This is a genomic window from Variovorax soli (assembly GCF_031454625.1).
Taxonomy (GTDB): Bacteria; Pseudomonadota; Gammaproteobacteria; order Burkholderiales; family Burkholderiaceae_C; genus Variovorax; species Variovorax soli_A.
The window spans coordinates 560,903-616,290 of the sequence record NZ_JAVDRF010000003.1; the positions used below are offsets into that span (position 1 = coordinate 560,903).

A 55,388-nucleotide genomic window follows, 5' to 3' on the forward strand; every position below is an offset into this window, starting at 1 on the left:
AGGCGCTTCACCGTGATCTCCTATGACCAGCGCGATTGCGGCGAGACGGAGGGCCCCGAGCGCACTGCGACGCTGGTCGACCTGGCGAACGACGCGCACCGCCTGATCAAGGCGCTGGGGCTCAAGCGGGCGCATGTGTTCGGCTCGTCGTTCGGCGGGCGGGTGGCGCAGGCCCTGGCGCTGCTTCATCCCCGTTCGGTCGACCGACTGGTGCTGGCCAGCACCTGGCCGCTGCCCCGGCCCTACGAAGAGCTGTGTCCGGACGGGCGCCGCCTGGCCGAGTTGCGGCGCGGCCTGCCGGCGACAGCGGAGGAACTGGCGACCTGGTTCTTCCCCGAAGCCTTCCTGCAGCAGCGGCCGGAGCTGCGGCGCGTGTTCGCGGATGCGAGACCGGCGTCGTCGCGATCCGCACGGCGTGCCGCGACCGTGGCGACGACGCTGGAGAAAGGCGTGGCCGACATCGTTGCGCCGACCCTCGTGCTGGCCGGCGAGCTCGATCGCGTGGTGCCGCCCACGGTGACGCTGGCGATGGCGGGCCGCATCCGCGGCGCCGACGCGGTGCTGCTGCCGGCCATCGGCCATGTGACGGCGATGCAGGCGCCGGAGGTGCTGGCGCGCCACGTGGTTCGCTTCCTCGACCCTGCAGGAGACAAGGCATGAACACGATCCTCACGGCCGCAGTTGCTGCGGGGCGGCCCCAACCCGGCTTTCACCGGTCGGGGGAGGGAGCAGGACCCAGGTCCGACTACATCCGCATCGAGAAACTGTCGAAGCTCTTTGGTGGCGGCGGCGAAGGCGTGCTCGCCCTGAAGGACATCGACTGCACCATCGGCCAGGGCAGCTTCGTCACCATCGTCGGCCCCAGCGGCTGCGGCAAGAGCACGCTGCTGCGCATCCTGGCCGGGCTGCTCGACTACGACGCCGGCAGCGTGGTGCTCGATGGCCAGCCGATCCGCGGCACGCGGCGCGACGTCGGGGTCGTGTTCCAGAGCTCCATCCTGCTGCCCTGGCGCACCATCCTCGAGAACGTGATGCTGCCGGCCGAAGTGCTCGGCCTGAACAGCAAGCAGGCGCGCGAGCGCGCCATGCAGTTGTTGCACATGGTCCGCCTCGACGGCTTCGAGCACAAGCTGCCGCGCCAACTGAGCGGCGGCATGCAGCAGCGCGCCTCGATCGCGCGGGCGCTGCTGCACGACCCCAAGATCCTGCTGATGGACGAGCCCTTCGGCGCGTTGGACGCGATGACCCGCGAGCGCATGAACCTCGAGCTTCAGCGCATCTGGATGGAAAGCGGCAAGACCGTGGTGCTGATCACGCACTCCATTCCCGAGGCCGTGTTCCTCGGTGACAAGGTCTTCGTGATGTCGCCCCGCCCGGGCACGCTGGAGCGCGTGCTGCACATCGACCTGCCGCGCCCGAGAACGATGGAAGTGATGTCGCATCCGGCGTTCGCGTCGGCCTCCGCTTCGATCCGCGAGCGCTTCTCGCATGCCGCTTCGTTCGACTGAAAGGGTGCCCGCCATGACGACCGCCATGTTCACCGCTCCCGCCGCCGCGCAGCCCGGCGACGCCACCGCCCGGCCGATCACGGCGCGGCGCCCGCGCCGTGCGAACCCGCTCGCATCCGCCCGCGTGCAATCCCTCCTGCTGCTGATCACGCTGCTCGGCGCGTGGGAGGGGGCCGTGCGCCTCTTCAAGGTGCCCAGGCACCTGGTCCCGCCGGTCAGCGACATCGGCGTCGCGCTGTGGCGCGGCCTCGCCGCCGGCCCGATGGCGAAGGACGGCTTCTGGTACCACGGCGGGGTCACGCTCGCCGAGATCCTGCTGGGCTTCTTCGTCGGCGGCGGCATCGGCCTGGCGATCGGCATCGTGGTCTCGCAGATGCCGAAGCTGGAGGCGCTGCTGGAGCCTTACGTGGCCGCGCTGCAGAGCGTGCCCAAGGTGGCCGTGGCGCCGATCATCGTGGTGTGGCTGGGCTTCGGCATCGGCTCCAAGGTGGTGATCATCTGCCTGCTCACCTTCTTTCCCGTGCTGGTGACCAGCATCGCCGGCTTCAAGGCGGTGGACCCGGACCGCATCGACCTGCTGCGCTCGCTGTCGGCCACGCCTTGGCAGATCTTCCGCAAGGCCAGGTTCCCGAGCGCGCTGCCCTACATCTTTGCCGGCTTGAACATGGCCGCCGCCTTCAGCGTGGTCGGCGCCGTGGTGGGCGAGTTCGTCGGCGCGCAGGCCGGCCTGGGCGTGCTGATCCTGCAGATGGAGGCACAGGCCGACACCGGCGGCAGCTTCGCGGTGTGCGTCGTGCTCTCGCTCATCGGCATCCTGCTGACGAGCCTGCTGCGCCGCGTGCAGCGGCGGGTGCTGCACTGGATGCCCGCGGACAGCGCGCAACGCACCGTGAACGCCTGATCGCCCCGTGATGCGGCGGGCGCTTCCAGCCGCACGACCTGAACGCTTGGAGTGGACCATGTTGACACGACGTGATTTCGGACGGGGCCTCGGTGCCCTCGGGCTGGCCGGCGGCTTGCCGGCTCTGGCGCAGAAGCTGCGCGTGATGAAGGTGGCGAACACCGCGGCGGTCAACGACCCGCAGCAGTGTTTCGTCACCGCCGGCCAGCATCCCAAGCTCGACTTCTACAAGCCCGCCGGCGTGGACGTGGAGTACGTCAACATGTCGAGCATGACGCAGGCGCTGCAAAGCCTGCGCGGCGGGCACGTGGATTTCGGTCCGGCCGTGCCCGGCATCCTGCTGCCGGCAATGGCCAAGGACCCGACGCTGGACCTGGTGAGCGTTTACAAGTGGCTGCCGCGCAATGCCAACGTGATCGTGGTGAAGCCGGGCAGCCCGATCAAGACCGCGGCCGACCTGGCCGGCAAGCGCATCGGCGTGCGCAGCCAGGGCGACAGCGGCATCGTCATCACCAAGACCATGCTCGCCGAGCTCGGACTGAAGGACGACACGTGCGAGTACATCGCCATCGGCGACGGCGCGCCCGCCGGCGCGGCGATCGACAACGACCGCGTCGATGCGATGGTGGCCTTCGACACCGCGGCGGCCCGCATCGAACTCGTCGGCACCGCGCTGCGCTATGTGCCCCTCACGCCGAAGTTCGCCCAGGTGGGATCGGGCTGGATCTGCGTGCCGCGCGAGCTGCTGAAGAAGGAGCGCAAGAACCTGGTGGCGCTGTTCCAGGGCATCGCCAAGTCCACCCTCTTCGCGCACCACAACCTCGATGCCGGCATCGATCTGCACTGGGCCGTGTACCCCGAGAGCAAGCCCAAGGGCCGCACCGAGGAAGAGGCGCGCAAGGAGCTCGTCTTCATCCTCAAGGACCGCAAGAACAGCTGGATGCGGCGCCCCGACGACCCGGACCAGCGCATGGGCGCGTCCTCGCTGGCCGAATGGAGGGCCAACATCGAGATGAGCGCCGACAGCAGCAAGAACCCCAGGCTGCCCGAGGCGTTGGGCGATCCGAACCGTCTGTTCTCCAACGAACTGATCGACGACATCAACGCCTTCGACAAGCGGGCGGTGGTGGAGATGGCGAAAGCCTTCAGGCTGTAGCCGTCCCGGCAGGCGCGCCGCGCCGGGCCGGCCTTGCGACCGCGGAGATCGCCCTGCGGCTACGGCGCCGATGTGGATCGCGGCAACAAGGCCGGCACCAGCGGCCGGCTCAGCCGCTTCACCCACCACTGCAGCGCCTGACCCTTGGCGCCCGTCTTCCACGCCAGCCAGAAGGCTTCGGGCGCGCGGGGCTCCTCGATCTGCAGCGCGACCAGCGTGCCGTGCGCCAGCTCGCGCTCGATGCACGCGCGCGGCAGGAAGCCGTGGCCGAGGCCGGCCACCTGGCAGGCGATCTTCGCGGTCATCGACGGCACGGCGATGCGAGGCTGGCCGGCCATGAGGCCGACGGTGCGGTCCGACAGACTGCGCGCGCTGTCGCCGACCACGATGGCGTTGTGCTCCAGCAGGTCGCCGCGCTGCAGCGGACGGCCCACGCGGGTGAGCGCATGCCCGGGCGCCACGCAGAACACGAAGTCGAGGCTGCCCACCTGGACGGCCTGGTAGCCGCCGCCGGCCGGGCCTTCCCCGGCGGCGATGACCACGTCGGCGCGCGCCTCGCGCAGTGCTTCCCAGCTGCCGGTGAGTGCCTCGCAGCCGATGCGCAGCCGCGTGCCGCAGCGCAAGGCCTCGAAGGCGCGCACGTCGTCGATGAGCGCCTGCGTCGGGATCAGCGAGTCGTGCACCAGCCGCAGCTCCGACTCGAAACCGGTGGCGATCTGCCGCATGCGCGATTCGAGCTCGCTCGCGGCCTCCAGCAGCCAGCGCCCCTCCCTGAGCATCTCGCCGCCGGCGGCGGTGAGCGTCACGCGCGGCCCCTTCCGCTCGAAGAGCTGCATGCCGAGCTGCTCCTCGAGCTTGCCGACCGCGTAGGAGATGGTGGAGGGCACCTTGTTCAGGCGCGCGGCGGCGGCCGCGAACGAGCCGTGGCGGTCGATGGCATCGACCGTCTCGATGGCTTCCAGGCTGAGCTTGAGCACGCAACGCTCCTTTCGACGATCCATGTTCGACAGATTCGATGATAGGGGCCAAAATGTTTCGCCAATTGGCCCCGCACAAAGCCCGATGATTCATGCCGGCCCTTGGAGATGACTCCGAGCCTCATTGTGAATTCAATCGAATTCGAACTTTCCCACCCCCTTCATCGCGGAGTCCCTTCATGTCCATCAAAGCCACCCCTACCGCCGGCGCCAAGCTGCTCACGCCCAAGGACCACACGCTGGTCATGATCGACTTCCAGTCGCAGATGGCCTTTGCCACGCATTCGATCGACGCTGTCAACCTTCGCAACAACGCCGCGCTGGTGGCGCATGCCGCGGCCGGCTTCGGCGTGCCGACCATCCTCACGACCGTGGCCGAGAAGAGCTTCTCGGGCCCGATGTTCAGCGAGATCACCGACGCGTTCCCGGGCCAGAAGATGCTCGACCGCACCTCGATGAACACCTGGGAAGACGCGGCCGTGATCGACCGCGTGAACGAGATCGGCAAGAAGCGCATCGTGTTTTCCGGCCTGTGGACCGGCGTGTGCATCGTGGGGCCGGCGCTCTCGGCACTCGACCAGGGCTTCGAGGTGTACGTGATCGCCGACGCCTGCGGCGACGTGTCCGCCGAGGCGCACAACCGCGCGATGGATCGCATGGTGCAGGCCGGCGCGCAGCCGATGACCTCGCTGCAGTACCTGCTCGAGCTGCAACGCGACTGGGCCCGCACCGACACGTACGAAATGACCACCGGCATCGCCAGGAAGCTCGGCGGCGCCTACGGCCTGGGCGTGACCTACGCCAAGACCATGTTCGGCGCGCACGAAGGCTGAATCGGGCGGTGAGCACGAACATGAAGCCCTACGTCCTGTCGCTCGCGCTCGGCCTGCTGGTCGGCGTGATCTACGCACTGTTCCAGGTGCGCTCGCCGGCACCGCCGGTCATCGCCCTCGTGGGGCTTCTCGGCATCCTGCTCGGCGAGCAGATCCCGCCGCTCGTCAAGAGCATGATCAGGCCCGACGCTGCGGCCACCTCATGGCTGCAGCACCAGGTGAAGCCCCATGTGTTCGGCGAGCTGCCGCAATGCACCCGGGCCGCCGGGACGGTCGAGGCCGCCGCCATCACCGAACGCAAGGCGTCATGAGCGATCCCTTCGACGAACGGCGCCGCCGGTTGTGCCTCGGCACGCTCGGTGCAGCCCTTGCCGGGACGGCAACGTCTCCCTCCAACGCGCAAAGAACTTCCGACATGACAGGCTCCGCCATCCCCGACCTGATCCTGCACAACGGCCGCTTCACCACGCTGGACCGCGCCAACCCCACCGCCGGCGCCGTGGCCATCAAGGACGGCCGCTTCACGCGCGTCGGGCGCAGCGAAGAGGTGCTGCCGCTGGCCGGCGCCGGCACCCGCGTGATCGACCTGCAGGGCAAGCGCGTGCTGCCGGGGCTGATCGACAACCACCTGCACATCATCCGCGGCGGCCTCAACTACAACATGGAGCTGCGCTGGGACGGCGTGAAGAGCCTCGCCGATGCCATGGGCATGCTCCGCCGCCAGGTCGCCAACACGCCCGCGCCGCAATGGGTGCGCGTGGTGGGCGGCTTCACCGAGCACCAGTTCGTGGAAAGGCGCCTGCCCACCCTGGCCGAGCTGAACGCCGTGGCGCCGGACACGCCCGTGTTCATCCTGCACCTGTACGACCGCGCGCTGCTCAACGGCGCCGCGCTGCGCGCCGTGGGCTACACCAGGGACACGCCGGCGCCGCCCGGCGGCGAGATCGTGCGCGACAGCGCCGGCAACCCCACGGGGCTGCTGCTCGCCAAGCCCAACGCCTCCATCCTCTACGCCACCCTGGCCAAGGGCCCCAAGCTGCCCTTCGAGTACCAGCTGAACTCCACGCGGCATTTCATGCGCGAGCTCAACCGGCTCGGCGTGACCGGCGCGCTCGATGCAGGGGGCGGCTTCCAGAACTACCCCGAGGACTACCAGGTGATCCAGCAGCTGGCCGATGCCGGGCAGCTCACCATCCGCCTGGCCTACAACCTGTTCACGCAGAAGCCCAAGCAGGAGAAGCAGGATTTCCTGAACTGGACCGCCACCTCCCAGTACAAGCAGGGCGACGACTACTTCCGCCACAACGGTGCGGGCGAGATGCTCGTGTTCTCGGCCGCCGACTTCGAGGATTTCCGCCAGCCTCGCCCCGACATGGCGCCCGAGATGGAAGGCGAGCTGGAGGAAGTGGTGCGCGTGCTCGCGCAGAACCGGTGGCCCTGGCGCCTGCATGCCACTTACGACGAGACCATCGAACGCGCGCTCGACGTGTTCGAGAAGGTCGATCGAGACACGCCGCTGGCCGGCCTGAACTGGTTCTTCGACCACTGCGAAACTATCTCCGAGAAGTCGATCGACCGCATCGCGGCGCTCGGCGGCGGCGTGGCCGTGCAGCACCGCATGGCCTACCAGGGCGAGTATTTCGTCGAGCGCTACGGCGCCGGCGCGGCGGAAGCGACGCCGCCCGTAAAGCGCATGGTCGAAAAGGGCGTGAAGGTTTCGGCCGGCACTGACGCGACCCGCGTGGCCTCGTACAACCCCTGGGTATCGCTGTCATGGCTGGTCACCGGCAAGACGGTGGGCGGCATGCAGCTCTACCCGCAGCGCAACTGCCTCGACCGCGAAGCGGCGCTGCGCATGTGGACCGAGAACGTCACCTGGTTCTCCAACGAGGTCGGCAAGAAGGGCCGCATCGAGGCCGGCCAGCTGGCCGATCTGATCGTGCCCGACCGGGACTTCTTCGCCTGCCCCGAGTCGGAGATCGCCGACATCACCGCACTGCTGACCATGGTGGGCGGCAAGGTGGTCTTCGGCGCCGGCCCGTTCGCGCCTCTGGATGAAGGCACGCCGCCCGCGGCCATGCCCGACTGGTCGCCGGCACGCACCTTCGGCGGCTACGCGGGTTGGGCCGACACCGCCCACCGCGCGGAAGGCGCGCCGATGCAGAAGGTGCTGCACAAGGCGGCGGCCGCATGCGCCTGCGCCAACGACTGCAACGTGCACGGCCACCGGCATGCGACGGCCTGGAGCAGCAAGCTGCCCGTGGCCGACCTGAAGAGCTTCTGGGGCGCGCTGGGTTGCGCCTGCTGGGCGGTGTGATGGGCGCGACCGCATCACGCTTGCAACCCGGAGCCGCCCTGCGCTGGTTCGCCTTGCTGCTGCTGTGCGCCGCTTACCTGCAGGGCGGCTTCAACAAGGCCACGGACTTCGCATCGGCCATCGCCGAGATGAACCACTTCGGCCTGTCGCCGGCGGCGCCGATGGCCGTCGCAGTGATCGTGCTGGAGCTGGGTGCCGCGGCGCTCATCCTCACGGGCTTCTATCGCTGGCTCGGCGCGCTGGCGCTGGCCGGCTTCACGCTGCTGGCCACCTTCGTCGCGTTGCGCTTCTGGGAGATGACGCAGCCGGAGCGCTTCATGGCTGCCAACTCGTTCTTCGAGCACCTGGGCCTGGTCGGCGGCTTCCTGCTGGTGGCCTGGCACGACCTGCAGGGGCGCGGCCATGACTGAGTCCGTCAAGAGCGGGCAGGGCGCCACCGCGCGCGCCAGCAGCTTCGCGCCGCTGCGGCAGTCGGTCTTCGCGGTGCTGTGGGCCGCCACCGTGCTGGGCAACATCGGCAGCTTCATGCGCGACGTGGCCAGCGCGTGGCTGGTGACCGATCTCTCGGCCAGCCCGACGGCGGTGGCGCTGATCCAGGCCGCAGCCACGCTGCCGGTCTTCCTGCTGGCCATCCCGGCGGGCGTGCTGTCGGACATCCTCGATCGCCGGCGTCTCCTGATCTTCGTGCAGCTGATGCTGGCCGGCGTCAGCGGCGTGCTGCTGGTGCTCTCGCACACGGGCACGCTCACCGTCGAATACCTGATCGCGCTGACGTTCCTCGGCGGCGTCGGCGCGGCGCTGATGGGGCCGACCTGGCAATCGATCGTGCCCGAGCTGGTGCCGCGGGAGGAGCTGAAGAGCGCAGTGGCGCTGAATTCGCTGGGGATCAACATCGCGCGTTCCATCGGGCCGGCGGCCGGCGGGTTGATCCTGGCGAGCTTCGGCGCGGCCGTGACCTACGGTGCCGACGTGCTGAGCTACGCGCTGGTGATCGCCGCACTGATCTGGTGGAAGCGGCCGGCCGCGGTCGACAGCGGTCTTTCCGAGAACTTCCTGGGCGCCTTCCGCGCCGGCGTGCGCTACACGCGCGCCAGTCGCGAACTTCACCGCGTGCTGCTGCGCGCGGCCGTGTTCTTCCTGTTCGCCAGTTCGGTGTGGGCGCTGCTGCCGCTCGTGGCGCGCCAGATGCTGGGCGGCACCGCGAGCTTCTATGGCGTGCTGCTGGGCGCGGTGGGCGCGGGTGCCATCGCCGGCGCGCTGGTCATGCCGCGGCTGCGCGAGCGGCTCGACGCCGACGGGCTCGTGCTGCTGGCCTCGGTGATCACCGCTGCCGTGATGGCGGCGCTGGTGTTCGCGCCGCCGAAGTGGCTGGCCGTGCTGCTGCTGTTGCTGCTGGGGGTGGGCTGGATCATTGCGCTGACCACGCTCAACGGCGTGGCCCAGTCGATCCTGCCGAACTGGGTGCGGGCGCGCGGCCTGGCGGTGTACCTCACCGTGTTCAACGGCGCGATGGCTGCCGGCAGCCTCGGCTGGGGCCTGGTCGCGCATCAGATCGGCGTGCCCGCCACGCTGGTGGCCGGTGCTGCCGGCCTGGTGGTGGCAGCGCTGCTGTTGCATCGCGCGCGGCTGCCGGCCGGGGAGCAGGACCTGCAGCCCTCCAACCACTGGCCCGAGCCGCTGGTGACCGAGCCCATTGCGAACGACCGCGGCCCCGTGATGATCCAGGTCGAATACCGCATCCGCAAGGAAGACCGGCCGGGCTTCCTCGAGGCGATGAAGCGCCTGTCGCTGGAACGCCGCCGCGACGGCGCCTACGCCTGGGGCCTGACAGAGCACACCAGCGATCCCGAGCGGGTGATGGAGTGGTTCCTCGTGGAGTCGTGGGCGGAGCACCTGCGCCAGCACCACCGCGTGTCGCATGCCGACGCCGACCTGCAGAATGAAGCCCTGCGCTTCCACATCGGTCCCGGGAAGCCCGAGGTGCATCATTTCCTTTCGCTCTGATGTCTCCTTTGAACGGTGCGTCGAAGTCGAGCCCGCGCCTTCATTCATTTCCGATTTCCCTCCACTCCACTCCACAGGAAAACCATGACCACTCTCACTCTGCGTGACGGCACCGAGCTTTACTACAAGGATTGGGGCTCGGGCCAGCCCATCGTGTTCAGCCATGGCTGGCCGCTGAGCGCGGACATGTGGGACGCGCAGATGCTGTTCTTCGCGGAACGCGGCTACCGCACGATCGCGTTCGACCGCCGCGGTTTCGGGCGTTCCGGCCAGCCGTGGACCGGCTACGACTACGACACCTTCGCGGACGACATCGCCGAGCTGATCGAGAAGCTCGATTTGAAGGACGTGATCCTCGCGGGCTTCTCCATGGGCGGCGGCGACGTCACGCGCTACGTGGCGCGCAAGGGCACGGCGCGCATCGCGAAGCTGGCGCTCATCAGCGCCGTGACGCCGCTGTTCATGAAGACGGGCGACCATCCGGTGGGTCCGGACGCGTCGTTGTTCGCCGGTATCCGCGCCGGCCTGGTCGCCGACCGCCCGCAGTTCCTCGACGACTTCAGCACGCTGTTCTATGGCACGAACCGTCCTGGCGCCAAGGTTTCGCAGGGCGTGTTCAAGCAGACGCTGCAGATCGCGCTGCAAGCCTCCATCAAGGCCACCATCGATTGCGTGACCGCATTCTCGGAAACCGACTTCCGTCCCGACATGGCCAGGATCGACGTGCCCACGCTCGTGATCCACGGGGATGACGACCAGGTCGTGCCCTTCGAGGCGACCGGCAAGCTCGCGGCCGAGATGATCAAGAACAGCCAGCTCAAGGTCTACGCCGGCGCGCCGCATGCCACCTGCAACACGCATGCCGACCAAGTGAACGCCGACCTGCTGGCGTTCATCAAGGGCTGACGACAAGGTCGCCCGTCATCGCGACGCTGAACGAGTCGACGAACGGCGGGCTGACCTCCATGTGCCGGGCGGCACACGGGCATGCATGCGGCTGCGGGGTTGACCAGGGCCCCGCATTGTCAGATTCTTGACAGTCGAGCACCAAGCGCAGGTCTACAGTGAGGCCCGACCCACTTCGAAGGAGACCCATGAACGCCAACGCACCGTCCGAAATCCAGAAGCTCGTCTCCGCCGAAGAATGGCAGCTGCGCGTGGACCTCGCGGCCTGCTACCGGCTGGTCGCCCTGCACGGCTGGAGCGACCTCGTCTTCACCCACATCAGCGCGCGCGTGCCGGGGCCTGAACACCATTTCCTGATCAATCCCTATGGACTGATGTTCGACGAGATCACCGCATCGAGCCTGATCAAGGTCGACCGGGATTGCAACAAGGTGATCACTTCGCCGTACCCCGTCAACCCCGCCGGCTTCGTGATCCACAGTGCGGTGCACGCGGCGCGGCCGGACATCCAGTGCGTGCTGCACACGCACACGCGCGCCGGCATCGCGGTCAGCGCACAGAAGAACGGCGTGCTGCCGATCAGCCAGCAGTCGACCTTCGTACTGGCCTCGCTGGCCTACCATGACTACGAGGGCGTGGCCTTCCGCGACGAGGAGAAGCCGCGCCTGCAGGCCGACATGGGCGAGGCCAACTTCCTGATGCTGCGCAACCACGGCCTGCTCACGGTGGGCAAGACCATCGCCGATGCCTTCCTCTCGATGTACACCTTCGAGAACACCTGCCAGATCCAGATCGCCGCCCAGGCGGGCGGTGGTGAACTCACGCAGGTCGATCCAAGGATCGTCGAGGGCGTGGGCCAGGCGCTGAAGGTGCAGACCGGCGGCCTCGGCGGCGCCTTCGTCTGGCCTGCGCTGATCCGCAAGCTGGATCGCGTCGACGACAGCTACAAGCTGTAGAGCTTCGCGCGCGGACGGAGCCGGAGCCCCCGCGGAGCTTCCGGCTCAGCCTTGCCAGGCCGCGCCCTGCAGCGCGAGCAGGCCGGAGCGGCCGGGGACGCTGCCGAGCGCGAGGCGGTGGCGCGGCAGCGTCTCGGTGCTGCGCGCGCCGTGCAGCGCGCCCAATGCGACGAGCTCGTGCCCCTGCGCGCGCCAGCCGGCGATCAGGCGCTCGAAGACATCGCGCAGCTTCATGCCCTCGAGTTCGGCGTGCAGCGTGTAGACCTGGTCCTGCGCTGTCCGCTCGGTCCGTTCCAGCAGGTGCTGGTGCACGTTGTCCGCCGTGGTGCCGTCGACGCCGATGAGTTCGTCCAGCGTCGGCAGGGTGGTCGGGTACTGCGGCGGTCCGAGGGCAGTGCCGTCGTCCGCCACCGGGACGAAGGCATGGCTGCCGCGCGTGTCGGAGGCGAACTCGATGCCCAAAGCCGTTTCTGCTCGCGCCGCCGCCGGATTGAACTGCCAGCCCGCGGCGCCGTGCAGCCGGGCCGGGGCACCGAACACCTCGGCATGACGCTGCAGCGCCCGGCGCATCTCGCGCTCGGCCCAGGCGTCGTCCCGGCTCAGCAGGCGGTCCTGCCAGCGCACGTGGTCCCAGCAATGCACGCCCACTTCGAATCCGGCGTCGCGAACGCTGCGCAGCGTGGCGGCTTCGCGGCGGCCGATGTCCGGGCCCGGCAGCAGCACGCCATGCAGCAGGGTGCGCAGGCCATAGTGCTCGAGCACCGAGGTGCGCGAGACCTTGCCGAGGAAGCCCGGGCGCAGCACCCGCAGGATGGCGCGGCCGGTATGGTCCGGTCCCAGGCTGAAGAGGAAGCTCGCGCCGCAGCGCTCCGCCGCCAGCAGGCGGACCAGGGCAGGGACGCCTTCTCGTGTGCCGCGCCAGGTATCGACGTCGATCTTCAGTGCGATCCGCGCCATCGCCCTCAGGCTTCCAGGTCGGCGGCGGCCGCGGCCTGGTCGCGGTAGTAGGCGAACATCTCGCGCAGTGCCTCCGGCATCCCGACGGTGGGCTTCCAACCCAGGTCGGCGGTGGTGCGGCGGATGTCGGGCACGCGGTACAGCACGTCCTGGTAGCCGCTGCCGTAGTAGTCCGCCGACGCGATGTCGACCAGGTCCACGGCGGCCGCCGCGTCGCGGTATTCGGGCAGGGTGCGCGCCAGATCCAGCATCATCTGGGCGAGCGTGCGGATCGACAGGTTGTTGTCCGGATTGCCGATGTTGTAGATCTTGCCGTCGGCGATGCCGCCCTCGTTCGCGATGATCTTGACCAGCGCCGAGATGCCATCGTCGACGTAGGTGAAGGCGCGCTGCTGGCTGCCGCCGTCGACCAGCCGGATCGGCTCGCCGCGCACGATGTGGCCGAGGAACTGCGTGAGCACGCGGCTGGAGCCTTCCTTGGGCGCATGCAGGCTGTCCAGCCCGGGGCCGACCCAGTTGAATGGCCTGAAGAGCGTGTAGCGAAGCCCCTCCTGCTGGCCGTAGGCGTGGATCACGCGGTCCATCAGCTGCTTCGCGCAGGCGTAGATCCAGCGCGGCTTGTTGATCGGGCCGTACACCAGGTGGGAGGACTCGGGGTCGAAGCTCTCGTCGCTGCACATGCCGTAGACCTCGCTGGTCGAGGGGAAGACCACGCGCTTGTTGTAGCGCACGCACTGGCGAACGATCGGCAGGTTGGCCTCGAAGTCGAGCTCGAACACGCGCAGCGGCTCGCGCACGTAGGTCGCCGGCGTCGCGATCGCGACCAGCGGCAGTACCACGTCGCATTTCTTCACGTGGTATTCGATCCACTCCTTGTTGATGGTGATGTCACCTTCGAAGAAATGGAAGCGCGGGTTGTCGAGCCAGGGCGCAACGCGGTCGGACTGCATGTCCATGCCGTGCACCTGCCAGTCGGTGCGCTCCATGATGTGGCGCGTCAGGTGGTGGCCGATGAAGCCGTTGACGCCGAGGATGAGGACTTTGAGCATGGTGTTTGCTTCGGAGGAGAAGAAGAGAGGTTCAGGCGTCCGCCGGGACCCAGCGTCCCCGAAAGATGCCGTCGAAGTTGCGGGCCGTCAGCGGCTCGGCGCTGCCGTCGCGCTGCGCTGCGAGCACGCGCAGCGCGCTGCCGTCGGCCGCGATCAGCCACAGCGAATCGCCCTCGCGGAGGAGCCGCAGCCCGCTGCCGGGCGCACCGGCCGGGGCCGGGGCCGGCAGGGTGCGCGTGATGAAGACGGTCTGCCCTTGCAGCCGGAGGAAGGCGGGCGGGTAGGGCGGCGCGAGCGCGCGCACCAGGTCGTGGATCTGCCGGGCTCCCGCATCGCCGGGAATGCGCCCGTCCTCCGGTTTGCGCCCGCCGAAGTAGCGGCCCTGCGACAGGTCCTGGGGGCGCTCCACCGCGGTACCGTCGAGCAGTGCGGGCAGGCTGCGCGCCAGCACGATCTCGGCCGCGACCGTCACCTTGCCGAACACCTCGCTCGCCGTGTCGTCGCGCAGGATGGGCACGGCGCACTGGTCGACGATGGCGCCGTTGTCGGGCTTTTCGTTCATCCGGTGCAGAGTCGCGCCGGTCTCGCGCTCGCCATGGATCACCGCCCAGTTGACGGGGGCGCGCCCCCGGTAGCGCGGCAGCAGGGAGCCGTGCATGTTGAAGGCGCCGCGCCGCGGCAGCGCGAGCCAGTCGCGCTTCAGCATCTGCCGGTAGTAGAAGGAAAACAGGAAGTCCGGTTCGGCCGCGCGCGCGGCGACGAGCAATGCCGGGTCGTGCGGGTCCGCGGGGGTGACGCAGTGCAGCCCGTGCTCCGCGGCGACTGCAGCCACGCTGCGGAACCAGATCGTCTCGCCCGGCGCGTCGGCGTGGGTGACGACCAAGGGGACCTCGACGCCCGCATCGAGCAGCACGCGCAAGCAACGCACGCCGACGTCGTGGTAGGCGAAGACGATCGCGCGCGCGGGACGGTTGCGGTTGCCGCTCACCGCTCGCGCTCCAGGATGGCGCTGACCTGGTAGCGCGGTCGCGCCCGCACTTCCTGGTACATGCGGCCGATGTACTCGCCGAGCAGGCCGATGCCGAAGAGCGCGAGCCCGACCAGCAGGAACAGCAGCGCGAACAGGGTGAACAGGCCGCCCTCTTCGGGGCCGAGCACCAGGCGGCGCGCAACCAGCAGCACGAACAGCGCGCCCGAGAGCAGCGAGACGACGATGCCCAGCATCGAGAAGGCCTGCAGCGGCACCACCGAGAAGCCGGTGACCAGGTCGAAGTTGAGCCGGATCAGGCTGTAGAGCGAGTACTTGGATTCGCCGGCATGCCGGGCCTCGTGGCCGACCACCACCTCCGTCGGGTTCTTCGCGAACTGGTAGGCCAGCGCCGGAATGAAGGTGTTCATTTCGTTGCACTGGTTGATCAGCTGGACGATGTCGCGGCTGTAGGCGCGCATCATGCAGCCGTGATCGGTCATGACGATGCCGGTCAGGCGGTAGCGCAGGCCGTTCATGGCGCGCGAGGCCCAGCGGCGCCAGGCGGCGTCCTGCCGGTCGCGGCGGATGGAGCCCACGCAGTCGTACCCGAGGTCCATCGCCTCGACCAGCAGCCGGATGTCCTCCGGCGGGTTCTGCAGGTCGGCGTCGAGCGTGACCACCCGCGCGCCTCGGCAATGCTCGAAGCCCGCGAGGATGGCGCGGTGCTGGCCGAAGTTGCCGTTCAGCAGGATCACGCGGGTGACGTCGGGCCGGCGCTCGAACTGCGCGGCCAGCAGCGCGGCCGAGCGGTCGCGGCTGCCGTCGTCGATGAACACGATCTCGTAGTCGACGGCCAGCGCGTCGAGCGCCGGATAGAGGCGTTCGAAGAGGGCGGACAGGCCGGCCTCCTCGTTGTAGACCGGGATCACGACGCTCAGGGACCGCCCCTCGGCGTATTCGAGCGGCGTCGCGCTCGCGATGGAGGGGGCCTCGTTGATGTTCATCGGACCTCCTTCAATCCAGCGCGGCAACCGCCGCCGCGACGGCCGTGCACACGCGGTCCACGTCGGCGTCGTCCATGGCCGGGAACAACGGCAGCGTGACGGTGCGTGCGCCGATGTCCTCGGCCACCGGGAAATCGCCGGGGGCATGGCCGCGCCGGCGGAACAGGGAAAACAGATGCATGGCAGGGTAGTGCACGCCGACGCCGATGCCCTGCTCGCGCATCGCGGCGATGAAGTCGCCGCGGCGCGCTGCCAGCCGGCGCGGCAAGAGCGGCTGGAACATGTGCCAGTTGCCATGCTGGGCGGCATCGTCGGGCGGCAGGTCGAAGCCGAGCGAGGCGTCCCAGCGCGCAAAGTAGCGCTCGGCGAGCGCGCGCCGCCGCGCGGTGAATTCGTCGATCCGGCGCAGCTGCCCGAGTCCGATGGCGGCAGCCACGTCGGTCAAATTGGCCTTGCTGCCCCAGTCCTCGACGTCCATGGTGCCGTCCGGCAGGCGGGCCACACCCTGCAGCCGCAGCTTCTCGAAGCGGCGGGCTTCCACCTCGTTGTTGAGCACCAGGCAGCCGCCCTCGGCGGTGCAGAGGTTCTTGTTGGCATGGAAGCTGAACGACACCAGGTCGCCGAAGCTGCCGATCTCGCGGCCGCCCCAGCGGGCGCCGAAGGACTGGGCAGCATCCTCGATCACGCGCAATCCGTGCCGCCGGGCGATGGCATCGAGCCGGTCGCGATCGACGGGCAGGCCGGCCAGGTCGACCGGAATCAGCGCGCGCGTGCGCGCGGTGATGGCGCGCTCCACCAGCCGCAGGTCGATGTTGCGGGTGCTCGCCTCGGCGTCGACGAAGACCGGCGTCGCGCCGACCGCCAGCACGACGTTGGCCGTCGCCACCCAGCTCAGCGGCGTGGTGATGACTTCGTCGCCCGGGCCGATGTCGCACAGCCGCAGCGCCAGCTCCAGCGACGCGGTGCCCGAGTTGACCAGCCGCACCGGCCGGCCGTTCAGCCGCTCCGACAAGGCGGCCTCCAGCTCCTGGCAGCGCGGCCCGGTGGTGATCCAGCCCGAGCGCAGCACCTCGCCCACCTCGGCGATGGTGCGTTCGTCGATGAGGGGACGGGTGAAGGGGAGGAAAGGTGCGGGGGTCATGGGGTCAGGTTCTCACGACGCGTTGCGGTGCGAGTCTCCTCGAACGGTCGGGCGGCCGCGCGGGGGCTCATGAACGGTTTCCGCTGTTTGCCACCAGCAGCACGCCGATGATGATGACGCCGATGCCCAGCCAGCGCTGTGCGTTGACGGCTTCGCCGAAGAGCCACCAGGCCAGCGCCGCGTTGACGACGTAGCCGATCGAGAGCATGGGGTAGGCGATGCTCACGTCGACGCGCGACAGCGCGATGATCCACACCACCACGCTCACGACATAGCAGGCCAGCCCGCCCAGGATGCCGGGGTGCTGCGCCAGCCCCAGCGCCGTGCGCCAGAGGGCGGGAGCACCGGCCGAGAGCACGATCTCGCCGCTGCTCCTCGCGCCGGCCTTCAGCAGCAGCTGGGCTGCCGCGTTGAGCAGCACGCCGCCGAGGACCCACAGGAAGTCGAGTGCTTTCATGGCTTGACGACGACGACGCGCCGCGGGTCCTGGAACACGATGCGCATCGGCAGGCCGCGCTGGTGCAGCTCGACCCAGGCGAAGGGGCTCATGTAGGCCGCCGCATGGGGGAGTGAATTCCACTGTGCGACGAAGCCATCGAGCGTCGGGATCCACCGCGCGGGCTCGCGCTGTTGGCCGAGGGCGAATTCGTCCTCGAAGTCCACCAGCACCACGTCGCGCTGGAGGTAGAAGGGCAGGGTCTGGTCATACGCACGCACGGAGAAGACAGGGGTCTGCGGGGTGATCAGTGGCCGCAGGACGGCGGCGATCCCCGCCGCACTCTTGAGCTGGCCGTAGGCGTTGTGTGCCTGGAGCACCACGGCGGTGGCCGTCACCTGGCTGAGCGCCAGGCTCAGCACTGCGGCAGTGATGCGCCGCCGGCCCAGGCACCACCAGCTGATCGCAAGGCCGACCAGCATGAGCGCGGCACCGATGCGCAGGGCCGAGGCCAGCGGCGCCAGGACTTCCGCAGGCGACAGGATCGAGACGAAGCGGGCGCTTTGCGTGGAAGCAAGCGCCGCAAGCCCCCAGACCAGCGCCGGGAACAGCAAGTGCCGGCGCAAGGTGCCGGCTTGCGCATTCCGCAGCTGCATCGCGACCAGAAGGGCCAGCGCCGGGAACATGGGCAGGATGTAGGACGGCAGCTTGGAGCCCGACGCGCTGAAGAAGAGGAGCACGAAGACGCACCACGCCGACAGCAGGTGGCGGGGCGCGATCGCGGCCTCGTCGCTATCCTTGCGCAACAGCCAGGGCAGGGCGCCTGTCCAGGGCAGCATGCCGAACAGCACGAAGGGCAGGTAGTACCACCAGGCGCCTTCGCGCTGGTGCACCTCGGTCAGGTAGCGCGCGAAATGCTCGTGGATGAAGAAGAAGCTCGCGAAGCCGGGATTGCGCAGCGACACCAGCACGAACCAGGGCGCGGTGATGGCCAGGAAGATGAAGAGGCCCGAGGCCCAGTGCAGGCCCCGCCACAGCGATGTGTCGCGCCGCCACAGGCTGACCAGCACCAGCACTGCGCCGGGGATGACGATGCCGACCAGCCCCTTGCTCAGGACGGCGGCGCCCATGGCCGCCCAGGCGAGCCAGATCCAGCGGCGGCGCTCGCGCGCGTCGGGTTGGCCGCTGTTCGCCAGCAGCACGGCGCACAGTGCCAGCGTGAGGAACAGCGTCAGCCCGGCATCGAGCGTGAGGAAGTGGCTGTTGACCTGAATCCAGGCCATGGAGGCCGCGATCGCCAGCGCCCGCACCCCGGTTTCGCGGCCCCACAAGCGCGCGGCGGTGAAGCCGACCACCAGCACCGTCAGGAAGCCGGCCAGGCCCGGCCACAGGCGAGCCGAAAACTCCGAGACGCCGAAGCTCAGGAAGGACAAGGCCCCGATCCAGTACTGCAGCGCCGGCTTCTCGAAGTAGAGCAGGCCGTTCAGGCGCGGGGTCACCCAGTCTCCGCTGCGCGCCATTTCCAGCGCCAGCGTGGCGTAGCGCCCCTCGTCCGGGTGGATGAGCGAGCGGGTGCCGAGAGTGCCGAACCAGATCAGGCCGAGCAGGACCAACAGCGCCGCTGCGGTCCAGGAGGCGAGGTCATGGGAGCGTGCCGCGGCATGCGGCGTTGCGTGAGGAACGGGCGGCAGCGCAATGGCGGCGTGGTCCTGACGCCGGCTGGCGACTGACTTCATCGATCTAGGCAACCAAGGGATCTGGGAGAGCAACCCTCGAATCTACCTCATGCGGCTGAATAAGGCGTGAAAGGCCCGATGGGCCTCGCCGCCGGAGAGCCGGTGCGCGCGCATTCTGTGGGGGCCGATTTCGGGGCCCGCCCGGCCGATCGCGGCGCTCAGCCGTTGCGGAACAGAAAGCTGTAGGCATTGAGCGCCGGCACGCCGCCCAGATGCGCATAGAGCACCTTCGAGCCTGGCTCGAACTCCCCGCGTCGCACCTTGTCGATCATCCCGTGCATGGACTTGCCCTCGTAGACGGGGTCGGTGAGCATGCCCTCCTGGCGGGCGCACAGGCGGATGGCTTCCAGCGTGCCCTCGTTCGGCAGGCCGTATTCGGGGCCGCCGTAACGCGTGTCGAGCACCACGTCGGTGTCGGCGATGTCGCGGCCCAGCTCCACCAGGCCGGCGGTGTTGCGCGCGATCCGGAGGATCTGCTCGCGTGTCTGCTCGGGCTTGGCGGAGGCGTCGATGCCGATGACCCGCTGCGCGCGTCCGTCGGCGGCAAAGCCGACCACCATGCCGGCCTGCGTGCTGCCGGTGACGGAGCAGACCACGATGTAGTCGAACTTGAAGCCGAGCGCGGCCTCCTGCTCGCGCACCTCTTCGGCGAAGCCGACGAAGCCCAGGCCGCCGTAGGGATGTTCGGAGCAGCCTGCGGGGATCGGGAAGGGCTTGCCGCCGGCGCGGCGCACGTCTTCCATGGCCTGCTCCCAGCTCGGCCGGATGCCGATGTCGAAGCCGGCCGCGTCCAGGCGTACGTCGGCGCCCAGGATGCGCGACATCTCGATGTTGCCCACGCGGTCGTAGACGGCGTCCGAGTAGTTGACCCAGTTCTCCTGCACCAGCACGCACTTCATGCCCAGGTGGGCCGCGACGGCGGCGACCTGGCGAGTCTGGTTCGACTGGATGCCCCCGATGGACACCAGCGTGTCGCAGCCCTGCGCGAGCGCCTCGGGGATGAGGTATTCCAGCTTGCGCGTCTTGTTGCCGCCGAACGCGAGGCCGCTGTTGCAGTCTTCGCGCTTGGCGTAGAGCTCGACCTTGCCGCCCAGGTGCGCGCTCAGGCGCTTCAACGGCTGGATCGGCGTCGGGCCGAAGGTCAGGGGATGGCGGGGAAAGCGCTGGAGTTGCATGGCGGTGGTTCTCGAGGTGATGACGATGCATCGTAGGAAAAAGGCGGATTCACAGGGTTGCGAAGATGGGCATGCTCGCGCACGATCGAGCCTCGATGAACCATCTATCAAGGGATCGATTGCACAATGGCCGCATCTCGCGCAACAAAAGTTCGTCCACGCCCTGAGGCGCCCGTTCCGCCCCTGCCCGGGCTCGATCGCACCGACAGATCGATCCTGCGGGCGCTGCAATCCGACGCGTCGATCTCCAACGTGGCATTGGCCCACAAGGTTCATCTGAGCCCGCCGGCCTGCCTGCGCCGCGTCGATCGCCTCAAGCGCGCGGGGCTGATCGATGCGACGGTGGCGCTGCTCAATCCGCAGGCCCTCGGCGCCGGCATGCTGGTGATGATCGGCGTGGTGCTCGACCGCTCGACGCCGGAGTCATTCAGCGCGTTCGAGAAGGCGGCGGCGAAGATCTCCGGCTGCATGGAATGCCATGTGGTGACCGGCGAGTTCGACTACTTCATGCTCGTGCGCACGCGCGACGGCGAGAGTTTCAATCGCCTGCATGCCGAGCAGCTGCTCTACCTGCCGGGCGTGCGGCAGATCCGTTCTTTCATCGTGCTCAAGCAGGTGCTGTCGACGACGCAGATTCCCTTGTGATCGGGAAGGCGTCGGCCAAGACCACCGCCATGCTGCGCTTCAGAGCTGGTCCGTCGGCACGAACCAGGAGAACAACAGCAACTGCAGCCGGGTCAGGAGGCTCGACTCGGGCTCGTCGTCGAGCACCTCGTTGACTTCGTCGCCGGTGCCCACCCATTGCACGTTCTCGCCGTCGGGCTTGAGGACGACGCGGTAGACGCCCTCGGCCGCATCCAGCGAATAGGCGAACAGCAGGGCGTGCGCGAGCTCGAAGCTCTGCACGCGCACGCCGAACTCGGTGTTGAGCCGCTCCGAGCGCGGATCGAGATTCATGGAGCCGAGCAGCACCCACTCGCGGTCGATCAGGGCCAGCTTGGCATGCAGCCGCCCGCGGGCCTGGCGCAGCAGGCGGCGCAGCTGCGGATTGCGCTTGAGCTGGCGGGTGCTGACTTCGAGCAGCTCCACGCCTTCCTTCAGCATCGCGACGCGGTAGCGGTTGTAGTTGACGTTGACCAGCGGCTCGTCGCTGTCCGCCAGCGAGTTGGTGACGACCGTGATCTTGATGCCACGGGCGCGGGCCGCGCGGATGCGCGCCATGCCTTCGTCACCTGGGATGAAGTAGGGCGACACGACCAGTACCTGCGACTTCGCGGTGGACGCCAGCGTCGCGTAAAAGTTCTGAGCCAAGGTCTGTGTACCGGGTGGCCGGATGCCGAGCGCCTTGTTCGGACTGTCCGCCATCGCGTGGGCTTCGGCGCGTATCCAGTGCAGTTCGCCGCGCGCCAATTGCACGGCCAGGCGCGGCTCGCCGAAGACATCGGTGTCCGGCGGTGCCGGCGGTCGCGGCGCATCGCGCTCGGAGGTGGCGGCGTCGAAGGCGGCGATCAGCCGGTCCGTGGGCTGCGCCGCGCCCGCCACGCGCTGCACCGGGTAGACCACGTCGCTGTTCCAGTAGCTGTCGAAGGCGCGCGCGGACTCGGCCACCACCGGGCCGGCCATCAGCAGCTCGAAGTCGATGAAGTTCGCGAGCTCGCTGCGCAGGAAGTACTCGTCCGCCAGGTTGCGGCCGCCCGCGATCGCGAGGGCGCCGTCAGCGATGAAGAGCTTGTTGTGCATGCGGTGGTTGAGCCGCCGGAAATCCGTGAAGAAGTCCAGCCAGCGCGTCGTCATGTGCTCGCGCCCGTTCGCGAAGGGATTGAAGAGGCGCACTTGCGCCTTTGGCTCGGCCGCGAGCGCCAGCAACAGGGGGTCGAGGCCCGCAGTGTAGAAGTCGTCCAGCAGCAGGCGAACCCGCACGCCGCGGCGGGCTGCGTCCCGAAGCTCGCGCAAGATCAGCCGGCCCGTCTTGTCATTGCCGAGCTGGTAGGTCTGCACGTCGAGCGAGGCCTGGGCGCGGCGGATCAGCTCGAGCCTGGCGTCCAAAGCGAAGTTGGCCTGCGGCAAGGGACGCACCGCGGAGAGCGCGCCGGCCCCGCGCGCGGATGCGGTCACGCGGCCGAGTTCGGTGGCCGAGGAGGCGGGCATCGCCGCTTCGGGCGCCGGCGCCTCGGGGGGCGGCAGGCTGGCGCAGCCGGCGGCCAGGGCGGCGAGGGCGATCGCGGCGCAGCGCAGGCGCAACAGCAGGAAGCGGACAAGGACGGAGGTCATCGGGGCATCGCGTCGCACGGGAGCGGGCGCAGTCGGAGCGCATCGTAGCCGCGTTCGCCGCGGCCAAATACGCGGGCGAGTCGAGGGGAAATCGTTTCAAAGTCAAACAATCGCTCAATAGAATGCGAATCACTCTCAATTGCATAACGGGGCGGAGATTTGACTTCCAGCTTTTCCAAGCGGCGAAAGGCCGCATCGCTTCTGGCGGGGACGATGGCCCTGTCCACTTCATCGATGGTGCTTGCGCAGACCGGCAGCGGCGGTGCCCTGCCCGAGGTGCGCGTGGACGCGAGCGCCGAGCACGAGACCGCCACCACCTCGGTGATCGGCTACCGCGCGAAGAATGCCGCCACGGCGACCAAGACCGATACCCCGCTCGCAGAGACGCCCCAGGCGGTGACCGTGATCACGCGCGACCAGCTCGTCGACCAGGGCGCCACCAACCTGCAGGACGCGCTCACCTACGCCGCCGGCGTGCGCTCGGACGCCTACGGCCTCGACGCACGCACCGATTCGTTCCGCGTTCGCGGCGCCTATCCCGACGTCTACCTCGACGGCCTGCGCCAGGCCTACGGCTACTACACCAGCACCACCCGTACCGAGCCCTACACGCTGGAGCGCCTCGAGGTGCTGCGCGGGCCCTCGGGCATGCTGTTCGGATCGGGCACCGCGGCCGGCATCGTCAACATGGTCAGCAAGCGGCCGCTGCAGGAGACGCAACGTGAAGTGGGCGTGCAGCTGGGCAGCTGGAATCGGCGCCAGCTGCAGGCCGACTTGGCGGGCCCGCTGACTGCCGACGGCCAATGGTCCTACCGGCTGATCGCGGTCGCGCGCGAGGCCGACACCCAGGTCGACTTCGTGCCCGACGATCGCAAGCTGATCGCCCCCTCGCTGACCTGGCGCCCGAACGCGGCCACCTCGCTCACGCTGCAGGGCCTCTACCAGAAGGACAAGAGCGGCACGACCTCGCAGTTCTTCCCGTGGGAGGGTACGCTTCTGCCCAATCCCAACGGCCGCCTGCCGGCCAGCCGTTTCATCGGCGAGCCCGGCGACTACTACGACAGCGAGCGCAAGTCCCTTGGCTGGCTGTTCGAGCACAAGTTCAACGACACTTTCACCTTCCGCCAGAACTTCCGCCACGCGCAGAACGAGAACGACAACAGCTACCACTGGGCGGATTCCTTCACCATCCCCGGCGGCTGGGGCGCCGATCCGGTGGGCAAACGCATCCTGTCGCGCTACCTCGACAGCTCGCTCACGCGCAACCGCATCGACACGCTCGACAACCATGTCGAAAGCCGCTTCGGCACCGGCGCGCTCGGGCACACACTCCTGCTCGGGGCCGACTACCAGCGCCAACGCGAGAACGTATGGTCGGGCATCGCCACCAGCGAGATCGATGCCTATGCGCCCCTCTACGGGAATCGGGTCGAGCCGGAACGCACGGCGCGGCCGCGGACCACGCAGCGCGCGATCGGTGTCTACCTGCAGGACCAGATCAAGCTGGGCAACTGGAACTTCATCGCCGGACTGCGCCACGACCGCGTCGTTGCCGGCGCCGAGGGCAGCGAGGACGCCAGGGCCAGCGCGACCAGCAAGCGCTTCGGCGTGCTGTATGCCTTGCCGTCGGGCTGGTCGCCGTACCTGAGCTATGCCGAGTCCTTCACGCCGCAGTCGCCGCGCGAGGGCCGGGTGTTCGAGCCGCTGCGCGGCGAGCAGTGGGAAGTCGGCGTCAAGTACGAGCCCGCCGGCCGCAGCCTCGCCTTCAACGCCGCGGTCTACGATTTGCGCGAGAAGAACCAGATCGCGCAACCGATCCCCAACGTCTATACCCAGCTCGGCCAGACCAGGACGCGCGGCGTCGAGCTCGAGGCCAAGGGCTCGGTCACGCCGAACCTGGAGGTCACGGCCCACTACAACTACACCGACCTCGACCCGCAGCTCGAAGGCCTGCCGCGCCATCAGGCGGCCGTGTGGACCCGGTACCGCTTCACGATCGCGGGCGTGCCGGGCTTCTCGGCCGGCGCGGGCGTGCGCCACATGGGCGCCTTCCGCGACGTCTCCTTCGGCGGCTACGGCCCACACATCCCGAGCGTGACGCTGCTCGACCTGGTGTTCGCCTACGAGACCGCGAAGTGGCGCTATGCGCTCAACATCAACAACGCGACGGACAAGGCGTACTTCAGCACCTGCCTCGCGCGCGGCGACTGCTGGTGGGGCACGCGCCGCAACATCGTGGCCAGCGCCACCTATCGTTTCTAGAACGGAGGAACCCTCGCGATGAACAGCCGACGAGTCAAGGCCTGGGCGTGGGTGCACAAGTGGAGCAGCCTGGTCTGCACCGTCTTCATGCTGCTGCTGTGCATCACCGGTCTGCCGCTGATCTTCCACCACGAGATCGGTCACCTGCTGGGCACGGAAGTCGAGGCGCCCAAGATGCCGACCGACACGCCGCGCGCCAGCCTGGATCGCGTGATCTCGGTGGCGCACGCACTGCACCCCGAACGCGTGGTGCAGTTCGTCTCGCAGCCCGAGGACGACGACGGCCTCTGGTTCGTCACCCTCACGCCCACGCCCGCGCCCACCGAAGACTTCAAGTCGGTGGCGGTCGACGCCCGTACGGCCCAGGTGCTGGCGCAGCCCAAGTTCGACGAAGGCTTCATGTGGGTGATGCTCAAGTTGCACGTCGACCTCTTCGCAGGGCTGCCTGGCAAGCTGTTCCTGGGCTTCATGGGCCTGCTGCTGCTGGTCGCCATCGTCAGCGGCGTGGTGCTCTACGCGCCCTTCATGCGCAAGCTGGAATTCGGCGCGGTGCGGCGCGAGCGCCGCCCCCGGCTCAAGTGGCTGGACCTGCACAACCTGCTGGGCATCGTGACGCTGGTGTGGGCCTTCACGGTGGGTGCCACCGGCATGATCAACACCTGGGCCGACCTGGTGATCAAGTACTGGCAGTACGACCAGCTCAGCGCATTGCTCGCGCCGTACAAGGGCCAGGCGGAGACGCCGAAGGCCGAGCGCGGCTCGGTGCAGCGCTCGCTCGAGGTGGCGCTCGAGCGAGCGCCGGGGATGAAGATCAATTTCATTGCCTTCCCCGGCACGGCCTTCTCGAGTCCGCACCACAACACGGTCTTCCTGCGCGGCAACGAGCCTTTCAGCGCGCGGCTCCTGCAGCCGGTGCTGGTCGATGCCAGGACCAACGACGTGACCGCCGCGCCCAAGCTGCCCTGGTACCTGGCCGCCTTGCTGGTGTCGCAGCCGCTGCACTTCGGGGACTATGGTGGCATGCCGATGCAGATCTTGTGGGCGCTGCTGGACGTCGCCACGATCATCGTGCTGGGCAGCGGCCTTTATCTGTGGCTCAAGCGCGGCAAAGCCGTGCCGGCGGTGGCGCCTGCGAAGGATGCAAGGCAGGGCGCTCCCAACGCCCCGAGCACACGGCCGGCGGTGGCGGCGAAGGTGGGCTCATGAAGCAGCGCCATCCCTTCTGGCGCCTGTGGGGGTGGCCCATCGTGATGGGCGTGCTCAGCGCTGTCGGCCTGGTGTCGGCGCTCTTCAGCGACGGGGGCGTGGGCGACGCGGTGGCCTGGGTGGCGCTCGGCATTCCGACGCTCGTATGCCTCTGGTACGGCAGCGTGCGCAGGCGCTCCTAGTGCGTGCCGCACTGGCTGCGCCATAGGGGCTTGCCCCTCGCGGCGCGGCGATGGCTGGCCGCAGAATCGCGGCGATGAAATTCCGCGTCGCCACGGCCGGCCTGCTCGCCGCCGCTTCATGCGCCGCGCAGACGCAGGACGCCCCGCCCGCGCCCACGCTGCGCGAGATCACGGTGTCCACCCCGCGCGGGGAAGCGCGGCCCTTCGATGTGCCGGGGTCGGTGGACCGCGTCGAGGGCAGCGAAATGCGCGACGCGCGCCTCGGAGTCAACCTCTCCGAGAGCTTGGGCACGGTGCCCGGGCTGCAGGTGCAGAACCGCCAGAACTACGCGCAGGACCTGCAGCTGTCCATCCGCGGCTTTGGCGCGCGCTCCACCTTCGGCGTGCGTGGCGTGCGCCTCTACGTGGACGGCATTCCGGCGACGCTGCCCGACGGCCAGGGCCAGACGTCCAACATCGACATCGGCTCCGCCGATCGTGTCGAGATCCTGCGCGGGCCCTTCTCGGCGCTCTACGGCAATTCCTCGGGCGGGGTGGTGCAGGTCTTCACCGAGGAGGGAGAGGGGCCGCCGACGCTCGGCTTCTCGGCGGCCGGCAGCAGCTTCGGAACATGGCGGGTCGGCAGCAAGCTCGGCGGCTCCAGCGGGGCCGTCGACTACACCCTGAGCGCCAGCCGCTTCCACACCGATGGCTGGCGCGAACACAGCGCGGCGGACCGCGAGATCCAGAACGGCAAGCTGGGCTTCCGACTGGACGATGGCAGCAAGCTCATGCTGGTCTTCAACAGCGTGCACATCTACGCCCAGGACCCGCTGGGCCTTTCCGCCGAGCAGTACGCGCTCAACCCGCGCGGCGCGGACCTGGCGACGCAGTTCGACACGCGCAAGACGGTCGACCAGCAGCAGCTGGGCCTCACGTACGAGCGCCGCATCGACGCCCGCAGCGCGCTGCGACTGATGGTCTACGGCGGGCAGCGCAGCACCGTGCAATTCCAGTCGATCCCGCCTTCCGCGCAATCGAGCCCGTTGCACGCCGGCGGGGTCATCGACCTCGCGCGCGATTACGGCGGCTTGGACCTGCGCTGGAGCGCGAATCTGCAGCTGGCCGACCGGCCCTTCGACCTGGTCGCCGGCCTGGCCTACGACAACCTGCGCGAACAACGCCGCGGCTTCGAGAATTTCCTCGGCCGGGCCGCCGCGCCGATGGCTCTGGGCGTGGAGGGCCGGCTGCGCCGCGACGAGCGCAACGAGGTGCGCAACCTCGATCCCTATGTGCAGGGCAGCTGGCGCTTCGCCGATGCGTGGACGCTGGAAGCCGGCGTGCGCCGCAGCAACGTGCGCTTCTCCTCGCACGATCGCTACATCCTCGGCCCCAATCGGGACGACAGCGGCAGTGCGCGCTACGGCAAGACCCTGCCCGTGGCCTCGCTGCGCTACCAGGCGACGCCGGGCCTGGCGCTCTACGCCTCCGCCGGGCGCGGCTTCGAGACCCCGACGCTCAACGAGCTTTCCTACCGGGCCGACGGAATCGGCGGCCTCAACTTCGGGCTGCAGCCTTCGGTCAACACCAGCGTCGAAGTCGGCGCCAAGGCGCGACTGGCGGTCGGCCTGCTCACCGCGGCGTTGTTCGAGACCCGCACGCGCGACGAGATCGTGACCAACACCAACGTTGGCGGACGAGCCACTTTCCAGAACGCCGGCCGCACCCGCCGCGATGGCTTCGAGCTCGCCTGGCAGCACGAAACCGCCGATCACTGGCGCACGCAGCTGGCCTACACCTGGCTCGATGCGCGCTACCGCGATGCCTTCTGCTCGCCTTCGCCCTGCGGCACCGGGACCACCGTGGCGGCAGGCAACCGCATCCCGGGCATTGCCGAGCATGCGTTCTTCGCCTCCTTCGGCTGGGCACCGCCCGAGGGCTGGCGCGCGGGCGCAGAGATACGCGCGCTCAGCCATATCGCGGCCAACGATCGCAACACCGCCGAGGCGCGGGGCTATGCGGTGGCCGCGCTCTACACGGGCTATGTCAGGCGCTGGGCGCGCTGGGACTTCAATGCTTTCCTGCGCGTGGACAACCTGTTCGACCGGCGCTACATCGGCTCGGTGATCGTCAACGAGGGCAATGCGCGCTACTTCGAACCCGCCCCGGGACGAAGCTGGACGCTCGGCATGGGGGCGGCGTATCGTTTCTGAATTGCCGCTGCCACGACGAGGAGCGCAGATGGAATTCAGGGATCGACACGAGGCGGGCCGCGTGCTCGCGAAGGCGCTGGCCGCCTGGCAGGCCCAGCCGGAGGTGGTGGTGCTGGCGCTGCCGCGCGGCGGGGTGCCGGTGGCCTGGGAGGTCGCCAGGGCGCTCGGGGCACCGCTCGATGTGCTGGTGGTGCGCAAGCTCGGATTCCCCGGCCAGGAGGAACTCGCGATGGGCGCGATCGGCCCCGGCGGCGTGCGCGTGATGTCCGATGTCCCGCGGCTGTGGGCGGTGTCCGATGCCGACGTGGAGCGGGTGGTCGAACGCGAGCAGGCCGAGCTGGCGCGCCGCGAGCGGCTCTACCGCGGCGAGCGCCCGCCGCTGGTGCTGGCCGGGCGCGTCGCGATCCTGGTCGACGATGGGCTGGCCACCGGTGCCACCATGCATGCGGCCGCGCTCGCGGTGCGCGCGATGCACCCGCAGCGCATCGTGGTGGCGGTGCCCGTGGGATCGGCCGAAGCCGTGCAGCTGCTGAACACGGTGGCCGACGAGGTGGTCTGCGTGCACGTGCCCGAGCCGTTCCGCGCGGTCGGCCTCTGGTACCAGGACTTCGGACAGACCAGCGACGAAGAGGTGCGGGCGCTGCTGCAGGGCGAGGGCGCCTCGCCCTGATCGAGGGTTACAGGCCGGCGGCGGCTCGGAGCGCCGCGGACTTGCTCGTGTCTTCCCAGGTGAACTCGGGCTCTTCGCGGCCGAAATGGCCATAGGCCGCGGTCTTGCCGTAGATGGGGCGCAGCAGGTCCAGCATCTGGATGATGCCCTTGGGACGCAGGTCGAAATGCTCCTGCACGAGCTCCGCGAGCTTGCCATCGGGAATGACGCCGGTGCCTTCGGTATAGACGGTGACGTTCATCGGGCGCGCCACGCCGATTGCGTAAGCCACCTGGATCTGGCACTGGCGCGCCAGGCCTGCAGCCACGATGTTCTTGGCCACGTAGCGTGCGGCATAGGCGGCCGAACGGTCCACCTTGCTCGGGTCCTTGCCCGAAAAGGCGCCGCCGCCGTGCGGGCAGGCGCCGCCGTAGGTGTCGACGATGATCTTGCGGCCCGTCAGCCCGCAGTCGCCCTGCGGGCCGCCGATGACGAAGCGGCCGGTCGGGTTGATCAGGTACTTGGTGTTCTTCAGCCATTCCTTGGGCAGGACCGGCTTGATGATCTCCTCGATGATGGCTTCATTGAACGAGGCCTTCATCTTCGTCGGCGTCTCGCTCTGGTCGGGGTGGTGCTGGGTGGAGAGCACGACGGTGTCGATGCTGTGCGGCTTGCCGTCCACGTAGCGCATCGTGACCTGGCTCTTGGCGTCGGGGCGCAGGAAGGGCAGGCGCCCGTCCTTGCGCAGCTGGGCCTGGCGCTCCACCAGCCGGTGGGCGTAGTAGATCGGCGCGGGCATCAGCTCGGGCGTCTCGTCGCAGGCATAGCCGAACATCAGGCCCTGGTCGCCGGCGCCGGTGTTGAGGTGGTCGTCGCTTGCGTGGTCCACGCCCTGGGCGATGTCGTTGGACTGCTTGTCGTAGCAGACTATCACGGCGCAACCCTTGTAGTCGATGCCGTAGTCGGTGTTGTCGTAGCCGATGCGCTTGATGGTGTCGCGCGCGACCTGGATGTAGTCGACGTGCGCGTTGGTCGTGATCTCGCCTGCGAGCACCACCAGGCCGGTGTTGGTCAGCGTTTCGGCGGCCACGCGGCTGCGCGGGTCCTGGGCGAAGATCGCGTCGAGGATGGCATCCGAGATCTGGTCCGCGACCTTGTCGGGGTGGCCCTCGGAAACCGATTCGGAAGTGAAGAGAAAGTCGTTCGCCATTTCGATAAAACTCCGTTCAAGTGAATTGGCGCGTTGCCAACTCGAAGGAGCCTTGGCGAACGCTTTAGCAGTGATGTTTAACGTCGCCCTGCAAGTAGTTCCATAACTCAGCGACAATTTCGATTGTATTCGAGCCTCGCGATAGCCCGCGTGCGCGTCCTGGTTTTCACCCCCTCCGACCGGATGATTCTTCTGTTTCGATTGCTCGCCCATGTGCCGCTGCGCTGGATGCATGCCGCCGGCCGCTGCCTGGGATGGCTGGTGTGGTGGGGCTCGCCCACCTATCGCCAGCGCTTCAAGGACAACGCCGAGCGCGCCGGCTTCACGCCCGCGCAGTACCGTCCCGCCATCGGCGCCGCCGGGGCCATGGCGGCGGAGCTGCCCTGGCTGTGGGCACGGCCGCAAGGCGAGAGCGTGCTGCCGCGCATCGTGCGGTGGGAAGGCACGGCCGAGCTGGAGGCGGCGCTGGCCGCGCGCAAGGGCGTGATCATCGCGTCGCCGCACATCGGTTGCTGGGAGATTCTGGGCCAGGCGGTCGGCGAGCGCTTCGTCGACACCTACGGTCCGATCACGGCGCTATTCCGGCCGGCGCGCAAGAAATGGATGGCCGAGCTGATCGGCGCCGGCTCGCGCGAGCGGCGCGGCCTGCAAATGCTGCCCACCAGCGTGGCCGGCGTGCGCGGGCTGATCCGCACGCTGCGGGCGGGGGGCTACACCGGCATCCTGCCGGACCAGGTGCCGCCGCTGGGGCAGGGCGTCTGGGCGCCTTTCCTCGGGCGGCCTGCCTACACCATGACCCTGCTGCCGCGCCTGGCGCAGCAGACCGGGGCGCGCGTCTTCTTCGGCGTGTGCGAGCGACTGCCGCGCGGCAAGGGTTACACCATCCGGCTGATGCCTTTCGACGGCACCGCCCTGGGCGACCCGAAGGCCACGCCGGAGGCCGCCGCCGCAGCGATGAACGAGGGGATCGCGGCGCTGATCAAGGCGCTGCCCGGGCAATACGTCTGGGACTACGCGCGCTACAAGCAGCCGCGCGGCGATGCGGCTTCCGCGACCCGAGCGGAGGCGGCGCGATGAAGGCCTGGTCGTCCCTGGGCGCTCGCCGCCTTCGTCAGGAGGCGCTGTGCGCGGCAGACGAAGCCACGAGCCCGGCGGAGGTTCTGCAATGAGCCTGATCTCCCGCCTCGGCATCGTCTTCATGCGCACCCTGGCCCATGTGCCGCTGCGCGTGACGCGCGGTTTCGGCACCGGCCTGGGCCATGCGCTGTACGCCCTCGCCGCGCCGCGCCGGCGCGTGGTCGACGCCAACCTGGCGCTGTGCTTCCCGGACAAGTCGGCCGCCGAGCGGCGGCGCATCGCGCGCGAGACCTTCGTCTACGTGGCGCAGTCCTGGTTGGATCGCAGCTGGCTCTGGCACGCGCCCGAGGAAAAGGTGGCCGCCCGGCTTCAGGTGAAAGGCTCGCCCGCGGAGATCGACGAGATCGCCAACGGACGGGAACCGATGATTCTTTTCGCGCCGCACTTCTACGGCCTCGATGCGGCGGCCACCGCCCTGACCATGCACACGGCGCGGCCCTCCACCACCATCTACACCACGCAGCGCGACCCGATGGTGGACGAATGGATCCGCGAGGGCCGCAAGCGCTTCGGCAACGTGATCGCACTCAACCGGGTCGACGGCATCAAGCCGATCATCGCCGGGCTGCGCAAGGGCGGCCTGCTGTACCTGTTGCCCGACATGGACTTCGGACGCGACCAGACCGTCTTCGTGCCCTTCTACGGCGTGCCGGCCGCGACCGTGCCTTCGCTGTCCCGCTTCGCGCGCCTGGGGCGGGCCAAGGTGGTGCCGATCGTTTCGAAGCTCACGCCCACCGGCTACGAGATCGAGGTGCTGCCGGCCTGGCGGGACTTTCCGACCGAGGACGTGGTGGCCGACACGGCGCTGATGAACCGCCGCCTGCAGGGCTACATCGACACCATGCCCTCGCAGTACTACTGGGTCCACCGGCGCTTCAAGACACGTCCCGAGGGCGCTGAGCCGGTCTACTGAGTCCGTTGCAGGAAGGCCTCGATCTCGCGTGCCACGAACGCCGGCTGCTCGTGCACGATCCAGTGCGTGGCATCGGGCACTTTCTTGAGATCGAGCTTCGGCACGTAGTCCTCCAGCCCCTCGAGGAGCCCCGGCAGCAGCGCCGTGTCGTCCAGGGCCCAGAAGACGAAGGTGGGCACCTCCACCGTCAGCCGCTCGCGCGGCAGCTCGGGGATTTCAGGGGCGGGCTTGCCGGGAACGGCCGGCTTCAGCGGCGTCACGCGGTAGAGGTTCAAGGCGCCGGTGAGCCCATGGTCCCAGACCTCGCGGTACTTGGCCTTCACGGCTTCTGTCAGCCAGCCGTAGCCATCCGGCCCGGCCTTCTGCATCGTGAACGAGAGCCACATCCGCTTGTAGTCGTCGGCCGACATCAGCGCCTCCGCGTCCGGCCGCGCGAGGTAGTTCATGTAGGCGCTTGCGGCCTGCTGGGCGGGGTTGCTGCGCAGCTCGCGCATGAAGGTGCCCGGATGCGGCGAGTTGATGATGACCAGCCGGCCCAGCTTGTCGGCATGCTGGTTGCCGTAGCCCCATCCGAAGGCGCCGCCCCAGTCGTGCGCGACCAGGGCCTCGATGCGGCCATCCGCGCGCTCGCTCTCGGCGAGCTGCTCGATGTCCTGGATCAGCAGGTGCGCGCGATAGGCCGACACCTCGGCGGGCGCGCTCGACTTCTCGAAGCCGCGCAGGTTCGGCGCCACGCAGCGCCAGCCGCCGTGCTCCGGCCGGCTGAAATGCTCGAGCAGGTCATCCCAGATGAACGCGGCTTCCGGAAAGCCGTGCAGGAACACCATCAGGGGGCGGCCGGGCTCGCCGGCGGCACGGCAGCTGAGCGTCGTGCCGTTGGGCAGTTCCCGGGCAAAGGTCTGGATCATGGCGGGCTGTCTCCTTCGGTCGGTTCTGCGGGCGGCTCGTCCTGCGGATGGGCCCAGCGCCACAGCAGTTCCGCCGCCTCGTCGACTCCCTGTTGTTTCAAGGCCGAGAACAGTTTGACCTCGCCGCCGCCGGCCTGCAGTCGCACGATGGACAGCGCCTTGGCGCCGTCCGACCGCGTGAGCTTGTCGGCCTTGGTCAGCAGCACGAGGAATTTCAGGCCCTGCTCGACCCGCGGGCGGATCACCTCGAGCAGGATCTCGTCCAGCTCGGTGAGGCCCTGGCGCGGGTCGCACATCAGCACCACGCCGCGCAGGTTCTCGCGCGTCATCAGGTAGTTGCCCATGACGCGCTGCCAGCGCAGCTTGGCCTCGCGCGGCACGGCCGCGTAGCCGTAGCCAGGAAGGTCGGCCAGCACGGCATCGTCCACTTTCTGCTTGCCGACGCCGAACAGGTTGATGTGCTGCGTGCGGCCGGGCGTCTTGGAAGCGAAGGCCAGGCGGGTCTGCTGCGTGAGGGTGTTGATGGCGGTCGACTTGCCGGCGTTGGAGCGCCCGACGAAGGCGATCTCCGGCAGTTCCAGCGGCGGCAGGTGCTCCAGTTGCGGCGCGCTGGTGAGGAAGTGGGCGGTGTGCAGCCAGCCGCGCGCGATGCGGATGCGTTCGGCAGCTGCGGCATCCACGACAGCGGCCGTGCGTGGGAAAGGGGCGGCCGGCTTGCGGCTCGGGGTGGTCATGGGTGGAGCCTCTGTAACGGGGCGCCATTGTAGAATCGCGCGGTTTTGCGCCATAAATCCAGAGCCCCCGATATGAAGTTGTTTGCCCGTCTCCTGCTTGCAGCCCTCGTGGGCGCCGCCGCCAGCGCCAGCTTCGCGGCCGACGATCCGGAGGCCAAGCCGGCTGCCGCCGTGGCCCCCGTGAAGGCCGCCAAGCCCGATCCGGCCAAAGGGGACACCCTCTTCAACAACGCCCCGGCCAACAGCCAGAGCTGCGCTTCGTGCCACAACGCCGACGGCAACTCGGCCATCGCGGCCAACCCCAAGCTGGCGCAACAGCACCCCGAATACATTCTCAAGCAGTTGCAGGACTTCAAGTCCGGCAAGCGCAAGAGCGCGATCATGAAGCCGCTGGCCTCGGCCCTGTCCGACGAGGACATGCGCAACGTCGCCTGGTTCGTCGGCTCCAAGAAGGTCAAGCCCGGCTTCGCGAAAGAGAAAGACCTGGTCGCGCTGGGCGAGAAGATCTACCGCGGCGGCATCGCCGACCGCCAGATCCCGGCCTGTGCAGGCTGCCACAGCCCGAACGGCGCCGGCATCCCGGCCCAATACCCGCGCCTGGGCGGCCAGCACGCCGACTACACGATGGCGCAGCTCACCCTCTTCCGCGACGGCACGCGCCAGAACAGCCCGCAAATGAACGGCGTGGCCGCCAAGCTCAACGATCGAGAAATCAAGGCCGTGGCCGATTACATTGCCGGGCTGCGTTGATGATGATCCCCGGCGCCCCAGCGTGAACTAACCGCCGATAACAAACCCCAACAGGGCGGGCCGATCCCAGCGAGGATGGCCCGCCTTTTTGCTTTCCACCGTCCTTTTCCATGTCAGCAGTCTCCACCCACGGCCTTCGCGTCCGCCGCGGTCCCCACGCGGTCCGCGCGGCCGTGGAGCTGCTGTCGTCGATGCGCTTCGCGATCGCACTGCTGACCGTCATCTGCATCGCCGCCATCATCGGCACCGTGCTCAAGCAGCACGAGCCGATGAACAACTACGTCAACCAGTTCGGTCCCTTCTGGGCCGAGGTGTTCCGGGCGGCCCGGCTGGATTCGATCTACAGCGCCTGGTGGTTCCTGCTGATCCTGGCCTTCCTGGTGATCAGCACCTCGCTGTGTATTGCGCGCAACACGCCGCACATCCTCTCCGACCTCAAGAACTTCAAGGAAAGCATCCGCGTTCAGGGCTTGCGCGCTTTCGGCCAGCGCGCCGAAACCCGCCTCGACGAGGCGCCGGAAGCCGCGGCCAACCGCATCGGGCAACTGCTCGCGGGCGGCGGCTGGAAGGTCAAGCTGCAGCACCGGGACGGCGACGGCTGGATGGTGGCAGCGCGCGCAGGCGGCGTGCACAAGCTGGGCTACATCGCGGCGCACAGCGCCATCGTGCTGGTGTGCCTGGGCGGGCTGCTCGACGGCGACCTGGTGGTGCGCGCCCAGACCTGGTTCAACGGCAAGAGCATCTACACCGGCGGCGGCTTGATCGCAGATGTGGCGCCGCAGCATCGCCTGTCGCCCGGCAACCCCACCTTCCGCGGCAACATCCTCGTGCCCGAGGGCGGGCAGGCCAGCGTCGCCATCCTGAACCAGGCCGATGGCGTGCTGCTGCAGGAATTGCCCTTTTCCATCGAGCTGAAGAAGTTCATCGTCGACTACTACTCGACCGGAATGCCCAAGCTCTTCGCCAGCGAGGTGGTGCTGCATGACCGGGAGACCGGCAAGCAGGTGCCGGCGCGCATCGAGGTGAATCACCCGGCCAGCTACAAGGGCATCGAGATCTACCAGTCCAGCTTCGACGACGGCGGCTCCAGCGTGAAACTCAAGGCCGTGCCGATGGCGGCGGCGGCCAAGCCCTTCGAGGTCGAGGGCGTCATCGGCAACAGCTCGGAGATCACCAACGGCAGCGAGCGGCTGACGCTGGAATACACGGCGCTGCGCGTGATCAATGTCGAGAACTTTGGCGAGGCGGGCGCCATGTCGAGCGGCGCCGACGTGCGCAAGGTCGACCTGCGCAACGACATCGAGTCGCGCCTGGGCGCGGCAAACAAGACCCAAAAGCCGAAGATGCTGCGCAACATCGGACCGAGCATCGGCTACAAACTGCGCGACGCCGCGGGCCAGGCCCGCGAGTACCAGAACTACATGGTGCCGGTGGACACCGGCGATGGTCAGCCGGTGTTCCTGCTCGGCGTGCGCGAGCGGCCGGAAGAGCCCTTCCGCTATCTGCGCGTGCCCGCCGACGAGCAGGGGTCGATGGACGGCTTCGTGCGCATGCGCGCGGCCCTGGCCGATGCCGACACCCGCGCCCGGGCGATCGAGCGCTACGTCGCGCGCGCCGCCGATCCCCAGCGGCCCGAGCTGGCCGGGCAACTTCGCGTTTCGGCCGGCCGAGCGCTTGCGCTGTTCGCGGGGGCGGAGCGCGCCAAGGCGGATGCGGTGAGTCGCGGCGGCTGGCAGGCGATCGCCGAATTCATGGAGGCCAACGTACCCGAAGCCGAACGTGAGCGGGCCGGGGCGGTGCTGGTGCGCATCCTCAACGACGTGCTGTTCGAGGTGCTGAACCTGAGCCGCGAGCGAGCCGGGCTGGCGGCGCTGCCGCCCGACGAGAAATCGCAGGCCTTCCTGACGCAGGCGGTGCTGGCCGTCAGCGACGCCTACTTCTACCCGGCCCCGGTGGCGATGATGATGACCGACTTCAAGCAGGTCCAGGCCAGCGTGTTCCAGGTCGCGCGCGCCCCGGGCAAGAAGGTGGTCTACCTGGGCTGCCTGTTGCTGATCGTGGGCATTTTTGCCATGCTGTACGTGCGCGAGCGCAGGCTCTGGGTGTGGCTCGCGAAGGATGCGGACGCCGGCGGCACGGCGGCCACCATGGCCTACTCGGTCAACCGCAAGACCATCGACAGCGACCGCGAATTCGAGCGCCTGAAAGACAGGCTGCTCGCCCTCAGGAAGGACAGTGGATCATGAACACCACCACCCTCACGCTCAACGAGAGCTGGTTCTCGCGCCGCAACGCCTTCGACTGGGTGTTCGCCGCGCTGGTCGTGGCCGGTGGCCTCTTCGCCTTCTCGCGTTATGCGGGCGCGATGGACATCTACGAGAAAGTCATCCTGCTGGCGGCCATTCCCTTCGCCATCTGGCTGGGCTGGTTCTGGCGGCCCCTGCGCGTGCTGGCCATCGTGGTGGCCGCGGCGGCGCTGCTGGGCGTCGTCTCGTACCAGGGCGACCTGGCGCGCGCCGACACCGTGTTCTGGCTCAAGTACTTCCTGTCCAGCCAGTCGGCCATCCTCTGGATGAGCGTGCTCTTCTTCATGAGCACGCTGTTCTACTGGATCGGCTTCTTCGGCGGTCGGCAGGCCGACGCCATGGACCTGATCGGCTCGCGCCTGGCCTGGGCAGCGGTCACGATGGCGCTGATCGGCACCATGGTTCGCTGGTACGAAAGCCACCAGCTCGGCCCGGACATCGGCCACATCCCGGTCAGCAACCTCTATGAAGTCTTCGTGCTGTTCTGCTGGCTGACGGCAGCCTTCTACCTGTACTTCGAGTCGCGCTACGGCACCCGCGCTTTGGGCGCGTTCGTGATGCTGGTGGTCAGCGCCGCCGTCGGCTTCCTGCTCTGGTACACGCTGGTGCGCGACGCCCACGAGATCCAGCCGCTGGTGCCGGCCCTGCAGAGCTGGTGGATGAAGCTGCACGTGCCGGCCAACTTCATCGGCTACGGCACCTTCTCGCTGGCGGCCATGGTTGCTTTCGCCTACCTCATCAAGGAGCAGGCGCAAGAGACGCGCTGGTACAAGCTCACGCCGATGTGGCTGCTGGGCGTGGCACTGTGCTTCGTGCCCGTGGCCTTTCGCCAGCGGGTGCAGGAGGCAGGCGGCAGCTACTGGTTCGGCTACGCGGCCATTTCTGCCCTGATTGCGGCCGGCATCCTGCTGGGCCGCAAGCGCATCGCGGCACGGTTGCCGGCCAACGAGGTGCTGGACGATGTGATGTACAAGTCGATCACGGTCGGTTTTGCCTTCTTCACCATCGCCACCGTACTCGGCGCCTTGTGGGCGGCCGATGCCTGGGGCGGCTACTGGAGCTGGGACCCGAAGGAAACCTGGGCCCTGATCGTCTGGCTCAACTACGCGGCCTGGCTGCACATGCGGCTGGTCAAGGGCCTGCGGGGCACGGTGGCCGCGTGGTGGGCGCTGGGCGGGCTGGCGGTGACCACCTTCGCCTTCCTGGGCGTCAACATGTTCCTGAGCGGCTTGCACAGTTACGGGACTCTGTGAGCGAGCGCGCCGGCCGCCGGGCCGGCCGGCCGAGCGAAACCGATCGAAGGTCCGGCGCGTAACCGAATCGGCACTGGGAACGAATTGAATCCAGTACAGCAAAAGGTGAAAGGCGTTCCATGTTGATTCGATCCAGCAATCAGGGCTTCATCCATCCGTGTTCGAGCGAGATCACGCCGCGCGCTGCCTATGAAGGACGGCGCGACATGCTCAAGCTGCTGGCGACCGGCGTTGCCGGCGCAGCCATGGCGTCCTGGGCCGGGCGCGAGGCACTGGCCCAGGCCGCCGCACCGGGCAAGCTGGCGCCGCTGAAGGGCGAGAAGTCGGCGGTGGCCGGTGCGCAGACCATGGAGAAGCTTACCGAATACAAGGACGCCACCAGCTACAACAACTACTACGAATTCGGCACCGACAAGGGCGATCCGGTCAAGAATGCCGGCACCCTGAAGACGCGGCCCTGGACCGTGGAGGTCGAGGGGCTGGTCAAGAAGCCGGGCAAGTACGGCATCGACGACCTGATCAAGCTCAGCGCCCAGGAGGAGCGCATCTACCGCCTGCGCTGCGTCGAGGGCTGGTCGATGGTGATCCCGTGGGTCGGGTATTCGCTGGCCGAGCTCATCAAGCGCGTCGAGCCGCATGGCAATGCCAAGTACGTCGAGTTCGTCACGCTGGCCGATCCCAAGACCATGCCCTTCGTCGGCTCGCGCGTCCTCGACTGGCCCTATACCGAAGGCTTGCGCATGGACGAGGCGATGCATCCGCTGACGCTGCTGAGCTTTGGCATGTACGGCGAGGTGCTCCCCAACCAGAACGGTGCGCCGGTGCGCATCGTGGTGCCGTGGAAATACGGCTTCAAGAGCGCCAAGTCGATCGTCAAGATCCGCTTCGTGGAGAAGGAGCCGGGCACGGCCTGGAACAAGGCGGCGGCGCAGGAGTACGGCTTCTATTCCAACGTCAATCCCGATGTCGACCATCCGCGCTGGAGCCAGGCCACCGAGCGTCGCATCGGCGACGGCAGTGGGCTTTTCGCCAAGCGCCACAAGACGCTGCTCTTCAATGGCTACGAAGCGCAGGTCGGCCAGCTCTATGCCGGCATGGACCTGAAGAAGTTTTATTGAGGCGAGCATGAACAAGCTGCTTTTGCACCCGGCGGCCAAGCCGCTGGTGTTCGTGCTGTGCCTCCTGCCCTTCGCCTGGCTGGCCTATGGCGCGTTCACCGACGGGCTAGGCGCGAACCCGGCGGAGCACCTGATTCGCTCGACCGGCGACTGGACCCTGCGCTTCATCTGCATCGTGCTGGCGGTGACGCCGCTGCGCGTGATGACCAGGACCAACGCACTGGCGCGCTTTCGCCGCATGCTGGGCCTGTTCGCCTACTTTTACGTCGTGGTCCACCTGCTGAGCTACAGCCTGTTCGACATGGGCTTCGACATCCCGGCGATTGCCAAGGACATCGCCAAGCGGCCCTTCATCCTGGTGGGCTTCACCGCCTTCGTGCTGCTCACGCCGCTCGCGGCCACCTCTTTCAACCGCGCGATCAAGGCGCTGGGCGCGAAGCGCTGGCAGACGCTGCACAAGCTGGTCTATGGGATCGCCGGCTTGGGCCTGCTGCATTTTTTCTGGATGCGGGCCGGGAAGAACAACTTCGCCGAAGTCTTCGTCTATGCCGCGATCGTCGCGACGCTGCTGGGCTGGCGGGTCTGGAACTCCGCGAGGAACAGGAAAGCGCCGCGCGCCGTGCCGACGGGGCGCGTGCAGCTCAGCAAGTGAGGGTGCTCAGCCGCGGTCGAACTGCTCGGTGCGCAACTGGTCCTCGATGCTCTCGCGGCGACGGATCAGTGTGGCGCGGTCGCCGCTGACCAGCAGCTCGGCCGCTCGGCCCCGGGTGTTGTAGTTGCTCGCCATCGCCATGGAATAGGCGCCGGCCGACAATATCGCGAGCAGGTCGCCCGCCTGCACATCGAGCGCGCGGTCCCGGCCCAGCCAGTCGCCGCTCTCGCAGACCGGGCCGACGACGTCGTAGGTCACGGCTTCGCCCTGCCGCGGGGCGAGCGGGACGATCCGGTGGAAGGCCTGGTACATCGCGGGCCGCGGCAGGTCGTTCATCGCCGCATCGACGATGCAGAAGTTCCTCGCCTCGCCGGGCTTTGTGTAGAGCACTTCCGTCACGCAGACGCCGGCATTGCCGACCAGCGAACGGCCCGGCTCGACGATCAGCCGGCGCTGGCCGAAGCCGCGCGCATCGAGGCGCCCCAGCAACTGCTGCCACAGCGCATCGGCGGCGGGTGGCGTGTCGCCGTTGTAGTCGATGCCCAGGCCGCCGCCGAAGTCCAGGTGGTGCAGCGCGATGCCAGCCTTCTCGATGGCCTCGACCAGGTCGAGCACCCGCTCCAGCGCCTCGAGGTAGGGCGCGGCGTCGGTGATCTGGGAGCCAATGTGGCAGTCGATGCCGACCACTCGGAGTCCCTCCAGCGATGCAGCGTGCCGATAGATGGCGAGGGCACGGTCGTGCGCGATCCCGAACTTGTTGCCCTTCAGCCCGGTGGAGATGTAGGGATGCGTCTTCGGGTCGACGTTGGGATTGATACGCACGCTGATCGCGGCGCGCTGTCCCGATTCGAGCGCGACCGAATTGAGAACGTCGATCTCGGCTTCGCTCTCCACGTTGAAGCAGCCGATGCCGGCCGCCAGCGCTTGCCGCATTTCCTGCCTGGTCTTGCCCACGCCCGAAAAGATCACCTTGGCCGGATCGGCGCCCGCCGCGAGCACGCGCGCGAGTTCGCCGCCGGAAACGATGTCGAAGCCGCAGCCCGCCGCGGCAAAAACGCGAAGCACGCCCAGCGAGGAGTTGGCCTTGATGGCATAGCAGACCAGCGCATCGCGCCCTTCGAAGCCGCGTTGATACGCCCCCAGTGCGTCGAGCATCCATTGCTTCGAATAGACGAAGAGCGGCGTGCCGTGCTGGCGCGCCAGCGTATCCAGTGCGACACCCTCGACATGCAGCGCGCCATTCCGGTAGGCGATGTGGGGTTGACCCGGGAGGCTCTCGGCGTTCGTCACTTCGTTCCTTCGCGGGTCGTGGGCGCGCTGCCGGCGGCGTCGGGAGCGGGTGCGGCCGCGGGCCCGGCGCTCGCTGCATCGTCGTTGCTGCCCGAGCGCGGGACCAGCAGCCCCGGGAGCGTGGCGCGATTCTTCGCGGCCGGATCGGTAGGCAGGTAGAGTGCACCCTTCTGACCGCAACCAGCGAGGGCGACCCCGACGAGTGCGAGGCCAATCGCGCTCACTAGAATTTGACGAACTTTCAGCATGCAGAAATTGTAATGACCGACCCCGAGTACATGGATCGAGCGGAAGCCGTACTGGCCGCGATTGAACGCAGCTGCGACCGCATCAACGATGCGACCGATGCCGATATCGACAACCAGCGCGTGGGGGGGATGATCACCATCAGCTTCCGCAACGGCAGCCAATTGATCGTCAACCTGCAGAAGCCTCTGCAGGAGATCTGGCTCGCGGCGCGCTCCGGCGGCTACCACTACCGGCACGACGGCCGTGAATGGGTCGACACCAAGACCAGCGAGGAATTCTTCGGCCAGCTTTCGCGCGAGGCGAGCGCACAGGCCGGAATGGCGCTCCAGTTCACGGCCGGCTGAGGGCGATCAGTTTCGGAAGAGTTCGAGGATGCGGTTGCGCTCTTCGGGCTGCGGCGCCGGCCCGATGGGGGCGCCCGAAATCGCTTCGGCCGAGGGTGTCGGGCCGGCCTCGATGCCCAGGTTGGCGACACCGCGGCCTGGCGCGTAGTCGTCGTAATACCACTCGCCGCCCACGTTGACCACGCCGGGCGGTGCGGTGGCCGTGAGCTCCGTCACCGGAACGCCCTTGATGGCTGTCTCCATGTAGTTGATCCAGATCGGCAGGCTCAGGCCACCACCGGTCTCGCGGTCGCCGAGCTTGCGCGGCGTGTCATAGCCCATCCAGGCCACTGCCGCCATCGTCGGCTGAAAGCCGGCGAACCAGGCGTCCAGGGAGTCGTTGGTGGTCCCGGTCTTGCCGTAGATGTCGGGGCGCTTCAACGTGGCCTGCGCCTTGGCGGCCGTGCCGCTGCGCGCGACCTCCTGCAGCAGGCTGTCCATGATGAAGGCGTTGCGCTGCGGTATGGCGCGCATCGTCTCGTTGAGCAGCGGCGGCTGAGTCTCCACGAGCACCTTGTCCTTATGGTCAGTGATGCGTGTCACGAGATAGGGGTTGACGCGATAGCCACCGTTGGCGAAGACCGAGTACGCGGTCGCCATCTGCATCGGCGTGACCGCGCCGGCCCCCAGCGCCATCGGCAGGTAGGCCGGATGCTTCTCGCGCTCGAAGCCGAAGTTCCCGATCCAGTCCTGCGCGTAGCGCGTGCCGATCGACTGCAGCACGCGGATCGAGACCATGTTCTTGGACTTGGCGAGCGCGCGGCGCAGGGACATCGGGCCTTCGAAGCTGCCGTCGTAGTTCTTGGGCTCCCAAGGCTGACCGCCGGTGGTGCCGGCATCGAAGAACAAAGGCGCGTCATTGACCACCGTTGCAGGCGTGAAGCCCTTCTCCAGTGCCGCCGAGTAGATGAAGGGCTTGAAGCTCGAGCCCGGCTGGCGCCAGGCCTGCGTGACGTGGTTGAACTTGTTCTTGTCGAAATCGAAGCCGCCGATCATGGCCTTGACCGCACCGTCGCGCGGATCGAGTGCGATGAAGGCGCCTTCGACCTCGGGTAGCTGCGTGATCTCCCAGGTGTTCTTCGGCGTCTTGACGACGCGGATCACCGCGCCGCGGCGGATCTTGATGTTGGGCGGCGCCTTGTCCGACAGACCTGATTGCGCCGGGCGCAGCCCCTCGCCGATGATCTGCAGGGTGTCGCCATTGGCACGCACCGCGTCGATTTCCTTGGCATTGGCCTTGAGCACGACGGCCGACATCACGTCGCCGTTGTCCGGATGCTCGGCCAGGGCGTCATCGACGGCCTCGTCCAGCTCCTTGGGATCGTTGGGCAGGTCGACAAACTTCTCGGGGCCGCGGTAGATCTGGCGGCGCTCGTAATCCATGATGCCCTTGCGCAGCGACTTGTAGGCTGCCGCCTGGTCGGCCGCCACGAGCGTGGTGTAGACCTTGAGGCCGCGGGTATAAGTGCTGTCGCCGTATTGCGCGTACATCAGCTGCCGCACCGTCTCTGCCACGTATTCCGCGTGCAGGCGGGTGGGATCGGCGGCGTCGCGCAGGTGCAGCTCTTCCTTCTTGGCCTCGGCCGCCTGTTCGGCGCTGATGAAGCCCGCTTCCTGCATGCGGTCGATCACGTAGAGCTGGCGCCCTCGCGCGCGTGTCGGGTTGTTGACCGGATTGTTGGCGCCCGGCGCCTTCGGGAGCCCCGCGAGCATGGCGGCCTGGGCGATGGTGATGTCCTTGAGCGGCTTGCCGAAATAGGCTTCCGAGGCGGCCGCGAAGCCGTAGGCGCGATTGCCGAGGTAGATCTGGTTGAGATAGATCTCGAAGATCTGGTCCTTGCTGAGCAGGTGCTCGAGCTTGAAGGTGAGCAGGACCTCATAGATCTTGCGGGTCAGCGTCTTCTCGGAGCTCAGGTAGACGTTGCGCGCCACCTGCATGGTGATGGTGGAGGCGCCCTGGCTCTTCACCCGGTTCATGTTCGCAATCCCGGCACGCAGCAGGCCCTTGTAGTCGAGCCCGCCGTGGTCGTAGAAGCGGGCATCCTCTGCGGCCAGCACGGCATCCTTCATCACTTTGGGGATGGTCGCGATGGGCGTCAGGTTGCGGCGCTCCTCGCCGAATTCGCCGATCAGGATGCCTTCGGAGGAGAACACCCGCAGCGGCAGCTTGGGCCGGTAGTCCGCCAGCTCGGAGATGTCCGGCAGGTTCGGGTAGGCCACGGCGAGAGCGACAGCGATCACGCAGAGCAAGGACACCACACCTGCCGCGGCGATGCCCAATCCCCACATCACGAAGCGCAAAAACCAGGTCAGCCAGGCAGGGCGCTGAGCAGGCGGGGGATTCTTGGCGGGCCCGTTCGGGCGAGTTTTTTCGGGCATGAAGCGAGGGTGAAGTCAGCAGCAATTATAAAAAGCGGGCTCCTCCGGACGGCACTTCGAACCGAGATAAAACCCAAGTACTCGCCTTAGTGACGTAAGTTGTGAATCGGCCCTGTTACGTTCCCTTTTGACAACGCTTCGTGCCACAGTTGCGGCCAAGGCCCTTGGTTGGCGCTGCTCCTCCTGCTAGCATGCAACCACACGCAAATATTTCCAATCGTTACAAACACAACGGGATATAACTTGGCTGCTCTGGGATCGCTGTTTAGCCGTCAACCCGCGCCGCTGCTCGGGCTGGACGTCAGCTCATCCAGTGTGAAGCTGGTCGAGCTCGGCCGCGACGCCAGCGGCAAGTTGATTTTGGAACGCTGCGCGATCGAGCCGCTGGAGCGGGGCTGGATCACCGATGGGAACGTCGAGAAGTTCGACGAGGTGGCCGAGGCCGTTCGTCGGGCCGTGCGCAAGAGCGGCAGCCGCACCAAGAACGCCGCATTGGCCTTGCCGCCTTCGGCCGTCATCACGAAGAAGATCGTCCTGCCTGGCGGCATGAGCGAGCAGGAGCTCGAGATCCAGGTCGAGTCCGAAGCCAACCAGTACATCCCCTTCTCGCTCGACGAGGTGAGTCTGGATTTCTGCGTCATCGGGCAGAGTGCCAGCGCAGCAGGCGATGTCGAGGTCCTGATCGCCGCCTCTCGCAAGGAAAAGGTCCAGGACCGCCAGGGCTTGGCCGAAGCAGCCGGCCTCAAGGCCGTGATTCTCGATGTCGAGTCCTATGCCTCGCGGCTGGCCACGGCACGGCTCATCGAGCAATTGCCAAGCCAGGGCCGCGACGCCGTGGTGGCCCTGTTCGAAGTGGGTGCCTTCACCACCAGCATGCAGGTGCTGCGCAACCAGGAAGTGCTCTACGACCGTGACCAGGCCTTCGGCGGCGCCCAGCTCACGCAGTTGATCGTGCGGCAGTACGGCTTCTCCGCCGAGGAGGCAGAGACCAAGAAGCGCAGCGGGGACCTGCCCGACGATTATGGTTCGGGCGTGCTCAAGCCCTTCGTGGCCAGCATCGCCCAGGAAATCGCGCGTGCGCTGCAGTTCTTCTTCACGAGCACGCCGCACAACCGTGTCGACTACGTGCTGCTGGCGGGCGGTTCGGCCGCGCTGCCGGGGCTCACCAGCGCAGTGACACGGCAGACCTCCTTCGCCTGCTCGCTGGTCAATCCCTTCGACGGCATGGAGATCGGCAGCGGCATCCGCGAAAAAAAGGTCCGGCGCGAGGCGCCCTCGTACCTGACCTCGTGCGGGCTTGCGATGCGGAGGTTCCTTCAGTGATCTTGATCAACCTCCTGCCGCATCGCGAAGCCGCGCGCAAGCGCCGGCGCGAGACCTTCTATGCCACGCTGGGGGCCTCGGCCGTGGCGGGTTTTCTGATCGCCGGCGGTGCCTATCTCTGGTATCAGGCCCAGATCTCCAGCCAGCAGTCAAAGAACGGCTTTCTCCAAGCCGAGATCAAGAAGCTCGAGGCCGAGATCAAGGAAATTTCCACTCTGCAGGCCGAGATCGCGGCCTTGCGCGCCCGCCAGCAAGCCGTCGAGGATCTGCAGGGCGACCGCAACATGCCCGTCCATCTGCTCAACGAGCTCGTGCGGCAGCTGCCGGACGGCGTGTACCTCACGAGCATGAAGCAGGATAACCAAACCGTCACTCTCCTGGGTCAGGCGCAATCCAACGAGCGGGTCTCGGAACTGCTGCGCAACCTGGGCAATAACAGCCCCTGGCTCGTCAAGCCGGAGCTGATCGAAATTACCTCCGGCAATGTCAGCCTGAGCGCGCGCGACCAGCGTCGTGTGGCGAACTTCACGATGCGCATCGGGCTCAAGCGGCCCACGGATGCGCAGAAGGCCGAGACAGGGTCGGGTGCGGCTGCATCGGTGGCAGGCAAGGGCTGAGCGTCATCATGGCAACCCAACGCGCATCCTCCAAGGTCGACATCGGCGGCGCCCTGCAGCGCTTCGGCGACCAGTTCCGCGGACTGAATCCGAACGATCCCTCGGTCTGGCCGCCGGTGCCGCGCTACGCGCTGTGCGTGTTGGTCACTGCGCTGGTGCTGGTGGCCTTGTGGTTCGTCTGGCTCACCAGTTCGAACGACGAGCTGGAGGCCGAGCGTGCCAAGGAAGTCACCCTCAGGGCCGACTACCAGAAGAAAGTGGCACAGGCCGCCAACCTCGAGTTGCTGAAGAAGCAACGCGAGCAGGTGCAGCAGTACGTCACGCTGCTCGAGAAGCAATTGCCGAGCAAGGCCGAGATGGATGCCTTGCTCTCGGACATCAACCAGGCCGGCCTCGGCCGCAGCCTGCAGTTCGAGCTTTTCCGGCCGGGCCAGGTGGTCGTGAAGGACTACTACGCCGAGCTGCCGATCGCCGTGCGCGTCACCGGCCGGTACCACGACATGGGTGCCTTCGCAGCGGACGTCGCCAATCTCTCGCGCATCGTGACCTTGAACAACCTGGCTGTCACGCCCGGCAAAGACGGAGTCCTGACGATGGACGCCACGGCGCGGACCTTCCGCTATCTGGACGAGGAAGAGCAGCAAGCGCAAAGACGTGCCGCGGCGGGGGCGAAAAAGAAATGATCAGGCTTGCTTTTGTGCTGTGCGTCGGCCTCGCGGCCGTCGGCCTGAGCGGCTGCGCTGGCTCGGAACAGGAAGAACTCCAGCAATGGATGGCCCAGCAGCGGGCGCAGGTGCGCCCGACGGTGCCGCCCATCACGGAACCCAAGAAGTTCACCCCCCAGGCCTACACCGAAGGCAATGCGTTCGAGCCCTTCAACATGCAGAAGCTCACGCAGGCCCTGCGCCGTGATTCGGCCCAGCCGAGCACTTCGGGCCTCATTGCCCCGGAGCTGGCACGCCGCAAGGAGGCGTTGGAGGCTTTCCCACTCGATTCGATGGCGATGGTGGGGAGCATGAACCGCAATGGTCAACCGGTGGCACTGGTCACCGTCGACAAGCTGCTCTACCAGGTTCGGGTGGGCAACTATCTGGGACTCAACTACGGGCGCATCACCCGTATCAGCGAAACCGAACTCGCCTTGCGTGAAATCGTGCAGGACGCCGCCGGTGAATGGATCGAACGCGTGGCGACGCTGCAGTTGCAAGAGAGGTCGAAATGAAACCCAAGAATTCAAGGTTCGCGCAGTGGCTGCGCGTGGTCGGCGCGAGCCTGCTCGCGCTCGGCGCGGTCGCGGCGGCGCATGCGCAGAACGCGATCGAGTCGGTTACCAGTTCGATGCAATCGGGTGCCGAAGTCATCCGGGTCGATCTGACACAACCGCTCTCCGCCGTGCCCACGGGCTTCGCCATCCAGACGCCCGCGCGCATCGCGCTCGACTTTCCCGGTGTGACGAATGCCATCGGCCGCTCGGCGATCGACGTGAATCAAGGCAATCTGCGCTCCATCAATGTGGTGCAGGCGGGTGAGCGCACGCGCCTGGTGCTGAACCTCAAGCAGGCGACGGCGTACAAGGCCGAGATCCAGGGCAAGTCGCTCCTGGTGTCGCTGGAGCCCGTCGCCGGTACTGCGCTGGTTGCCTCGACCCCGCAAGCCTTCGCCGAGAACCGCAACCGCGACACCCTGCCGCTGCGCGACGTCGATTTCCGCCTCGGCTCGGACAACGCCGGCCGCGTGGTGGTCGACCTGGCCAACAACCAAGTGGGCGTCGATATCCGCCAGCAGGGTCGCAACCTCGTGGTCGAGTTCACCAAGTCGACCCTGCCGGAAGGCCTGCGCCGCCGCCTCGACGTCTCCGACTTCGGCACGCCGGTGCAGACCGTGACCACGCAGCAGGTCGGCGACCGCGTGCGCATGACCATCGAGCCCAAGGGGGATTGGGAGCACAGCGCCTACCAGAGCGAGAACCAGTTCGTGGTCGAGGTTCGTCCGCGCAAGGTGGACCCGACGAAGCTGACGCAGGGCGTGGGTTACACCGGCGAGAAGCTGTCGCTGAACTTCCAGAACATCGAGATCCGTTCCCTGCTGCAGGTGATCGCCGACTTCACCAATTTCAACATCGTGACTTCGGACTCGGTGACCGGCGCCCTGACGCTTCGCCTGAAGGACGTGCCTTGGGATCAGGCCCTGGACATCATCATGCAGGCGAAGAACCTGGGCATGCGCAAGAACGGCAGCGTGCTGTGGATCGCACCCAAGGACGAGATCAACGCCAAGGAAAAGCTCGAGTTCGAGGCGCAGGCTGCGATCCAGAATCTGGAGCCCCTGCGGACCCAATCCTTCCAACTGAACTACACGAAGGCGGTTGCCATTGCGCAGGGCCTGACGGGCGCCGGCCAGGCCAGCGGCGGCGGCTCAGGCACCACCACCCGCATCCTGAGTGCCCGTGGCAGCGTGATCGCCGAATCGCGTACCAACCAGCTCTTCGTCTCGGACATCCCGGCGCGCCTCCAGCAGGTCGCCGAGCTGATCCAGAAGCTGGATGTGCCAGTGCGCCAGGTGTTGATCGAGGCGCGCATCGTCGAGGCCTCCGACACCTTCGGCAAGTCCCTGGGCGTGCGGCTGGGGGGCGGCATTTCCGGCGGCACGGTGGGTTCCAACAACGGCCGTCCGGTGTTCGGCAACGTCGGCGTCATTCCGGCCGTCACAGCGGGGACGGCGACCACGCCGGCGAGCGCGCTGACCACCTTCACGAACTCCAACTTCGTGAACCTGCCCTCGACCGGCGTGGCCGGCAACGGCAACGCGCCGGGCACCTTTGCCATCTCGCTCTTCAACTCCAGCTTCTCGCGCATGCTGAACCTGGAAATCTCGGCACTCGAAGCAGACGGCAAGGGCAAGGTGGTGTCCAGCCCCCGCGTCGTGACGGCCGACCAGACCAAGGCGCTGATCGAGCAGGGCACGGAACTCCCCTACCAGGTCGCGACCTCCAGCGGCGCTACTTCGATCGCCTTCCGCAAGGCGAACCTGAAGCTCGAGGTCACGCCGCAGATCACGCCCGAGGGCAACATCATCCTGACGCTGGACGTCAACAAGGACACGGTCGGCCAGGCGACGACCGCCGGCTTCGCGATCAACACCAAGCACGTGCAGACCGAGGTGCTGGTGGAGAACGGTGGAACCGTGGTCATCGGTGGTATCTTCGAGCTCACCGAAACCAACGACGAATCGCGCGTGCCGGTGCTGGGTGAAGTGCCTTATGTGGGGGCACTGTTCCGCAAGCGCGAACGTGTTGCCAACAAGACCGAAATGCTCGTCTTTATCACCCCGAAGATGATTACCGACCGTAACGCCGCGCGCTGAAGCGCGTTGGCGTTCGCAGCACCGCGTGGCGGTCGCACTCGTCGGCCTGCCCGGCGCCGGAAAGTCCGCAGTGGGCCGGCGCCTTGCCCAGCGCCTCCAGTTCCCGTTCATCGACAGCGATGACCTGATCGAGCGGCGTATCGGCTGTTCCATCCGCGACTACTTCGAGCGCGAGGGAGAGCAAAGCTTTCGCGATGTCGAGCAAACAGTGATCGCCGAGCTCGCGGCGTCGGCAGAAGGCATCGTGTCTACCGGCGGCGGGGCCGTGCTGCGCGAGGCCAACCGGCTCCAGCTGCACAACCACTTCCACGTGATCTACCTGCGCTCGTCGCCCGAAGACCTGTTCAGGCGCCTTCGCCACGATGTCAAGCGGCCGCTGCTGCAGGTGGCTGATCCGCTGGGACGGCTGCACGAGCTCTACGCCGCGCGCGACCCCCTCTACCGCCAGGCTGCCCATGACGTGGTGGAGACCGGCCGGCCTTCGGTTGCGATGCTGGTGAACATCATCGTGATGCAGCTGGAGCTGGCGGGTGTGATACCCCCCGGGTCCCGGAGCGATCCGACCGGCTGAGCCGGGACCGGGGCGCCATGCGCCTAAACTCGGAGCCATGCGAGTGTCCGCCTCCCCCGAACGCGTCGAGATCCAGCTTGGCGAGCGCAGCTATCCCATTCTGATCGGCACCGACCTGCTCGGTGACCCCGGTCACTTCGATGCCGCTCCCTCGGCCGCCACGGCCCTGATCGTCACGAACACCACGGTGGCCCCGCTCTATGGCGAGGCGCTGCGCCGGACCCTGGCTGGTCGCTTCGCAGCCGTGCACCTGCTGGAACTTCCCGACGGCGAGACCCACAAGGACTGGCCGACGCTGAACCTGATCTTCGACGCCTTGCTGCGCCATGGCTGCGATCGCAAGACGGTGCTCTTCGCGCTTGGCGGCGGGGTGGTGGGTGACATGACCGGCTTCGCCGCCGCCAGCTACATGCGTGGCGTGCCTTTCGTGCAGGTGCCGACGACGCTGCTCGCGCAGGTCGATTCGTCCGTGGGCGGCAAGACGGCGATCAACCATCCGCTCGGCAAGAACATGATCGGCGCCTTCTACCAGCCGCGGCTCGTACTGTGCGACCTCGCCACGCTGGCCACGCTGCCGCCGCGCGAGCTCAGCGCGGGCCTCGCCGAGATCATCAAGTACGGGCCCATCTACGACATGGCCTTCTTCGACTGGATCGAGGCAAACGTCGACGCGCTGGTGGCCCGCGAGCCGGCGGCGCTGGCCCATGCGGTCCGGCGCAGCTGCGAGATCAAGGCGGCCGTCGTCGGGCAGGACGAGCGCGAGACCGGCTTGCGGGCGATCCTCAACTTCGGCCACACCTTCGGACACGCCATCGAAGCCGGGATGGGCTACGGCCGCTGGCTGCACGGCGAAGCGGTCGGCTGCGGCATGGTCATGGCTGCCCATCTGTCGCAACGGCTCGGTGGCGTCGACGTGGCTTTCGTCCGTCGGCTTTCGGCGCTGGTAGAGCGCGCGGGGCTGCCCGTGACCGCTCCCGCGCTCGGCGCCGAGCGCTACATCGAGCTGATGCGCATCGACAAGAAATCGGAAGCCGGGGAGATCCGCTTCGTGGTGATCGACAAGCCCGGCTCGGCCGTCATGCGCAGTGCCCCCGACGCCCTGGTGCGTGAGGTGCTCGCGCAGTGCTGTGCGGACTGACTCGGGCAGCAAGGCATGAGCCTGGCACGCTACGCCAGCCATCCCGCGCAGTCCCGCGGCCGGCGCCATGCCGAGGCGCCGGCCCCCACGCGCGACGCTTTCCAGCGCGACCGCGACCGCATCGTTCATTCCACTGCCTTCCGACGGCTCGTCTACAAGACCCAGGTCTTCCTCAACCACGAGGGCGATCTTTTCCGCACCCGCTTGACGCATTCCCTCGAAGTTGCGCAACTCGGCCGCTCGATCGCGAGGTCGCTGCGGCTCAACGAAGACCTGGTGGAGGCCATCGCGCTTGCACATGACCTCGGCCACACGCCCTTCGGTCATGCCGGCCAGGACGCACTGGATGCCTGCATGGCGGAACACGGCGGCTTCGAGCACAACCTCCAGAGCCTACGCGTGGTGGATGCGCTCGAGCATCGCTACCCCCAATACGACGGGCTCAACCTGAGCTTCGAGACCCGCGAGGGCATCCTCAAGCATTGCTCGCGCGCCAATGCCGAGCGCCTGGATGCCGCCGAGCCGGGCGGGGTGGCGCGGCGTTTCCGCGATCGCACCCAGCCGAGCCTCGAGGCACAGCTGTGCAACCTGGCCGACGAGATTGCCTACAACGCGCACGACATCGACGATGGTGTGCGCTCGGGGCTCGTCGGCCTCGAAACGCTCGGCGAGGTCGCGCTGTTCAGCCGCTACCTGCGCGAGACCCTCGAAGAGCATCCGCAGCTGCAGGGCCGGCGCGTGCTCTACGAAGCCATCCGCCGCATGCTCAGCGCGCAGGTCTACGACGTGATCGACGCCACGCGCGGCGCGCTCGAAGCGGCAGCGCCCGCCGATGCGGACGCCGTGCGCCGTGCCGCGCCGCTGGTGCGCTTCAGCGAGACCATGCGTGCCCAGTCGACCGAGCTCAAGCAGTTTCTCTTCCGCAACCTCTACCGGCATCCCCGCGTCATGCAGACCACGAGCCGCGCGAAAGAGGTGGTGCGCGAGCTGTTCGCGGCCTATATCCAGGATGCGCAGCAGATGCCGGCCTCGTATGCACAACGCGACGACCGGTACCGCGCTGTCGCCGACTACATCGCCGGCATGACGGACCGCTTCGCGATCCGCGAGCACGAACGCATCACGGGACGGCAATGGCACGAATGAGCGCCATGGCTTCTCATGCACGCATCCCGGGTGCCGCGCTGGCCGTGGTGCTGGCCGGCGTGGCCGCTGCCCTGCACCTGGGCAAGTTGCCGCCGGCCGTGCCGGCGCTGCAGGCGACACTCGGCGTCGACCTGCTGCAAGCAGGCTTCCTGCTGTCGTTGGTGCAGGTCGCCGGCATGTGCCTGGGCATGGTGTTCGGGCTCGCGGCCGACGCCATCGGACCGAGGCGCAGCATTTTGGCGGGCCTGGCCCTGGTGACCGTCGCCAGCGTGTTCGGCGGCCTGATCGGGCGCGCGGATGCAGGCGCCGGCGCCATTCCCTGGCTGTTCGCCTTGCGCGCACTTGAAGGCGTGGGCTTCCTGCTGACGGTCATGCCCTGTCCCGGCCTGATCCGTGCCCTTTCGCCACCGAACGCGGAGAAGAAGGCGCTCGGCCTCTGGGGTGCCTACATGCCGCTCGGCGTTGCGCTGGCGCTCCTGCTCGGTCCGGCACTGATTGCCTGGGTCGGATGGCCGGGGTGGTGGTGGGTGTTGTCGGGGGTCTCCGCCGCCGCGGCACTTTGGGTGCTGCTGGTCGTGCCGGCGGACGGGCGGCTGCCCGTTGCGACCGAGACGCCTTCGACATCGCGCTGGTCGGCCCGGCTGTTCGACACGGCGCGCGCCGGCGGCCCCCGGACGCTGGCGGCGGCCTTCGCCGTGTACTCCTCGCAATGGATGGCGGTGATCGGCTTCCTTCCCGCGATCTACGCCGAAGCCGGCGTGCCGGCCGCCTGGAATGCGGGGCTGACCGCCCTCGCTGCTGCGATGAACATCGTCGGAAATGTCGGCGGCGGGCGCTTCCTGCAGCACGGCGTCGCGCCGGAGCGTCTGCTGCGCTGGGGTTTCGTGGCGATGGCGCTCGGCAGCGTTGCGGCCTTCGCGCAGATCGGCCCGGGCGAAAGCGCCGCGAGCCTGCCGCCCGCGCTGCGTTATTTGGCTGTGTGCCTGTTCTCCCTGGCTGGCGGAATGATTCCGGCGACGCTCTTCATGCTTGCCCCCCGGCTTGCGCCCGGACCCTCGACCGTGTCGACGACCGTGGGGATGATGCAGCAGGCCTCCTCGCTCGGGCAGTTCGTGGCGCCGCCGGTGGTCGCCTGGATCGCCCACCGGGTTGGCGGCTGGCAATGGACCTGGGTCGTGACCCTGGCCTGTTCGCTGGCAGGGCTGGCGTTGGCGACACGCGTGGCGCCGGCCACATCCCGGAGGGGGACCGCCATATGAACAGCTATCCCCTCGTCACTGCCGGGCAAGCACAGGCGGACACGCAGCGCTGGCTCGAGCGCGCCGTGATTGGGCTCAATCTCTGCCCCTTTGCCAAGGCCGTGCATGCGCGAGGGCAGATCCACTACGCCCTGTACATGCACGACGAGGAGGGCGGCTTGATCGACGCATTGCTGGACGAAGCGCGGGCCCTGGCGGCCTGCCGCGCTTCCGAACGCGACACGACGCTCCTGATTGCGCCGAACACCTTGGCCGACTTCCTGGATTTCAACGATTTCACCGCACGCGCCGAGCGCCGCCTGGCGCGCGAGGGCTTCGAGGGCCGGTTCCAACTGGCCAGCTTTCATCCGCGTTTCCAGTTTGCCGGCACCGAGCCCGACGACATCACCAATGCGAGCAACCGCGCGCCGTACCCGACACTGCACCTGTTGCGCGAGGACAGCGTGAGCCGTGCCGTCGAAGCCTTTCCGGATGCACAAGCCATCTTCGGGCGCAACATGCAGATCCTGCAGCAGCTCGGCACCGAGGGCTGGGCGGCTCTGGATGTCGGCCCGGGGGGAGGGCAGCGATGAACGGCAAGGCCGTCGCCAAGGCCTCGAAGGCCGAAGCCGAGCTCCAGGAGCTGCTGCGCCCGGGCCAGTCCATCGAGCTGCTCAAGGCGCTGCATATCCTCACGCGCGAAGGGCGGCTCAACCAGGATTCGCGCCGCAAGCTCAAGCAGGTCTACCACCTGTTCCAGTTCATCGAGAAGCTGCTCCTCGAGCTGCCGGAGGAGGGGGCGCACGCCAGCCTGGCCGACCACGGTGCCGGCAAGTCCTATCTCGGCTTCATCCTCTACGACCTGTTCTTCGGTCCGCGCGGCGGTGGGCGGGTATACGGGATCGAAACGCGCGCCGACCTGGTCGACAAGTCGCGTGCACTGGCAAAGCAGCTGGGCTTCGATCGCATGGCTTTTCTCAACATCAGCGCGGCCGAGTCCGCAGACGCAGCCGAGCTCCCGCTGCAGATCGACGTGGTGACCGCATTGCACGCCTGCGACACAGCCACCGACGACGCCATCGCCTTCGGGCTCGCGAAGCAGGCGCGCTTCATGGTGCTGGTGCCCTGTTGCCAGGCCGAGGTCGCTGCCTGCCTGCGCCAGACCAAGGCGCTGGCGCTCACGCGCACGCCCCTGGCTGAGCTCTGGCGCCATCCCTTGCACACGCGCGAGATCGGCAGCCAGCTCACCAACGTCCTGCGCTGCCTCTACCTGGAGGCCCACGGCTACCAAGTCACGGTCACCGAGCTGGTGGGCTGGGAGCACAGCCTGAAGAACGAGCTGATCATTGCGCGCCGTACCGGTCAGCGCAAAGCCAGCGCCGCGGCCCGGCTAAAAGAACTGCTGGCCCAGTTCGGGCTGGCGTCGATGCTGGAGACGCGCTTCCCCATGGGCTGATCTCGCCATGGCCCGCCTTCCTCGTCTCACCCTGGCCGAGCAGCCGCACCACGTGATCCAGCGGGGCAACAACCGGCAGGCCATCTTCGTCGACAACGCCGATCGCGAGATGCTGCTGGCGCTGCTGGGCGAGAACGCCGTGCGCTTCGGCATCGCGCTGCATGCCTATGTGCTGATGGACAACCATTACCACCTGCTGGCGACGCCTGCGAGCGCAGACGGGCTTCCGTTGTGGATGCAGGCCATCGGCCGGCGCTATGTGCGCTACTTCAACGACCGGCATGGGCGCACCGGCACCTTGTGGGAGGGGCGTTACAAGTCCACGCTGATCCAGACCGATCGCTACCTGCTGACTTGCATGGCCTACATCGACCTGAACCCGGTGCGGGCCGGCATCGTTGCCGAGGCGCGCGACTATGCCTGGTCGAGCCATGGCCACTACGTCGGACTGCGGCACGACAAGCTG

General features: G+C 67.9%; 53 protein-coding genes (2 of these 53 running past the window's edge). 37 read left to right on the forward strand and 16 right to left on the reverse strand.

The features are described 5' to 3' along the window. The 4 genes in view from J2739_RS09750 to J2739_RS09765 are tightly spaced (at most 58 nt apart) and all read left to right on the forward strand, a layout consistent with a single transcriptional unit that may run on beyond the window. Positions 1–660: the 3' portion of an alpha/beta fold hydrolase gene (locus J2739_RS09750; RefSeq protein ID WP_309900938.1), read on the forward strand. The gene continues 132 nt to the left of window position 1, outside the view; the window shows 660 of its 792 coding nt (coding positions 133–792); the start codon falls outside the window, past its left edge; its stop codon occupies positions 658–660. Further along, positions 657–1,508, forward strand: coding sequence for an ABC transporter ATP-binding protein (locus J2739_RS09755; RefSeq protein WP_309900940.1), 852 nt, complete (start codon positions 657–659; stop codon positions 1,506–1,508). Before J2739_RS09750 ends, J2739_RS09755 begins: the two co-directional genes overlap by 4 nt. A 13-nt stretch (positions 1,509–1,521) precedes the next feature. Further along, positions 1,522–2,409: an ABC transporter permease gene (locus J2739_RS09760; RefSeq protein ID WP_309900942.1), complete on the forward strand. Its 888-nt coding sequence runs from the start codon at positions 1,522–1,524 to the stop codon at positions 2,407–2,409. 58 nt (positions 2,410–2,467) lie between these two features. After that, positions 2,468–3,565 carry an ABC transporter substrate-binding protein gene (locus tag J2739_RS09765; RefSeq protein WP_309900944.1) on the forward strand — a complete coding sequence of 366 codons (1,098 nt, stop codon included), beginning with the start codon at positions 2,468–2,470 and terminating at the stop codon, positions 3,563–3,565. 59 nt (positions 3,566–3,624) lie between these two features. On the opposite strand, the gene J2739_RS09770 is transcribed toward J2739_RS09765, so the two are convergent. After that, positions 3,625–4,542, reverse strand: coding sequence for a LysR family transcriptional regulator (locus J2739_RS09770; RefSeq protein ID WP_309900946.1), 918 nt, complete (start codon positions 4,540–4,542; stop codon positions 3,625–3,627). Between the two features lie 179 nt (positions 4,543–4,721). On the opposite strand from J2739_RS09770, the gene J2739_RS09775 reads away from it, so the two are divergent. The 7 genes from J2739_RS09775 to J2739_RS09805 all read left to right on the forward strand — a co-directional run bounded on the left by J2739_RS09775 (position 4,722) and on the right by J2739_RS09805 (position 11,558). Beyond that, on the forward strand, positions 4,722–5,375 hold the full coding sequence (locus J2739_RS09775; protein ID WP_309900948.1) for a hydrolase: 654 nt from the start codon (positions 4,722–4,724) through the stop codon (positions 5,373–5,375). A gap of 20 nt (positions 5,376–5,395) precedes the next feature. After that, on the forward strand, positions 5,396–5,686 hold the full coding sequence (locus J2739_RS09780; protein WP_309901111.1) for a XapX domain-containing protein: 291 nt from the start codon (positions 5,396–5,398) through the stop codon (positions 5,684–5,686). A gap of 104 nt (positions 5,687–5,790) precedes the next feature. After that, positions 5,791–7,692 carry an amidohydrolase gene (locus tag J2739_RS09785; RefSeq protein WP_309900950.1) on the forward strand — a complete coding sequence of 634 codons (1,902 nt, stop codon included), beginning with the start codon at positions 5,791–5,793 and terminating at the stop codon, positions 7,690–7,692. Beyond that, a complete protein-coding gene (locus J2739_RS09790; RefSeq protein ID WP_309900951.1) occupies positions 7,692–8,102 on the forward strand; it encodes a DoxX family protein in 411 nt (136 codons plus the stop codon). The genes J2739_RS09785 and J2739_RS09790 overlap by 1 nt, the downstream gene beginning before the upstream one ends. Beyond that, positions 8,095–9,696: an MFS transporter gene (locus tag J2739_RS09795; RefSeq protein ID WP_309900953.1), complete on the forward strand. Its 1,602-nt coding sequence runs from the start codon at positions 8,095–8,097 to the stop codon at positions 9,694–9,696. Before J2739_RS09790 ends, J2739_RS09795 begins: the two co-directional genes overlap by 8 nt. 84 nt (positions 9,697–9,780) lie before the next feature. Then, positions 9,781–10,602, forward strand: coding sequence for an alpha/beta fold hydrolase (locus J2739_RS09800; RefSeq protein WP_309900955.1), 822 nt, complete (start codon positions 9,781–9,783; stop codon positions 10,600–10,602). A gap of 188 nt (positions 10,603–10,790) precedes the next feature. Beyond that, complete coding sequence (locus J2739_RS09805) at positions 10,791–11,558, forward strand: class II aldolase/adducin family protein (protein ID WP_309900957.1); 768 nt, start codon at positions 10,791–10,793, stop codon at positions 11,556–11,558. A 45-nt stretch (positions 11,559–11,603) separates the two neighbouring features. Here the strand turns inward: J2739_RS09805 and J2739_RS09810 are convergent, their stop codons facing one another. From J2739_RS09810 to J2739_RS09845, 8 genes are all read right to left on the reverse strand, one after another. Continuing rightward, the gene (locus J2739_RS09810; protein ID WP_309900959.1) at positions 11,604–12,515 is read right to left on the reverse strand and encodes a polysaccharide deacetylase family protein; all 912 of its coding nucleotides are present in this window, start codon (positions 12,513–12,515) and stop codon (positions 11,604–11,606) included. A gap of 5 nt (positions 12,516–12,520) precedes the next feature. After that, positions 12,521–13,564, reverse strand: a complete 1,044-nt coding sequence (locus J2739_RS09815) for a bifunctional UDP-4-keto-pentose/UDP-xylose synthase (RefSeq protein ID WP_309900961.1) — start codon at positions 13,562–13,564, stop codon at positions 12,521–12,523. A 31-nt stretch (positions 13,565–13,595) separates the two neighbouring features. Next, complete coding sequence (locus J2739_RS09820) at positions 13,596–14,552, reverse strand: formyltransferase (protein ID WP_309900963.1); 957 nt, start codon at positions 14,550–14,552, stop codon at positions 13,596–13,598. After that, positions 14,549–15,538, reverse strand: coding sequence for a glycosyltransferase (locus J2739_RS09825; RefSeq protein WP_309900965.1), 990 nt, complete (start codon positions 15,536–15,538; stop codon positions 14,549–14,551). Before J2739_RS09825 ends, J2739_RS09820 begins: the two co-directional genes overlap by 4 nt. Positions 15,539–15,548: 10 nt before the next feature. Continuing rightward, the gene (locus tag J2739_RS09830) at positions 15,549–16,679 is read right to left on the reverse strand and encodes a DegT/DnrJ/EryC1/StrS family aminotransferase (protein WP_309900967.1); all 1,131 of its coding nucleotides are present in this window, start codon (positions 16,677–16,679) and stop codon (positions 15,549–15,551) included. Positions 16,680–16,746: 67 nt separating this feature from the next. Continuing rightward, entirely contained in the window at positions 16,747–17,136 is a 390-nt protein-coding gene (locus J2739_RS09835) for a DMT family transporter (RefSeq protein ID WP_309900969.1), read from the reverse strand. Then, the gene (locus J2739_RS09840; protein ID WP_309900971.1) at positions 17,133–18,851 is read right to left on the reverse strand and encodes a glycosyltransferase family 39 protein; all 1,719 of its coding nucleotides are present in this window, start codon (positions 18,849–18,851) and stop codon (positions 17,133–17,135) included. Before J2739_RS09840 ends, J2739_RS09835 begins: the two co-directional genes overlap by 4 nt. Positions 18,852–19,009: 158 nt before the next feature. Then, positions 19,010–20,026, reverse strand: coding sequence for a 1-aminocyclopropane-1-carboxylate deaminase (locus tag J2739_RS09845; protein ID WP_309900973.1), 1,017 nt, complete (start codon positions 20,024–20,026; stop codon positions 19,010–19,012). A gap of 126 nt (positions 20,027–20,152) precedes the next feature. Between J2739_RS09845 and J2739_RS09850 the strand changes: the two genes are divergently transcribed. Further along, positions 20,153–20,671, forward strand: a complete 519-nt coding sequence (locus J2739_RS09850; RefSeq protein ID WP_309900975.1) for an Lrp/AsnC family transcriptional regulator — start codon at positions 20,153–20,155, stop codon at positions 20,669–20,671. A 39-nt stretch (positions 20,672–20,710) separates the two neighbouring features. Here the strand turns inward: J2739_RS09850 and J2739_RS09855 are convergent, their stop codons facing one another. Beyond that, positions 20,711–22,297, reverse strand: coding sequence for a phospholipase D family protein (locus J2739_RS09855; RefSeq protein WP_309900977.1), 1,587 nt, complete (start codon positions 22,295–22,297; stop codon positions 20,711–20,713). A 213-nt stretch (positions 22,298–22,510) separates the two neighbouring features. Here J2739_RS09855 and J2739_RS09860 point away from each other — a divergent pair, with 213 nt between their 5' ends. From J2739_RS09860 to J2739_RS09880, 5 genes are all read left to right on the forward strand, one after another. After that, entirely contained in the window at positions 22,511–24,559 is a 2,049-nt protein-coding gene (locus J2739_RS09860; RefSeq protein WP_309900980.1) for a TonB-dependent siderophore receptor, read from the forward strand. Positions 24,560–24,577: 18 nt separating this feature from the next. After that, complete coding sequence (locus tag J2739_RS09865; RefSeq protein WP_309900981.1) at positions 24,578–25,765, forward strand: PepSY-associated TM helix domain-containing protein; 1,188 nt, start codon at positions 24,578–24,580, stop codon at positions 25,763–25,765. Further along, entirely contained in the window at positions 25,762–25,947 is a 186-nt protein-coding gene (locus tag J2739_RS09870) for a hypothetical protein (RefSeq protein ID WP_309900983.1), read from the forward strand. The genes J2739_RS09865 and J2739_RS09870 overlap by 4 nt, the downstream gene beginning before the upstream one ends. A 74-nt stretch (positions 25,948–26,021) precedes the next feature. Next, positions 26,022–28,139 (forward strand): TonB-dependent receptor family protein, encoded by a 2,118-nt coding sequence (locus J2739_RS09875; RefSeq protein ID WP_309900985.1) that lies wholly within the window; start codon positions 26,022–26,024, stop codon positions 28,137–28,139. 28 nt (positions 28,140–28,167) lie between these two features. Next, on the forward strand, positions 28,168–28,809 hold the full coding sequence (locus J2739_RS09880) for a phosphoribosyltransferase (protein WP_309900987.1): 642 nt from the start codon (positions 28,168–28,170) through the stop codon (positions 28,807–28,809). A gap of 7 nt (positions 28,810–28,816) precedes the next feature. Here the strand turns inward: J2739_RS09880 and metK are convergent, their stop codons facing one another. Continuing rightward, complete coding sequence (gene metK / locus J2739_RS09885; RefSeq protein ID WP_309900989.1) at positions 28,817–29,998, reverse strand: methionine adenosyltransferase; 1,182 nt, start codon at positions 29,996–29,998, stop codon at positions 28,817–28,819. A gap of 183 nt (positions 29,999–30,181) precedes the next feature. Between metK and J2739_RS09890 the strand changes: the two genes are divergently transcribed. Further along, complete coding sequence (locus J2739_RS09890; protein ID WP_309900991.1) at positions 30,182–31,075, forward strand: lysophospholipid acyltransferase family protein; 894 nt, start codon at positions 30,182–30,184, stop codon at positions 31,073–31,075. A gap of 88 nt (positions 31,076–31,163) precedes the next feature. Then, entirely contained in the window at positions 31,164–32,048 is an 885-nt protein-coding gene (locus J2739_RS09895; protein WP_309900993.1) for an LpxL/LpxP family acyltransferase, read from the forward strand. Here the strand turns inward: J2739_RS09895 and J2739_RS09900 are convergent. Beyond that, complete coding sequence (locus J2739_RS09900; protein WP_309900995.1) at positions 32,042–32,956, reverse strand: alpha/beta fold hydrolase; 915 nt, start codon at positions 32,954–32,956, stop codon at positions 32,042–32,044. The two genes, J2739_RS09895 and J2739_RS09900, sit on opposite strands and share 7 nt — an antisense overlap. Further along, positions 32,953–33,690, reverse strand: coding sequence for a ribosome biogenesis GTP-binding protein YihA/YsxC (gene yihA, locus J2739_RS09905; protein ID WP_309900996.1), 738 nt, complete (start codon positions 33,688–33,690; stop codon positions 32,953–32,955). Before yihA ends, J2739_RS09900 begins: the two co-directional genes overlap by 4 nt. 72 nt (positions 33,691–33,762) lie before the next feature. On the opposite strand from yihA, the gene J2739_RS09910 reads away from it, so the two are divergent. The 5 genes from J2739_RS09910 (at position 33,763) to J2739_RS09930 (ending at position 39,769) form a co-directional block, all read left to right on the forward strand. After that, positions 33,763–34,440: a c-type cytochrome gene (locus tag J2739_RS09910; RefSeq protein ID WP_309901000.1), complete on the forward strand. Its 678-nt coding sequence runs from the start codon at positions 33,763–33,765 to the stop codon at positions 34,438–34,440. 110 nt (positions 34,441–34,550) lie between these two features. After that, on the forward strand, positions 34,551–36,686 hold the full coding sequence (locus J2739_RS09915) for a cytochrome c biogenesis protein ResB (RefSeq protein WP_309901002.1): 2,136 nt from the start codon (positions 34,551–34,553) through the stop codon (positions 36,684–36,686). After that, positions 36,683–37,999 (forward strand): c-type cytochrome biogenesis protein CcsB, encoded by a 1,317-nt coding sequence (ccsB, locus tag J2739_RS09920; RefSeq protein WP_309901004.1) that lies wholly within the window; start codon positions 36,683–36,685, stop codon positions 37,997–37,999. Before J2739_RS09915 ends, ccsB begins: the two co-directional genes overlap by 4 nt. A 119-nt stretch (positions 38,000–38,118) precedes the next feature. Further along, the gene (gene msrP, locus J2739_RS09925; RefSeq protein WP_309901006.1) at positions 38,119–39,117 is read left to right on the forward strand and encodes a protein-methionine-sulfoxide reductase catalytic subunit MsrP; all 999 of its coding nucleotides are present in this window, start codon (positions 38,119–38,121) and stop codon (positions 39,115–39,117) included. 7 nt (positions 39,118–39,124) lie between these two features. After that, a complete protein-coding gene (locus J2739_RS09930) occupies positions 39,125–39,769 on the forward strand; it encodes a protein-methionine-sulfoxide reductase heme-binding subunit MsrQ (RefSeq protein ID WP_309901007.1) in 645 nt (214 codons plus the stop codon). Positions 39,770–39,775: 6 nt separating this feature from the next. On the opposite strand, the gene lysA is transcribed toward J2739_RS09930, so the two are convergent. After that, positions 39,776–41,059: a diaminopimelate decarboxylase gene (lysA, locus tag J2739_RS09935; protein WP_309901009.1), complete on the reverse strand. Its 1,284-nt coding sequence runs from the start codon at positions 41,057–41,059 to the stop codon at positions 39,776–39,778. Then, positions 41,056–41,307 (reverse strand): LPS translocon maturation chaperone LptM, encoded by a 252-nt coding sequence (gene lptM, locus J2739_RS27875; RefSeq protein ID WP_405053854.1) that lies wholly within the window; start codon positions 41,305–41,307, stop codon positions 41,056–41,058. The genes lysA and lptM overlap by 4 nt, the downstream gene beginning before the upstream one ends. Positions 41,308–41,319: 12 nt before the next feature. On the opposite strand from lptM, the gene cyaY reads away from it, so the two are divergent. Then, complete coding sequence (cyaY, locus tag J2739_RS09940; protein ID WP_309901011.1) at positions 41,320–41,652, forward strand: iron donor protein CyaY; 333 nt, start codon at positions 41,320–41,322, stop codon at positions 41,650–41,652. Positions 41,653–41,658: 6 nt separating this feature from the next. Here cyaY and J2739_RS09945 read toward each other — a convergent pair whose 3' ends face one another. Further along, positions 41,659–44,070: a penicillin-binding protein 1A gene (locus J2739_RS09945; RefSeq protein ID WP_309901013.1), complete on the reverse strand. Its 2,412-nt coding sequence runs from the start codon at positions 44,068–44,070 to the stop codon at positions 41,659–41,661. 243 nt (positions 44,071–44,313) lie between these two features. Here J2739_RS09945 and J2739_RS09950 point away from each other — a divergent pair, with 243 nt between their 5' ends. The 12 genes in view from J2739_RS09950 to J2739_RS10005 are tightly spaced (at most 37 nt apart) and all read left to right on the forward strand, a layout consistent with a single transcriptional unit that may run on beyond the window. Beyond that, the gene (locus tag J2739_RS09950; protein ID WP_309901015.1) at positions 44,314–45,393 is read left to right on the forward strand and encodes a pilus assembly protein PilM; all 1,080 of its coding nucleotides are present in this window, start codon (positions 44,314–44,316) and stop codon (positions 45,391–45,393) included. Next, on the forward strand, positions 45,390–46,010 hold the full coding sequence (locus J2739_RS09955) for a PilN domain-containing protein (protein WP_309901016.1): 621 nt from the start codon (positions 45,390–45,392) through the stop codon (positions 46,008–46,010). Before J2739_RS09950 ends, J2739_RS09955 begins: the two co-directional genes overlap by 4 nt. An 8-nt stretch (positions 46,011–46,018) precedes the next feature. Further along, positions 46,019–46,693: a type IV pilus inner membrane component PilO gene (locus tag J2739_RS09960; RefSeq protein WP_309901018.1), complete on the forward strand. Its 675-nt coding sequence runs from the start codon at positions 46,019–46,021 to the stop codon at positions 46,691–46,693. Beyond that, positions 46,690–47,232 (forward strand): pilus assembly protein PilP, encoded by a 543-nt coding sequence (locus tag J2739_RS09965; RefSeq protein WP_309901021.1) that lies wholly within the window; start codon positions 46,690–46,692, stop codon positions 47,230–47,232. Before J2739_RS09960 ends, J2739_RS09965 begins: the two co-directional genes overlap by 4 nt. Next, a complete protein-coding gene (locus J2739_RS09970) occupies positions 47,229–49,373 on the forward strand; it encodes a type IV pilus secretin PilQ (RefSeq protein WP_309901023.1) in 2,145 nt (714 codons plus the stop codon). The genes J2739_RS09965 and J2739_RS09970 overlap by 4 nt, the downstream gene beginning before the upstream one ends. 25 nt (positions 49,374–49,398) lie before the next feature. After that, the gene (locus J2739_RS09975; RefSeq protein ID WP_309901025.1) at positions 49,399–49,944 is read left to right on the forward strand and encodes a shikimate kinase; all 546 of its coding nucleotides are present in this window, start codon (positions 49,399–49,401) and stop codon (positions 49,942–49,944) included. A gap of 37 nt (positions 49,945–49,981) precedes the next feature. Continuing rightward, on the forward strand, positions 49,982–51,082 hold the full coding sequence (aroB, locus tag J2739_RS09980) for a 3-dehydroquinate synthase (RefSeq protein WP_309901027.1): 1,101 nt from the start codon (positions 49,982–49,984) through the stop codon (positions 51,080–51,082). A gap of 15 nt (positions 51,083–51,097) precedes the next feature. Further along, positions 51,098–52,228 (forward strand): deoxyguanosinetriphosphate triphosphohydrolase, encoded by a 1,131-nt coding sequence (locus J2739_RS09985; RefSeq protein WP_309901029.1) that lies wholly within the window; start codon positions 51,098–51,100, stop codon positions 52,226–52,228. Further along, positions 52,225–53,487, forward strand: a complete 1,263-nt coding sequence (locus J2739_RS09990; RefSeq protein ID WP_309901030.1) for an MFS transporter — start codon at positions 52,225–52,227, stop codon at positions 53,485–53,487. The genes J2739_RS09985 and J2739_RS09990 overlap by 4 nt, the downstream gene beginning before the upstream one ends. Continuing rightward, complete coding sequence (locus J2739_RS09995) at positions 53,484–54,059, forward strand: DUF1415 domain-containing protein (protein ID WP_309901033.1); 576 nt, start codon at positions 53,484–53,486, stop codon at positions 54,057–54,059. Before J2739_RS09990 ends, J2739_RS09995 begins: the two co-directional genes overlap by 4 nt. Beyond that, positions 54,056–54,922 carry a class I SAM-dependent methyltransferase gene (locus J2739_RS10000; protein WP_309901035.1) on the forward strand — a complete coding sequence of 289 codons (867 nt, stop codon included), beginning with the start codon at positions 54,056–54,058 and terminating at the stop codon, positions 54,920–54,922. The genes J2739_RS09995 and J2739_RS10000 overlap by 4 nt, the downstream gene beginning before the upstream one ends. Positions 54,923–54,929: 7 nt before the next feature. Beyond that, positions 54,930–55,388 carry the 5' portion of a transposase gene (locus J2739_RS10005; protein WP_309901037.1) on the forward strand. It continues 234 nt past the right edge of the window, so 459 of the gene's 693 nt are visible here — the first part of the coding sequence; the start codon lies at positions 54,930–54,932; its stop codon lies beyond the right edge, outside the window.

Excerpts from the sequence above, each read along its gene's own strand:
- J2739_RS09755 (WP_309900940.1), top strand. The coding sequence starts at position 657 with ATGAACACGATCCTCACGGCCGCAGTTGCTGCGGGGCGGCCCCAACCC.
- J2739_RS09760 (WP_309900942.1), top strand. The coding sequence starts at position 1,522 with ATGACGACCGCCATGTTCACCGCTCCCGCCGCCGCGCAGCCCGGCGAC.
- J2739_RS09765 (WP_309900944.1), top strand. The coding sequence starts at position 2,468 with ATGTTGACACGACGTGATTTCGGACGGGGCCTCGGTGCCCTCGGGCTG.
- J2739_RS09775 (WP_309900948.1), top strand. The coding sequence starts at position 4,722 with ATGTCCATCAAAGCCACCCCTACCGCCGGCGCCAAGCTGCTCACGCCC.
- J2739_RS09780 (WP_309901111.1), top strand. The coding sequence starts at position 5,396 with ATGAAGCCCTACGTCCTGTCGCTCGCGCTCGGCCTGCTGGTCGGCGTG.
- J2739_RS09785 (WP_309900950.1), top strand. The coding sequence starts at position 5,791 with ATGACAGGCTCCGCCATCCCCGACCTGATCCTGCACAACGGCCGCTTC.
- J2739_RS09790 (WP_309900951.1), top strand. The coding sequence starts at position 7,692 with ATGGGCGCGACCGCATCACGCTTGCAACCCGGAGCCGCCCTGCGCTGG.
- J2739_RS09795 (WP_309900953.1), top strand. The coding sequence starts at position 8,095 with ATGACTGAGTCCGTCAAGAGCGGGCAGGGCGCCACCGCGCGCGCCAGC.
- J2739_RS09800 (WP_309900955.1), top strand. The coding sequence starts at position 9,781 with ATGACCACTCTCACTCTGCGTGACGGCACCGAGCTTTACTACAAGGAT.
- J2739_RS09805 (WP_309900957.1), top strand. The coding sequence starts at position 10,791 with ATGAACGCCAACGCACCGTCCGAAATCCAGAAGCTCGTCTCCGCCGAA.
- J2739_RS09810 (WP_309900959.1), bottom strand. The coding sequence starts at position 12,515 with ATGGCGCGGATCGCACTGAAGATCGACGTCGATACCTGGCGCGGCACA.
- J2739_RS09815 (WP_309900961.1), bottom strand. The coding sequence starts at position 13,564 with ATGCTCAAAGTCCTCATCCTCGGCGTCAACGGCTTCATCGGCCACCAC.
- J2739_RS09825 (WP_309900965.1), bottom strand. The coding sequence starts at position 15,538 with ATGAACATCAACGAGGCCCCCTCCATCGCGAGCGCGACGCCGCTCGAA.
- J2739_RS09830 (WP_309900967.1), bottom strand. The coding sequence starts at position 16,679 with ATGACCCCCGCACCTTTCCTCCCCTTCACCCGTCCCCTCATCGACGAA.
- J2739_RS09835 (WP_309900969.1), bottom strand. The coding sequence starts at position 17,136 with ATGAAAGCACTCGACTTCCTGTGGGTCCTCGGCGGCGTGCTGCTCAAC.
- J2739_RS09840 (WP_309900971.1), bottom strand. The coding sequence starts at position 18,851 with ATGAAGTCAGTCGCCAGCCGGCGTCAGGACCACGCCGCCATTGCGCTG.
- J2739_RS09845 (WP_309900973.1), bottom strand. The coding sequence starts at position 20,026 with ATGCAACTCCAGCGCTTTCCCCGCCATCCCCTGACCTTCGGCCCGACG.
- J2739_RS09850 (WP_309900975.1), top strand. The coding sequence starts at position 20,153 with ATGGCCGCATCTCGCGCAACAAAAGTTCGTCCACGCCCTGAGGCGCCC.
- J2739_RS09855 (WP_309900977.1), bottom strand. The coding sequence starts at position 22,297 with ATGACCTCCGTCCTTGTCCGCTTCCTGCTGTTGCGCCTGCGCTGCGCC.
- J2739_RS09860 (WP_309900980.1), top strand. The coding sequence starts at position 22,511 with ATGGCCCTGTCCACTTCATCGATGGTGCTTGCGCAGACCGGCAGCGGC.
- J2739_RS09865 (WP_309900981.1), top strand. The coding sequence starts at position 24,578 with ATGAACAGCCGACGAGTCAAGGCCTGGGCGTGGGTGCACAAGTGGAGC.
- J2739_RS09870 (WP_309900983.1), top strand. The coding sequence starts at position 25,762 with ATGAAGCAGCGCCATCCCTTCTGGCGCCTGTGGGGGTGGCCCATCGTG.
- J2739_RS09875 (WP_309900985.1), top strand. The coding sequence starts at position 26,022 with ATGAAATTCCGCGTCGCCACGGCCGGCCTGCTCGCCGCCGCTTCATGC.
- J2739_RS09880 (WP_309900987.1), top strand. The coding sequence starts at position 28,168 with ATGGAATTCAGGGATCGACACGAGGCGGGCCGCGTGCTCGCGAAGGCG.
- metK (WP_309900989.1), bottom strand. The coding sequence starts at position 29,998 with ATGGCGAACGACTTTCTCTTCACTTCCGAATCGGTTTCCGAGGGCCAC.
- J2739_RS09890 (WP_309900991.1), top strand. The coding sequence starts at position 30,182 with ATGATTCTTCTGTTTCGATTGCTCGCCCATGTGCCGCTGCGCTGGATG.
- J2739_RS09895 (WP_309900993.1), top strand. The coding sequence starts at position 31,164 with ATGAGCCTGATCTCCCGCCTCGGCATCGTCTTCATGCGCACCCTGGCC.
- J2739_RS09900 (WP_309900995.1), bottom strand. The coding sequence starts at position 32,956 with ATGATCCAGACCTTTGCCCGGGAACTGCCCAACGGCACGACGCTCAGC.
- yihA (WP_309900996.1), bottom strand. The coding sequence starts at position 33,690 with ATGACCACCCCGAGCCGCAAGCCGGCCGCCCCTTTCCCACGCACGGCC.
- J2739_RS09910 (WP_309901000.1), top strand. The coding sequence starts at position 33,763 with ATGAAGTTGTTTGCCCGTCTCCTGCTTGCAGCCCTCGTGGGCGCCGCC.
- J2739_RS09915 (WP_309901002.1), top strand. The coding sequence starts at position 34,551 with ATGTCAGCAGTCTCCACCCACGGCCTTCGCGTCCGCCGCGGTCCCCAC.
- ccsB (WP_309901004.1), top strand. The coding sequence starts at position 36,683 with ATGAACACCACCACCCTCACGCTCAACGAGAGCTGGTTCTCGCGCCGC.
- msrP (WP_309901006.1), top strand. The coding sequence starts at position 38,119 with ATGTTGATTCGATCCAGCAATCAGGGCTTCATCCATCCGTGTTCGAGC.
- J2739_RS09930 (WP_309901007.1), top strand. The coding sequence starts at position 39,125 with ATGAACAAGCTGCTTTTGCACCCGGCGGCCAAGCCGCTGGTGTTCGTG.
- lptM (WP_405053854.1), bottom strand. The coding sequence starts at position 41,307 with ATGCTGAAAGTTCGTCAAATTCTAGTGAGCGCGATTGGCCTCGCACTC.
- cyaY (WP_309901011.1), top strand. The coding sequence starts at position 41,320 with ATGACCGACCCCGAGTACATGGATCGAGCGGAAGCCGTACTGGCCGCG.
- J2739_RS09945 (WP_309901013.1), bottom strand. The coding sequence starts at position 44,070 with ATGCCCGAAAAAACTCGCCCGAACGGGCCCGCCAAGAATCCCCCGCCT.
- J2739_RS09960 (WP_309901018.1), top strand. The coding sequence starts at position 46,019 with ATGGCAACCCAACGCGCATCCTCCAAGGTCGACATCGGCGGCGCCCTG.
- J2739_RS09965 (WP_309901021.1), top strand. The coding sequence starts at position 46,690 with ATGATCAGGCTTGCTTTTGTGCTGTGCGTCGGCCTCGCGGCCGTCGGC.
- J2739_RS09970 (WP_309901023.1), top strand. The coding sequence starts at position 47,229 with ATGAAACCCAAGAATTCAAGGTTCGCGCAGTGGCTGCGCGTGGTCGGC.
- aroB (WP_309901027.1), top strand. The coding sequence starts at position 49,982 with ATGCGAGTGTCCGCCTCCCCCGAACGCGTCGAGATCCAGCTTGGCGAG.
- J2739_RS09985 (WP_309901029.1), top strand. The coding sequence starts at position 51,098 with ATGAGCCTGGCACGCTACGCCAGCCATCCCGCGCAGTCCCGCGGCCGG.
- J2739_RS09990 (WP_309901030.1), top strand. The coding sequence starts at position 52,225 with ATGAGCGCCATGGCTTCTCATGCACGCATCCCGGGTGCCGCGCTGGCC.
- J2739_RS09995 (WP_309901033.1), top strand. The coding sequence starts at position 53,484 with ATGAACAGCTATCCCCTCGTCACTGCCGGGCAAGCACAGGCGGACACG.
- J2739_RS10000 (WP_309901035.1), top strand. The coding sequence starts at position 54,056 with ATGAACGGCAAGGCCGTCGCCAAGGCCTCGAAGGCCGAAGCCGAGCTC.